Source organism: Nocardioides sp. URHA0032, assembly GCF_000620645.1.
Lineage (GTDB): Bacteria > Actinomycetota > Actinomycetes > Propionibacteriales > Nocardioidaceae > Nocardioides.
In genome coordinates this window covers 282,036-330,990 of record NZ_JIAV01000020.1, presented here as the reverse complement: position 1 = coordinate 330,990, position 48,955 = coordinate 282,036, and the positions used below count along the sequence as shown (strand labels likewise).

The 48,955-nt window shown below is 72.7% G+C and carries 56 protein-coding genes (1 of these 56 running past the window's edge); 27 read left to right on the top strand and 29 right to left on the bottom strand.

Annotated features, from left to right (window positions below; genetic code table 11):
- The first annotated feature begins 154 nt into the window (after positions 1-154).
- Entirely contained in the window at positions 155-1,669 is a 1,515-nt protein-coding gene (locus tag N538_RS0112105) for an FAD-dependent oxidoreductase (RefSeq protein ID WP_028637525.1), read from the top strand.
- Between the two features lie 213 nt (positions 1,670-1,882).
- On the opposite strand, the gene N538_RS0112100 is transcribed toward N538_RS0112105, so the two are convergent.
- Positions 1,883-2,503 (bottom strand): TetR/AcrR family transcriptional regulator, encoded by a 621-nt coding sequence (locus tag N538_RS0112100; RefSeq protein ID WP_051549228.1) that lies wholly within the window; start codon positions 2,501-2,503, stop codon positions 1,883-1,885.
- Positions 2,504-2,552: 49 nt separating this feature from the next.
- On the opposite strand from N538_RS0112100, the gene N538_RS0112095 reads away from it, so the two are divergent.
- Positions 2,553-4,061, top strand: a complete 1,509-nt coding sequence (locus N538_RS0112095; protein ID WP_028637523.1) for a flavin-containing monooxygenase — start codon at positions 2,553-2,555, stop codon at positions 4,059-4,061.
- The gene (locus tag N538_RS0112090; RefSeq protein ID WP_028637522.1) at positions 4,058-4,900 is read left to right on the top strand and encodes an SDR family NAD(P)-dependent oxidoreductase; all 843 of its coding nucleotides are present in this window, start codon (positions 4,058-4,060) and stop codon (positions 4,898-4,900) included. The genes N538_RS0112095 and N538_RS0112090 overlap by 4 nt, the downstream gene beginning before the upstream one ends.
- On the opposite strand, the gene N538_RS25105 is transcribed toward N538_RS0112090, so the two are convergent.
- The gene (locus N538_RS25105) at positions 4,863-6,215 is read right to left on the bottom strand and encodes a threonine/serine ThrE exporter family protein (RefSeq protein ID WP_081790442.1); all 1,353 of its coding nucleotides are present in this window, start codon (positions 6,213-6,215) and stop codon (positions 4,863-4,865) included. The two genes, N538_RS0112090 and N538_RS25105, sit on opposite strands and share 38 nt — an antisense overlap.
- 37 nt (positions 6,216-6,252) lie before the next feature.
- On the opposite strand from N538_RS25105, the gene N538_RS25100 reads away from it, so the two are divergent.
- Together N538_RS25100 and N538_RS0112075 are read left to right on the top strand one after the other, a co-directional pair.
- Positions 6,253-6,792 carry a DUF402 domain-containing protein gene (locus N538_RS25100; protein WP_155992075.1) on the top strand — a complete coding sequence of 180 codons (540 nt, stop codon included), beginning with the start codon at positions 6,253-6,255 and terminating at the stop codon, positions 6,790-6,792.
- 19 nt (positions 6,793-6,811) lie between these two features.
- Entirely contained in the window at positions 6,812-7,942 is a 1,131-nt protein-coding gene (locus tag N538_RS0112075; RefSeq protein WP_028637521.1) for a glutamate--cysteine ligase, read from the top strand.
- On the opposite strand, the gene N538_RS0112070 is transcribed toward N538_RS0112075, so the two are convergent.
- From N538_RS0112070 to N538_RS25095, 3 genes are all read right to left on the bottom strand, one after another.
- Positions 7,936-9,018, bottom strand: a complete 1,083-nt coding sequence (locus N538_RS0112070; RefSeq protein WP_231496201.1) for a DNA polymerase IV — start codon at positions 9,016-9,018, stop codon at positions 7,936-7,938. The two genes, N538_RS0112075 and N538_RS0112070, sit on opposite strands and share 7 nt — an antisense overlap.
- Positions 9,019-9,026: 8 nt before the next feature.
- On the bottom strand, positions 9,027-10,124 hold the full coding sequence (locus tag N538_RS0112065; RefSeq protein WP_028637519.1) for an FUSC family protein: 1,098 nt from the start codon (positions 10,122-10,124) through the stop codon (positions 9,027-9,029).
- Positions 10,125-10,190: 66 nt separating this feature from the next.
- A complete protein-coding gene (locus N538_RS25095) occupies positions 10,191-10,493 on the bottom strand; it encodes a hypothetical protein (protein WP_197025319.1) in 303 nt (100 codons plus the stop codon).
- 155 nt (positions 10,494-10,648) lie between these two features.
- Here N538_RS25095 and N538_RS25090 point away from each other — a divergent pair, with 155 nt between their 5' ends.
- Positions 10,649-11,848, top strand: a complete 1,200-nt coding sequence (locus N538_RS25090) for a serine/threonine-protein kinase (protein ID WP_155992074.1) — start codon at positions 10,649-10,651, stop codon at positions 11,846-11,848.
- 75 nt (positions 11,849-11,923) lie between these two features.
- Positions 11,924-13,327, top strand: a complete 1,404-nt coding sequence (locus N538_RS0112045; protein WP_028637518.1) for a WS/DGAT/MGAT family O-acyltransferase — start codon at positions 11,924-11,926, stop codon at positions 13,325-13,327.
- Here the strand turns inward: N538_RS0112045 and N538_RS0112040 are convergent.
- Positions 13,324-14,151, bottom strand: coding sequence for an oxidoreductase (locus N538_RS0112040; protein WP_028637517.1), 828 nt, complete (start codon positions 14,149-14,151; stop codon positions 13,324-13,326). The two genes, N538_RS0112045 and N538_RS0112040, sit on opposite strands and share 4 nt — an antisense overlap.
- Positions 14,148-15,305 (bottom strand): site-specific DNA-methyltransferase, encoded by a 1,158-nt coding sequence (locus tag N538_RS0112035; RefSeq protein ID WP_028637516.1) that lies wholly within the window; start codon positions 15,303-15,305, stop codon positions 14,148-14,150. Before N538_RS0112035 ends, N538_RS0112040 begins: the two co-directional genes overlap by 4 nt.
- A gap of 72 nt (positions 15,306-15,377) precedes the next feature.
- Between N538_RS0112035 and N538_RS0112030 the strand changes: the two genes are divergently transcribed.
- Both N538_RS0112030 and N538_RS0112025 read left to right on the top strand, forming a co-directional pair.
- The gene (locus N538_RS0112030) at positions 15,378-16,907 is read left to right on the top strand and encodes an alpha/beta hydrolase family protein (RefSeq protein ID WP_028637515.1); all 1,530 of its coding nucleotides are present in this window, start codon (positions 15,378-15,380) and stop codon (positions 16,905-16,907) included.
- Between the two features lie 19 nt (positions 16,908-16,926).
- Complete coding sequence (locus N538_RS0112025) at positions 16,927-18,156, top strand: phosphodiester glycosidase family protein (RefSeq protein WP_028637514.1); 1,230 nt, start codon at positions 16,927-16,929, stop codon at positions 18,154-18,156.
- 3 nt (positions 18,157-18,159) lie between these two features.
- On the opposite strand, the gene N538_RS0112020 is transcribed toward N538_RS0112025, so the two are convergent.
- Positions 18,160-18,576 carry a hypothetical protein gene (locus N538_RS0112020; protein ID WP_155992073.1) on the bottom strand — a complete coding sequence of 139 codons (417 nt, stop codon included), beginning with the start codon at positions 18,574-18,576 and terminating at the stop codon, positions 18,160-18,162.
- Positions 18,577-18,629: 53 nt separating this feature from the next.
- Between N538_RS0112020 and N538_RS0112015 the strand changes: the two genes are divergently transcribed.
- Positions 18,630-19,196, top strand: coding sequence for a mismatch-specific DNA-glycosylase (locus tag N538_RS0112015; protein ID WP_028637512.1), 567 nt, complete (start codon positions 18,630-18,632; stop codon positions 19,194-19,196).
- Here the strand turns inward: N538_RS0112015 and glgC are convergent.
- A complete protein-coding gene (gene glgC, locus N538_RS0112010; protein ID WP_028637511.1) occupies positions 19,193-20,440 on the bottom strand; it encodes a glucose-1-phosphate adenylyltransferase in 1,248 nt (415 codons plus the stop codon). The two genes, N538_RS0112015 and glgC, sit on opposite strands and share 4 nt — an antisense overlap.
- A 37-nt stretch (positions 20,441-20,477) precedes the next feature.
- On the opposite strand from glgC, the gene glgA reads away from it, so the two are divergent.
- Positions 20,478-21,665 carry a glycogen synthase gene (glgA, locus tag N538_RS0112005; protein ID WP_028637510.1) on the top strand — a complete coding sequence of 396 codons (1,188 nt, stop codon included), beginning with the start codon at positions 20,478-20,480 and terminating at the stop codon, positions 21,663-21,665.
- Between the two features lie 20 nt (positions 21,666-21,685).
- On the top strand, positions 21,686-22,399 hold the full coding sequence (locus N538_RS0112000) for an EthD domain-containing protein (RefSeq protein WP_231496200.1): 714 nt from the start codon (positions 21,686-21,688) through the stop codon (positions 22,397-22,399).
- Positions 22,400-22,497: 98 nt separating this feature from the next.
- Here N538_RS0112000 and N538_RS0111995 read toward each other — a convergent pair whose 3' ends face one another.
- Genes N538_RS0111995 through N538_RS0111980 form a run of 4 tightly spaced genes read right to left on the bottom strand, consistent with a single transcriptional unit; the run spans position 22,498 to position 25,484 of the window.
- The gene (locus N538_RS0111995) at positions 22,498-23,853 is read right to left on the bottom strand and encodes a GntP family permease (protein WP_036570200.1); all 1,356 of its coding nucleotides are present in this window, start codon (positions 23,851-23,853) and stop codon (positions 22,498-22,500) included.
- Positions 23,853-24,353 (bottom strand): gluconokinase, encoded by a 501-nt coding sequence (locus N538_RS0111990; protein ID WP_028637526.1) that lies wholly within the window; start codon positions 24,351-24,353, stop codon positions 23,853-23,855. The genes N538_RS0111995 and N538_RS0111990 overlap by 1 nt, the downstream gene beginning before the upstream one ends.
- A gap of 9 nt (positions 24,354-24,362) precedes the next feature.
- Positions 24,363-24,968, bottom strand: a complete 606-nt coding sequence (locus N538_RS0111985; protein ID WP_028637507.1) for an alpha/beta hydrolase — start codon at positions 24,966-24,968, stop codon at positions 24,363-24,365.
- Positions 24,969-25,484, bottom strand: coding sequence for a hypothetical protein (locus tag N538_RS0111980; RefSeq protein WP_155992072.1), 516 nt, complete (start codon positions 25,482-25,484; stop codon positions 24,969-24,971). It abuts the gene before it with no gap.
- Between the two features lie 178 nt (positions 25,485-25,662).
- Between N538_RS0111980 and N538_RS0111975 the strand changes: the two genes are divergently transcribed.
- The 6 genes from N538_RS0111975 to N538_RS0111950 all read left to right on the top strand — a co-directional run bounded on the left by N538_RS0111975 (position 25,663) and on the right by N538_RS0111950 (position 30,456).
- Positions 25,663-26,421, top strand: a complete 759-nt coding sequence (locus tag N538_RS0111975) for an SDR family oxidoreductase (RefSeq protein ID WP_028637505.1) — start codon at positions 25,663-25,665, stop codon at positions 26,419-26,421.
- A 49-nt stretch (positions 26,422-26,470) separates the two neighbouring features.
- A complete protein-coding gene (locus N538_RS0111970; protein ID WP_028637504.1) occupies positions 26,471-27,364 on the top strand; it encodes an SDR family oxidoreductase in 894 nt (297 codons plus the stop codon).
- A gap of 112 nt (positions 27,365-27,476) precedes the next feature.
- Positions 27,477-28,631, top strand: a complete 1,155-nt coding sequence (locus N538_RS0111965) for an acyl-CoA dehydrogenase family protein (RefSeq protein WP_028637503.1) — start codon at positions 27,477-27,479, stop codon at positions 28,629-28,631.
- A gap of 10 nt (positions 28,632-28,641) precedes the next feature.
- Positions 28,642-29,778 carry an acyl-CoA dehydrogenase family protein gene (locus N538_RS0111960; RefSeq protein ID WP_028637502.1) on the top strand — a complete coding sequence of 379 codons (1,137 nt, stop codon included), beginning with the start codon at positions 28,642-28,644 and terminating at the stop codon, positions 29,776-29,778.
- Positions 29,779-29,848: 70 nt separating this feature from the next.
- Positions 29,849-30,157 (top strand): WXG100 family type VII secretion target, encoded by a 309-nt coding sequence (locus tag N538_RS25085; protein WP_051549216.1) that lies wholly within the window; start codon positions 29,849-29,851, stop codon positions 30,155-30,157.
- Positions 30,157-30,456 carry a WXG100 family type VII secretion target gene (locus N538_RS0111950; protein WP_051549215.1) on the top strand — a complete coding sequence of 100 codons (300 nt, stop codon included), beginning with the start codon at positions 30,157-30,159 and terminating at the stop codon, positions 30,454-30,456. Before N538_RS25085 ends, N538_RS0111950 begins: the two co-directional genes overlap by 1 nt.
- A gap of 115 nt (positions 30,457-30,571) precedes the next feature.
- On the opposite strand, the gene N538_RS28425 is transcribed toward N538_RS0111950, so the two are convergent.
- Positions 30,572-30,712 (bottom strand): hypothetical protein, encoded by a 141-nt coding sequence (locus N538_RS28425; protein WP_155992071.1) that lies wholly within the window; start codon positions 30,710-30,712, stop codon positions 30,572-30,574.
- 93 nt (positions 30,713-30,805) lie between these two features.
- A complete protein-coding gene (locus N538_RS0111940) occupies positions 30,806-30,970 on the bottom strand; it encodes a hypothetical protein (protein WP_197025318.1) in 165 nt (54 codons plus the stop codon).
- Positions 30,971-30,983: 13 nt separating this feature from the next.
- On the opposite strand from N538_RS0111940, the gene N538_RS0111935 reads away from it, so the two are divergent.
- From N538_RS0111935 to N538_RS0111925, 3 genes are all read left to right on the top strand, one after another.
- Entirely contained in the window at positions 30,984-31,589 is a 606-nt protein-coding gene (locus N538_RS0111935) for a hypothetical protein (protein WP_028637499.1), read from the top strand.
- Positions 31,590-31,696: 107 nt separating this feature from the next.
- On the top strand, positions 31,697-32,968 hold the full coding sequence (locus tag N538_RS0111930; protein WP_028637498.1) for a WXG100-like domain-containing protein: 1,272 nt from the start codon (positions 31,697-31,699) through the stop codon (positions 32,966-32,968).
- Positions 32,965-33,285 carry a hypothetical protein gene (locus N538_RS0111925; RefSeq protein ID WP_028637497.1) on the top strand — a complete coding sequence of 107 codons (321 nt, stop codon included), beginning with the start codon at positions 32,965-32,967 and terminating at the stop codon, positions 33,283-33,285. Before N538_RS0111930 ends, N538_RS0111925 begins: the two co-directional genes overlap by 4 nt.
- 58 nt (positions 33,286-33,343) lie before the next feature.
- On the opposite strand, the gene N538_RS0111920 is transcribed toward N538_RS0111925, so the two are convergent.
- Positions 33,344-33,847, bottom strand: coding sequence for a DUF4234 domain-containing protein (locus N538_RS0111920; RefSeq protein ID WP_197025317.1), 504 nt, complete (start codon positions 33,845-33,847; stop codon positions 33,344-33,346).
- Between the two features lie 109 nt (positions 33,848-33,956).
- Positions 33,957-34,091 (bottom strand): hypothetical protein, encoded by a 135-nt coding sequence (locus N538_RS29485; protein WP_269320330.1) that lies wholly within the window; start codon positions 34,089-34,091, stop codon positions 33,957-33,959.
- Between the two features lie 72 nt (positions 34,092-34,163).
- Here N538_RS29485 and N538_RS0111910 point away from each other — a divergent pair, with 72 nt between their 5' ends.
- Positions 34,164-34,778, top strand: coding sequence for a maleylpyruvate isomerase family mycothiol-dependent enzyme (locus N538_RS0111910; RefSeq protein ID WP_028637495.1), 615 nt, complete (start codon positions 34,164-34,166; stop codon positions 34,776-34,778).
- Between the two features lie 17 nt (positions 34,779-34,795).
- Here the strand turns inward: N538_RS0111910 and N538_RS0111905 are convergent, their stop codons facing one another.
- Both N538_RS0111905 and N538_RS0111900 read right to left on the bottom strand, forming a co-directional pair.
- Entirely contained in the window at positions 34,796-35,197 is a 402-nt protein-coding gene (locus tag N538_RS0111905; RefSeq protein ID WP_028637494.1) for a DUF2237 family protein, read from the bottom strand.
- The gene (locus tag N538_RS0111900) at positions 35,194-35,610 is read right to left on the bottom strand and encodes a hypothetical protein (RefSeq protein ID WP_028637493.1); all 417 of its coding nucleotides are present in this window, start codon (positions 35,608-35,610) and stop codon (positions 35,194-35,196) included. Before N538_RS0111900 ends, N538_RS0111905 begins: the two co-directional genes overlap by 4 nt.
- Before the next feature lie 98 nt (positions 35,611-35,708).
- On the opposite strand from N538_RS0111900, the gene N538_RS28420 reads away from it, so the two are divergent.
- Positions 35,709-35,864, top strand: coding sequence for a hypothetical protein (locus N538_RS28420; RefSeq protein WP_155992070.1), 156 nt, complete (start codon positions 35,709-35,711; stop codon positions 35,862-35,864).
- Positions 35,865-35,886: 22 nt separating this feature from the next.
- Here N538_RS28420 and N538_RS0111890 read toward each other — a convergent pair whose 3' ends face one another.
- From N538_RS0111890 to N538_RS0111880, 3 genes are all read right to left on the bottom strand, one after another.
- Positions 35,887-36,876, bottom strand: a complete 990-nt coding sequence (locus tag N538_RS0111890; RefSeq protein WP_028637492.1) for an aldo/keto reductase — start codon at positions 36,874-36,876, stop codon at positions 35,887-35,889.
- Between the two features lie 191 nt (positions 36,877-37,067).
- Entirely contained in the window at positions 37,068-37,610 is a 543-nt protein-coding gene (locus N538_RS0111885; RefSeq protein WP_028637491.1) for a hypothetical protein, read from the bottom strand.
- 16 nt (positions 37,611-37,626) lie between these two features.
- Entirely contained in the window at positions 37,627-38,463 is an 837-nt protein-coding gene (locus tag N538_RS0111880) for a methyltransferase domain-containing protein (protein ID WP_197025316.1), read from the bottom strand.
- A 30-nt stretch (positions 38,464-38,493) separates the two neighbouring features.
- On the opposite strand from N538_RS0111880, the gene N538_RS0111875 reads away from it, so the two are divergent.
- On the top strand, positions 38,494-38,826 hold the full coding sequence (locus N538_RS0111875; protein ID WP_028637489.1) for a TfoX/Sxy family protein: 333 nt from the start codon (positions 38,494-38,496) through the stop codon (positions 38,824-38,826).
- Here N538_RS0111875 and N538_RS25080 read toward each other — a convergent pair.
- Together N538_RS25080 and rlmC are read right to left on the bottom strand one after the other, a co-directional pair.
- Entirely contained in the window at positions 38,783-39,154 is a 372-nt protein-coding gene (locus N538_RS25080; RefSeq protein WP_051549214.1) for a TraR/DksA family transcriptional regulator, read from the bottom strand. The two genes, N538_RS0111875 and N538_RS25080, sit on opposite strands and share 44 nt — an antisense overlap.
- Positions 39,151-40,341: a 23S rRNA (uracil(747)-C(5))-methyltransferase RlmC gene (rlmC, locus tag N538_RS0111865; protein ID WP_028637488.1), complete on the bottom strand. Its 1,191-nt coding sequence runs from the start codon at positions 40,339-40,341 to the stop codon at positions 39,151-39,153. Before rlmC ends, N538_RS25080 begins: the two co-directional genes overlap by 4 nt.
- 52 nt (positions 40,342-40,393) lie before the next feature.
- Here rlmC and N538_RS25075 point away from each other — a divergent pair, with 52 nt between their 5' ends.
- Together N538_RS25075 and N538_RS27415 are read left to right on the top strand one after the other, a co-directional pair.
- Positions 40,394-41,851 (top strand): MFS transporter, encoded by a 1,458-nt coding sequence (locus N538_RS25075; protein WP_051549213.1) that lies wholly within the window; start codon positions 40,394-40,396, stop codon positions 41,849-41,851.
- Positions 41,852-41,931: 80 nt separating this feature from the next.
- Positions 41,932-42,369 carry a MarR family winged helix-turn-helix transcriptional regulator gene (locus tag N538_RS27415; RefSeq protein ID WP_051549212.1) on the top strand — a complete coding sequence of 146 codons (438 nt, stop codon included), beginning with the start codon at positions 41,932-41,934 and terminating at the stop codon, positions 42,367-42,369.
- Here N538_RS27415 and N538_RS25065 read toward each other — a convergent pair.
- Together N538_RS25065 and N538_RS0111845 are read right to left on the bottom strand one after the other, a co-directional pair.
- Complete coding sequence (locus N538_RS25065; protein WP_036570195.1) at positions 42,317-43,258, bottom strand: bile acid:sodium symporter family protein; 942 nt, start codon at positions 43,256-43,258, stop codon at positions 42,317-42,319. The two genes, N538_RS27415 and N538_RS25065, sit on opposite strands and share 53 nt — an antisense overlap.
- Positions 43,259-43,270: 12 nt before the next feature.
- Complete coding sequence (locus N538_RS0111845) at positions 43,271-45,100, bottom strand: fibronectin type III domain-containing protein (protein WP_155992069.1); 1,830 nt, start codon at positions 45,098-45,100, stop codon at positions 43,271-43,273.
- A gap of 41 nt (positions 45,101-45,141) precedes the next feature.
- Here N538_RS0111845 and N538_RS0111840 point away from each other — a divergent pair, with 41 nt between their 5' ends.
- Entirely contained in the window at positions 45,142-46,242 is a 1,101-nt protein-coding gene (locus tag N538_RS0111840) for an acyltransferase family protein (protein ID WP_028637486.1), read from the top strand.
- Here N538_RS0111840 and N538_RS0111835 read toward each other — a convergent pair whose 3' ends face one another.
- The 3 genes in view from N538_RS0111835 to N538_RS0111825 are tightly spaced (at most 10 nt apart) and all read right to left on the bottom strand, a layout consistent with a single transcriptional unit that may run on beyond the window.
- On the bottom strand, positions 46,243-47,394 hold the full coding sequence (locus tag N538_RS0111835; RefSeq protein WP_028637485.1) for a CDP-glycerol glycerophosphotransferase family protein: 1,152 nt from the start codon (positions 47,392-47,394) through the stop codon (positions 46,243-46,245).
- Positions 47,391-48,641: a lipopolysaccharide biosynthesis protein gene (locus tag N538_RS0111830; RefSeq protein ID WP_155992068.1), complete on the bottom strand. Its 1,251-nt coding sequence runs from the start codon at positions 48,639-48,641 to the stop codon at positions 47,391-47,393. Before N538_RS0111830 ends, N538_RS0111835 begins: the two co-directional genes overlap by 4 nt.
- Positions 48,642-48,651: 10 nt before the next feature.
- Positions 48,652-48,955, bottom strand: partial view of a hypothetical protein gene (locus tag N538_RS0111825; protein ID WP_028637483.1) — the 3' end only. The gene runs 1,946 nt beyond the window's last position; 304 of the gene's 2,250 nt are visible here — the last part of the coding sequence; its start codon lies off the right edge, out of view; its stop codon occupies positions 48,652-48,654.

Below are 48,955 nucleotides of genomic sequence, written 5' to 3'. Positions count from 1 at the left end.
GGTCTCGATACGCTCGCTGGCGCTCGCTACTCGACCACCGACTACTGCTTCGTTGGTCGAGTAGGCCGCCGCGAGGAACGAGCGGCGGACGTCGGCCACCGACCTGCACTCGCTATTCGGCGCCTGGAATGGAACGTGTTCTAGTATCGCCCGCATGACCGATGTGTACGACGTCGTGGTCGTGGGCTCGGGTGGGGGCGCGATGACCGGCGCGTTCCTCGCCCAGAAGTCGGGGCTGTCGACCGTGGTGGTCGAGAAGACCGGCCTGCTCGGCGGGACCTCGGCGTACTCCGGTGGGGCGTGCTGGCTGCCCGGCAGCGACGTGCAGCAGCGCGCGGGCATCGCGGACTCGACGGAGTCCGCGCGGGAGTACCTCGGCGCGATCCTGGTCGACCCAGACGAGGCCAGGGTCGAGGCGTTCCTCGCCCACGCGCCCGAGCTCGTCGCGGAGCTGGAGGCCGACGAGGCGATCGACTTCGAGTGGCTGCCGTTCCCCGAGTACTACGCCGCGCCCGGCCGGGTGCCGTTCGGGCGGTCGATCCAGCCGGCCAACGTCAAGCGCGGCGACCTGCCGGAGCGGGTCGGCGCGCTGGTGCGGCCGCCGGTCGAGCGCGACCGTGCGGGCGAGGGCGGCCGGAACACCCTGAGCGGCGGGCAGGCGCTGATCGCGCGACTGCTGGACGGATTCCTGCGCGACGGCGGCACCGTCCTGACCGAGCTGCCCGTGACCGGGCTGGTGCTGGACGGCGACCGCGTGGTGGGTGTCGCTGGCATGACCCCCGAGGGTCCGAAAGAGATCCGTGCACGCCGCGGCGTGCTGGTCGCCGCGGGTGGCTTCGAGGGCAACGCCGGGCTGCGCGCGGAGCACGGCGTGCCGGGCGATGTCGCCTGGACGATGGCGCCGGCCGGCACCAACACCGGCGAGCCGATCGTCGCCGGAGCGTCCATCGGCGCCGCGACCGACTACCGCGGCATCGGATGGTTCTGCCCCGGTCTCGAGCAGCCGGACGGCGGCGGCTCGTTCACCCTCGGCTTCCGGTCCGGGCTGATGGTCGACCAGGCCGGCCGCCGGTACGCCAACGAGTCCCTCCCCTACGACCGGTTCGGCCGGGCGATGGCCGAGACGCCGGAGCGGATCCCGTCCTGGTACGTCTTCGACTCCCGGGAGGGCGGCCGGCTGCCGGCCATCGCGATGCCCGAGGGCGACCCGGCCGCCCACCTCGCGGCCGGCACCTGGGTGCAGGCGGACTCGCTGCCGGAGCTGGCCGGCGCGATCGGCGTACCGCCTGCGGAGCTGGTGGCCACCGTCGAGCGGTTCAACGGCTTCTGCGAGTCCGGCGTCGACGAGGACTTCGGCCGCGGCGAGGACGAGTACGACACCTTCTTCGCCGGCGGCGAGGGCGCCAACAAGGCCCTCACCCCGGTGACGCAGGCGCCGTACTACGCGGCCCGCTTCGTGCTCTCCGACCTCGGCACCAAGGGCGGGCTCGTCACCGACGCCGCCGGGCGCGTGCTACGAGAGGGCGGCAGTCACATCGCCGGCCTGTACGCCGCCGGGAACTCCGCCGCGTCGGTCTTCGGCACGGTGTACCCCGGCCCCGGCGCGCCGCTCGGCTCCGCGATGGTCTTCGCGTCGCTCGCGGTGCGGGAGCTGCGGTCCAGCACGTAGCACTTGCCCGTCGCTCCCTCCTCGTCACTGCCCTGGCGCTCGTGGGGACCGTCGGGGTGTCGTCGCCCGCTCGGGCGGGGGGGTTCTCGATACGCCCCCCGCTCGTTCCTCGCGGCGGGCTACTCGACCAACGAAGAAGTCGTCGGTGGTCGAGTCGCGAGCGCCAGCGAGCGTGTCGAGACCCCCCGGCTCCCGCCCCGGCTCCCGCCCCGGCTACCGGCCCGGCGTGACCTCGACGATCGCGGGCAGCGACGCGGCCATGATCTCGAGCAGCTCCTCGCGGGTCACCCCGCGCGGCTCGGCGATCCAGGAGAGCACCAGCTCCTCCACCATCGCCGACCAGCCGCGCACCACCAGCCGGGTCGCGGGGGTGTCGGGGATGATGTCGCCCTGCGCGTCCTCGCGGAAGACCCGGCCGTTCAGCGCCGACCGGGCCTCCTCGTAGATCTCGCGCAGCGTCTCGTTGCCGCCGGCCGCCGCCTTCACCAGGGACAGGTAGCCCTCGTGGTTGTCCACGACGTAGTCGAGGTACGCCGACAACGAGGTCAGCATCCGCTCCATCGGCTCGCCGTCGACCGGGGGTGCCGTCTGCTCGATCAGGTCGTCGGCAGCCCGGCGTACGACGGCCTCGTGGAAGGCGTGCTTGTTGCCGAAGTAGTGGTAGAGCAGCCCGCGCGAGATCCCGGCCTCCTCCGCGAGCAGGTCGATCGAGAGCTCATCGAGGGACCGGTGGGCGAGCAGCTTCACGCCCAGATCGAGGAGCTGCTCCCGCCGCTGCTCGGGCGACAAGCGGGTCCGGCCCCCAGACGTCTGGCGGAGGGTAGGCTGACTCACGGCCACCACTCTATTGACACTTTTTCAATAACGCCAGTACGGTCGGCCCATGCATGTGGAGCACCTCATCGTCGGAGCGGGCTTCGCGGGACTGTGCGCCGCCATCAAGCTCCAGGAGGACGGCGAGACCGACTTCCTGGTGGTCGAGAAGGGGTCGGACGTCGGCGGCACGTGGCGTGACAACACCTACCCCGGCGCGGCGTGCGACGTCCCGAGCCAGCTCTACTCGTACTCGTTCGCGACCAATCCCGAGTGGTCGATGTCGTACTCCCCGCAGCCGGAGATCCAGGCCTACCTGCGCTCGGTCGCCGAGAGCTCGGGCACCCTCGACCGCTTCGAGTTCGACACCCGCTTCGAGGACGCCACCTGGGACGAGGCGGCCCAGGTGTGGCGGTCGCGGATCACCGGGCCGGACGGCGAGCGCACGGTCGTGTCGCGCACGCTGGTCGTCGGCGCGGGCAGCCTGTCGGAGCCGAAGCTGCCGGAGATCGAAGGCATCGAGACGTTCCAGGGCGAGCTGTTCCACTCCGCGCGGTGGAACCACGACGTCGACCTGGCCGGCAAACGGGTCGCGGTGATCGGCACCGGCGCCTCGGCGATCCAGATCGTCCCCGAGCTGCAGCAGTCCCTGGCGGCCAGCGGCGGCCACCTCGACGTCTACCAGCGCACCGCGCCGTGGGTGATCCCCCGCAACGACCGTCGGTACGGCGCCCTCGAGCGACGCGCGCTGCGCCGGCTCCCGCTGCTGCGGAAGGTCTACCGGACCGGCATCTACTGGGCGCACGAGGCCTACGTGCCCGCGTTCACCATCGAGCCGAAGATCGCCGCCCCCGCCAAGCAGGCCGCGCTCGCGAACATCCGCAAGGGCATCAAGGACCCGGCGCTGCGCGAGCGTGTGACTCCCCACTTCGAGATCGGCTGCAAGCGGATCCTGCGGTCCAACACGTGGTACCCGGCGCTCGCCGCGGACAACACCGAGCTCGTGACCGACCCGATCGCGAAGGTCACCGGCAACGCGGTCGTCACCGCGGACGGGGTGGAGCGGCCGGTCGACGTCCTGGTCGTGGCAACCGGCTTCCACACCACCGACCTGCCGTTCGCCGAGCAGGTCACCGGCACCGCCGGGCGGAGCCTTGCCGACGTCTGGCGCGAGCAGGGCATGGCGGCGTACAAGGGCACGACGGTGCCCGGCTTCCCGAACCTGTTCGTCCTGGTCGGCCCCAACACGGGCCAGGGCCACACCAGCATGGTCTTCATCATCGAGGCCCAGGTCGCCTACCTCCGCGACGCCGTGCGCACCATGCGCGAGCGCGGCCTCGGCGCGATCGAGCCGCGCGAGGCGGCGCACCGGAAGTGGAACCGCAGCGTCCAGCGCCGGATGAAGCGCACGGTCTGGACGACGGGCGGCTGCGAGAGCTGGTACCTCGACGAGCACGGCCGCAACACCACGCTGTGGCCGAAGGCCACCTTCACGTTCCGCCGCAACCTCGCCCGCTTCGACGCCGACGCCTACGACACCACCCCGGTCCCCACCAGCAGGGAGGAACAGCCCGCATGAAGTCCTTCGACGACAAGGTCGTGGCGATCACGGGAGCGGGCTCCGGCATCGGCCGGGCGCTCTCCCTCAACCTGGCCCGCCAGGGCGCGCTGCTGGCGATCTCCGACGTCGACGACGCCGGGCTGGCCGAGACCGTCGACCTGGTCAAGGCGGCCGGCGCCCGGGAGGTGCGCTCCGACCACCTCGACGTCGCCGACCGCGCCGCGTTCGCGGCGTACGCCTCCTCGGTGGCCGAGCAGCTCGGCCGGGTGAACGTGGTCGTGAACAACGCCGGTGTCGCGCTCGCAGGGAACCTCGAGGACCTCGAGTACGGCGACATGGACTGGATCGTCGGCATCAACTTCTGGGGCGTGCTGCACGGCACCAAGGAGTTCCTGCCCCACCTGATCGCGTCGGGCGACGGCCACGTCGTGAACATCTCGTCGCTGTTCGGGCTCGTCTCGATGCCCGGCCAGAGCATGTACAACGCCGCCAAGTACGCCGTCCGAGGCATGTCCGAGGCGCTCCGCGAGGAGATGCTGGTCGCCGGTCACCCGGTCGGCGTGACCGTGGTGCACCCCGGCGGCATCAAGACCGCGATCGCGCGCAACGCCCGCGTCTCCGCCAAGGAGGACAAGGAGCGCACGGCGAGGCTGTTCGACGAGAAGCTCGCCAAGATGACCCCGGAGCGGGCCGCCGAGATCATCGTCAAGGGCGTGCTGCACGACAAGGCGCGGGTGCTCGTCGGGCTCGACGCGCACGCGGTCCACCACCTCGCGAAGCTCACCGGCTCGCGCTACCAGGACATCGTGGCGAAGGCCGCTAGTCGCGTGCTTCCGGACCGGACGACGGTCGTCTGACCCGACGGGTCCGCACCTTGAGCGGGCCGACCAGGCGCGGTCCCGCGAGCCGGCCCTCGAGCCGGCGTGCCTCGCGCCGGAGCGGCTGGGCGACGTACTCACCGAGAATCACGCCGGAGGCCAGTGCGATCGCGACCGACGCGGCCGTGATGATCGCCAGCAGCCCCTCCGACGTGTAGTGGCCGCCCTCGGCCAGCAGGCTCAGCCCGCGGTAGATCGAGAGGCCCGGCAGCATCGGCACGACGGCGGAGACCACCACGACGAGCGGTGGCACCAGCAGCCGGCCGGCGACCGTGTAGCTCACGAGGCCGACGAAGAACGCCGCCAGCGCCGTCGACCAGGTGCTGCCGACGCCGCCGAGCGTGATCGTCTGGCTGATCACCATCGCCACCGCGGCGACCACCCCGATCCAGACCAGGGTGCGGCGCGGGGCGTAGGACGCGAACGCGAACGCCGCGGCACAGATCCCCGCCCCGACCGCCATCATCGTCACGTCCCGGAGGTTGGACGCGGCGCCCACCTCGATCTTCCCGACCGAGATGCCCAGCAGGTCGGCGACGGTGAGGCCGCCGCTCACGCCGGCGATGATCCCTGCCGTCGCCAGCAGCGCCTCGGTGAGCCGCGCGCCGGCCGTGACGTAGAAGCCGGTGAGCGCGTCCTGGAGCGCGCCCATGAAGCCGATGCCGGCGAGCAGCATGATCAGGTTCGCGGTGACGACCAGGGACGGGTCGAGGTCGCCCCAGGCTGCCTTCGCGAGCACGGCGATCAGGGTGGCCACCCCGCCACCGGCGACCTGGCGGTAGAAGAACGGGACCCGTCGCCGCCCCATCACCAGCTGCAACCGGTCGATGGCGATCGCCGCGACCGCCGCGATCAGGACCACGGCTGCGTTCCCGCCCAGCTGGAGCCCGACGCCGGCGGCCATCACACCCCAGCCGAGGGTGGCCGCCCAGCGCGGCAGGATGTGGCCGGAGGAGACGATCCGGGCCAGCCGCCCCCGGGCGTCCTTCAGATCGGCCTCGCCACGCAGCACGTCGCGGACCAGCTGGTCGACGAGCGTCAGGTCCTCGTAGTCGATGTCGCGCTGCTTGACCTGCCGGATCAGCACGACCGCCGGCTCCTCGGGGTCGGGCTGGAAGCTCATCGAGAGCGAGGTGAAGGTGACGTCGACCTCGGGCCGGCGCACGCCGTACTCCCAGGACAGGGCCTGCATGGTCGCCGTGACGTCCGCCGCGCCGGCTCCGGACGAGAGCAGGAGCTCGCCGACGCGGAGGCAGAAGTCCAGGGTCAGGTTGAGCTCGCGGGACTCCAACATGGCCGTCATGGTCGCAGCCGGCTGGTAGACAGGTCACGTGACCCCACCACCGGGAACGCCCGTCCGGATCGTGATGTCGAAGTGGGGTGACCGGCCGCACTGGGAGCTCGGCACGACCTACCTCGGCAGCGACGAGCACGGCGACTGGCTGGGCATCCGGCCAGGCACCGTGATGACCCGGCCCGGCATGACCTACGTGGCGCCGACCCGCCAGGTCGGGCTCATCCCGGCGGCCGGGCCGGACGAGGGCCGCGGCTGGCTGGCGACCTTCCACGACGTCGACGGACCGCTGCAGGTGTACGTCGACGTCACGACCCCGCCGGTCTGGGACGGCACCGTCGTGCGCGCAGTGGACCTGGACCTGGACGTGGTCCGCGGGAACACCGGCCGGGTCTGGGTCGACGACGAGGACGAGTTCGCGGACCACCGGATCCGGTTCCGCTACCCCGACGACCTGGTGGCCGCGGCGATGGCGTCGTGCGACCGCGTGCACGCCGCGGTGGCGGCCGGCGCGGCGCCGTACCACGGCGTGGCCGCGAGCTGGATCGCCCGGGTGGACGACATGCCCCTCGGTTGACCTGTGGAACGCTGGTCGGGTGCGCATCGACTTCCACGGATCTCCCGAGCCGACGCTGGGCGTGGAGTGGGAGCTGGCGCTCGTCGACCGGCGCACCCGCGACCTGCGCAACGACGCCACGCACCTGTTCGCCCGGGCGAAGCCGCGGCTCCCGGACCCGGGCAAGCTGCACAAGGAGATGCTCCGCAACACCGTGGAGCTCGTCAGCGGCGTGTGCCGCACCGTCGGTGCCGCGATGGCGGACCTGCAGCAGACCCTCGAGGTGATCCTCCCGGCCGGCGACGACCTCGACATCGACCTGTACGGCGCCGGCACCCATCCGTTCGCGACCTGGACCGGTCAGCAGCTCACCGAGGGCCACCGCTACGAGGAGCTGATCAACCGCACCCAGTGGTGGGGCCGGCAGATGCTGATCTGGGGCGTGCACGTGCACGTGGGCCTGCCCGAGAAGGAGCGGGTGATGCCGGTGCTCTCGGCCCTGCTCACCTACTACCCGCACCTGCAGGCACTCTCGGCCTCGTCCCCGATCTGGGCCGGCACGGACACGGGGTACGCCTCCAACCGCGCCCTGATGTTCCAGCAGCTCCCCACGGCCGGGCTGCCGTTCCAGTTCGAGACGTGGTCGGAGTTCGAGGCGTTCGCCCAGGACCAGGTCGTCACCGGCGTGATCGAGGAGCTCACCGAGATCCGCTGGGACCTCCGGCCGGCGCCGGCGCACGGCACGCTCGAGAACCGGGTCTGCGACGGTGTCTCCAACTTCACCGAGCTCGCGGCACTGGTCGCGCTCATGCACTGCCTCGTGATCGACCTGGACACCCGGCTCGCCGCGGGCGAGATCCTCCCGACCATGCCGCCGTGGCACGTGCAGGAGAACAAGTGGCGCGCCGCGCGCTACGGCCTGGACGCGATCGTGATCACGGACGCGGCGTCGAACGAGCGACTGGTCACCGACGACCTCGCCGACCTGCTCGAGCGCCTCGGCCCGGTCGCCGACCGGCTGGGCTGCGCCGCCGAGCTGGACTCGGTGGCCGACATCCCGCGCCGGGGCGCGTCGTACCAGCGCCAGCGGGCGGTCGCCGAGGCCACCGACGGCGACCTGGTCGCGGTCGTCGACTCCGTGGTGCGGGAGCTGCGCGCCGGCCTTCAGTAGCCCCCGTCCGGGGGCACCATCTCCAGCCGGACGCCGAGCAGCCGCACCGGCCGGTCGCGGTCCCGGTCGTCCAGCCGGTCCAGCAGCGAGACCGCCGCGTCGCCGAGCACGGACGGGTCGCTGGTGGGCGCCGGCAGGGTCAGGCTGCGGCTCACGGTGACGAAGGGCTTCAGCCGGACCTTGAGGCCGACCCGCGCCGCTGGCCGGCCCTCGGCGTCGATGTCCGCGACCACGCGCCGGGTCAGCTCCCGGATCGCGGCCGCGACCTCCTCCGGCGTCTCGAGGTCCTGCTGGAACGTCTCCTCGCGCCCGTGCGCGCGCGGCACCCACGGCGTGGCGTCCACCGGACCGGTGTCCGCGCCCCGGGCGAGGCGGTGGTACCACGGCCCCATCGTGGGTCCGAGCTCGGCGGCCAGCAGCCGGGCGTCGGAGCTCGCGAGCTGGGCGACGGTGTCGATGCCGAGCGCGGCCAGCTTCTTGCCGGTCTTCGAGCCGATCCCCCACAGCGCCGTGGTCGGCCGCTCCCCCATCACCTCGAACCAGTTCTCCTCCGTCAGCTGCCACACACCGCGCGGCTTGCCGAAGTCGGTCGCGATCTTGGCGCGCAGCTTGTTGTCGCCGATGCCGACCGAGCAGTGCAGGTCGGTGGCGGCCAGCACGGCTGCCCGCACCCGCTCCGCGAACTCCCGCGGGTCGCCGAGGTCCGCGTGCCCCGCGCCCGGGCCGAGGAACGCCTCGTCCCAGCCGAGCACCTCGAGCACGACGGGCACGCCACCCCACTCCAGGCCGCGCAGCGTCGCCATCACCTCGGCAGACGCGGCGTCGTACGCGTCCTTGTCGACCGGCAGGAACACCGCGTCCGGGCACTTCCGGGCGGCCACCCGCAGCGGCATCCCGGACCCGACGCCGTACGCGCGGGCCTCGTACGACGCGGTCGCCACCACCCCGCGCTCGGCGGGGTCGCCGCGTCCGCCCACGACGACGGGCAGCCCGGCCAGCTCGGGGCGGCGCAGCACCTCGACGGCGGCGATGAACTGGTCCAGGTCGACGTGCAGCACCCACCGCTCGCCCGCCACGGCCGGGCTCATCGCGGCGGCGGCAGCGCGTCGGTCGACTCCAGCTGGTCCATGCCCGTGACCATGAGCAGGTCGACGACGACCGACCGCAGCTGGGCCAGGACCGCCTCGGCCGCGAGCACGTCGGTGCGCTCCACCTGTCCCGTCGCTTCGGCGACCGCCAGCAGCGCCGGCTGGGCCGCCGTGGCCATCCGGTTGGCGGCCAGCTCCTCGGCCACGGCATCGCCGGCGTCGGCGAGGTCGAGCGCGAGCAGCGCGTAGGAGCCCGGGACCGGGCGGCGGTGGTACGCCGCGACCGCGGTCTGCCGGACCAGCACGCGGGTGCTGCGCAGCGCCCGGTCGAGCGGGTCGACGAGCTCGGCCATCTTGCGCAGGTCGTCGCGGTGCCGGACCCGGAACGGCGACGACTCGACGACCGAGAGGCCCTCGTCCGCCGCGTCCTGGAGCTCGCGGATCAGGAAGTCCGTCGACCGCGCGTCTGCGAGCAGCGCCAGCGCCCGCGCGGCCTCGCCGTCGGACATCACCTCACCCGCGGCCCGCAGCAGCGCCGCGACCTTCCGCATCACGACCGCGGCCTGCTCACGCGGTCGCCGCAACGGCGCCGCCGGCACGATCGTCGCCGCCACCAGCGCGACCGCGCCGCCGATCACGGCGTCGGTCCAGCGGGTGAACGCCTGGCTGGGGTCGGCCGCCAACCCGGCGATCACGATCGACTGCACCGCGGCCTGGGTCACGAACAGCGGGCCCTCGTCGAGCAGGAAGGCCGCCGACATCGACAGCGCGACGATCAGCCCGATCTGCCAGCCGCCGGACCCGAGCCAGGCCACGAGGAGGTCGGCGAGCAGGACCCCGACGGCGACGCCGATGGTGACCTCGGCGACCCGGCGCAGCCGCTGGCCGTAGGACGTCCCGAGGGCGACGACCGCCGCGACCGGCGCGAAGAACGGGGTCGGGTGGCCGAACAGGTCGGCGGCGACGAACCAGGCCACCCCGGCGGCGATCGCACACTGCCCGATCTGCCAGGTCTTCGACTCCAGCCGCTTGATCCGGGCGCGCAACGAGGTGCGCCCGCGGTCCCACATCCGGTCGAGCGGCCCCGCCTCCATGCGGGCGATCCTGCCACGCGGGCCCGCACCGTCACGGCGCCGTGAGAATGCCGCCCACGGCGTCGTTCACGAGGAGTGCGCCCAGTCGAGCGCCTGCTCCAGGTCGCCGAGGTCGCGGTACCAGGTGCGCACCTCGGTCCGGCACCGGACCTCCCGTAGCCGGGCGTGGTACTCCGAGCACTCGGCGCGTGCCTCGGAGTCGGTCGGTGGGTACTCCGCCGAGCCGTCGTAGTGCCGGATCTCGAAGCCGTTGGCGGGGTCTCCGGTGACGTCGACGATGGTGTCGCCGGGCGGCGGGTCGACGGCCGCGACCGCGGCTCCTCCGACGCAGGTGCCGAGGACGAGGGCGATGCCGATGATCCATCTCATGCCGGCGACGCTAGGAGCGGTCGCGGACCTCGCGGGCCGGGTCGGCCTCCCGCTGTGGAGAACCCTGCCGGAGCCGGGGCTGTGGACGATCCGCGGGCCGGCGCACGCCGACGGGTCCGCGTTCCCGATCAACCCCGCCTGGGTACCACCGGGGCGTGACTGAGGGTGTGACGGGCGGACTGCGCCTGCTCGACGGGCGCTACCAGCTGACCGAGCGGATCGGGTCCGGTGGCATGGGGACCGTCTACCGGGCCCACGACACGCGACTGGACCGGCCGGTCGCGGTCAAGGTGTTGCGCACGACCGACGACGAGGTCAACCGCGCCCGGCTCCGGGCGGAGGCGCGGTTCGCGGGCGGGCTGCAGCACCCGGGCATCGTGCGCGTGTACGACTACGGCGAGGAGGAGGGCCCGGCCGGCACGACGCCGTACATCGTCATGCAGCTCGTGGAGGGCATTCCCCTCACCGCCCCGCTCCCACCGGGCCGGGTCGCCCACCTGCTGGTCGGGATCGGTCAGGCGCTCGCCGCCGCGCACGCGGCCGGCGTCGTCCACCGGGACCTCAAGCCCTCGAACATCCTGCTCACGTCGGACGGCCGGCCGGTCCTCGTGGACTTCGGCGTCGCCCGGTCCGACACCGCGGAGCCGCTCACCGAGACCGGCTTCGTGGTCGGAACGGCGGAGTACCTCAGCCCCGAGCAGGTCGAGGGCGCCCGGGCGACACCCGCGTCCGACGTCTACGCGCTCGGCGTCGTGGCCCACCAGTGCCTCACCGGCAGCTCGCCGTTCCAGCGCGAGACACCGGTCGCCACCGCGCTCGCCCACCTGCGCGACGACCCGCCCGAGCTGCCCAGCGGAGTACCGGCCGGGCTCCGCACGCTGCTCCGGGCGATGCTCTCGCGTACGCCGGAGGAGCGGCCGACCGCGGCCGAGGTCGCCGCGCGGGCTGCCGTGGCACCCACGACCCGCACCGTCGTGGTGCCGCCGATGCCCGCCACACCGCCGGCGCCGCCCGTCGTGGTCGGGCCCTGGGCCCGGCGCCGGATCGTCGTCGTCACGGGCGGGGCGGTCGTCCTGGTCGCGGCCCTCCTGCTGGCCGCGCTCCAGGGGCGCGACCCGACCGCTCCGGCGGCCGCTGCCGACACGGCGGCCGCTCGGCACACCACGTCGGCGACGCCGCACCCGGTGCAGGCGACCGCCGGCTCCACGAAGCCGGCGGCGACCGGGGCGGCGCGCTCCGCTCCTCCACCGCCGCCGAAGCACCGTCCGGAGCACCACCACCCGAAGCCGCACGGTCACGGTCCCGGTCACCACAAGAAGCCGCACGGCCCGAAGAAGCACGGGCGGCACCACTGACGGGTTGTGGCGGTCGCCACGAGCCGCCACACTCGGACGGCACCATCCGGGACCGGAGCGAAACCAGGGGGAAGCGTGGTCTCACCGATCGACCCGACCGGGACGGCGTTCCTCCTGGCGGAGAACCGCAGCATGCCGATGCACGTGGGCGGGCTCCAGCTCTTCGAGAAGCCCGAGGGCGCCGGCCGCAACTACGGCCGGGAGATGTATGAGTCGATGCGGGACGTCGAGGAGATCGCGCCGCTGTTCCTCAAGCGACCGCACCGCTCCCTGTCCACGGGCGGGCAGCTCGTCTGGGTCGAGGACGAGCAGTTCGACATCGACCACCACATCCGGCACAGCGGGCTGCCGAAGCCCGGCCGGGTCCGGGAGCTCCTGGACCTGAGCAGCCGCCTGCACAGCACGCGGCTCGCGTGGGAGCGGCCGTTGTGGGAGGCGCACATCATCGAGGGGCTCCGCGACGGGCGCGTGGCCCTCTACACCAAGGTCCACCACTCCCTCGTCGATGGCATCTCGGCGATGCGGCTCGTCCAGAGCACCCTCAGCCCCGACGCCGCGACCCGCGAGATGCCGCCGCCGTGGGACGCGCGGACCCGGCGGGACCGGCCCCAGCGCACGAAGTCCGACGAGACGAGCCTGGCCGAGATCCCGACCCAGGTGATGCGGTCGGCCCTCGGCATCGCCGCCGAGGCGGCCGGCATGCCGGGCGCGCTGATCAAGACCATCAGCAAGGGCGTCCGCAACGAGACCTCGTCGATCTCGCTGCACGCGCCGCGCACGATCTTCAACCAGAAGATCACCGGCTCGCGCCGGTTCGCCGCCCAGGACTGGGAGATCGAGCGGCTGCACCGGATCGGCAAGGCCACCGGGACGACGATCAACGACGTCGTGCTCGCGATGTGCGGAGGCGCGGTACGCCGCTACCTGCTCGAGCACGATGCGCTGCCCGAGGCGCCCCTGGTCGCGATGGTGCCGGTCGGCCTCAAGGCGAAGGAGTCCCACATCGCCTCGACCGAGGGCGGGAACGCCGTCGGTGCGGTGATGTGCCAGCTCGGCACCGACCTCCACGACCCCGCCGGCCGGCTCGAGGGCATCCACGCCTCGATGCTCGACGGCAAGGAGGCCCTCTCCGGCATGACGCCGGCGCAGATCATGGCGATGAGCGCCCTCGGCCAGGCCCCGGCGATCGTCGCGCCGTTGCTGCGGATGTCGGGGATCATCCGGCCGCCGTACAACCTGATCATCAGCAACGTCCCGGGCCCGCGGTCGACGCAGTACTGGAACGGCGCGAAGCTGGTCGGCCACTACCCGCTGTCGATCCCGATCAACGGGATGGCACTGAACATCACCTGCATCTCCTACGACGGCAACCTCGGCTTCGGGCTGATCGGCTGCCGGCGGACCGTGCCGCACCTCCAGCGGCTGCTGACGCACCTCGACGACGAGGTCGCGGCCCTGGAGAGGGCAGCGGGCGTCTAGCGGAGGAACGCCCGGGCCAGCACCGCGTCGAAGGCCCGGTCGGGCAGCACCCGGCGTACGGCGGGGATGATCCGCGCACCCTTGCCGGTCGCGTAGCGGCTGCGGGGGTGTGGGGCGGTGGCCGCTCTGACGATCGTCCTGGCGACCACCTCCGGGCCGCTGGACATCATCCGGTTGTCGACCCTCGCCAGCGTGCGGACGGCGCTGTCCGCGTACTGCGCGTAGGCGCCGCCGCGGCTCGTCGCGGCGAGCCGCTCCCGCGCGATCGTGTTCCACTCGGTGACGATGCCGGCGGGGCGCACGATCACGACGTCGATGCCGAACGGCCTGAGCTCCACGCGCAGGCTGTCGCTGAAGCCCTCGACCGCGAACTTCGTGGCGTGGTACCACGCGCCGAAGGGCTCGTAGATGACCGCACCGATCGAGGAGATGTTGATGATCCGGCCACCGCCGTTGTGCCGCATCCCCGGCGTGACGAGCTGGGTGAGCCGGGCCAGGCCGAAGAGGTTGACCTCGAACTGCCGCCTTGCCTCGTCGAGCGGCACGTCCTCGACCGCGCCGTACGACCCGTAGCCGGCGTTGTTGACGAGGACGTCGATGCGACCGCCCTCGCTGAGGATCCGCTCGACCCCCGACGTCATCGACTCCTCGTCGGTGACGTCCATCCCGAGGACCCGGACCCCGTCCTTCTCGAGGCCGGCCATCCGGTCGACCCGTCGGGCCACGGCGTACACCTCGAAGCCGGCACTGCGCAGCCCGCGGGCCGCGTCCGCCCCGATGCCGCTGGATGCTCCGGTGACGAGGGCGACGCGGGCGGAGGTCATGCGTCGATCCTGCCCCCGACCTCCTCGAGGCCGCCACCGACCGTCTCAGCGACGGCGCGCAGCCGGGCGCGGGTGATGTCGGCGACCGTGAGGAAGCCGGCGTTGCGGGCGTTCGATCCATCGCGGGTCGGCTCCGCCGAGTTGACGCTGATGCAGCGACGGGAGCCGCGGTCCGCGGCGTTCTGGAGCGCGACCGCGTGGCCCGTCGTCCCGCTCCCGGCGAAGAAGTCGAGCACGACCGCGTCGTCGGGCATCGTCGAGAGGATCCGGCGGACCAGCCCGGTCGGCTTGGGCGACTCGAAGACGTGGCCGACCAGGTCCTTGAGCTCCTGCACGGCGGTGTCCGTCGACCCGACCTCCTCGGCGAGCCAGATCGTGCGCAGCTTCTTGCGGCGCCCGCCCGGGACTCCGGGATGCAGCCAGTCGCGCTGGAACACGTCGACCCGCTCCCCCAGCCTGCCCTGCACCCGACGGCACACGAGGTCGTCGGGGCGCTCGTCGATCCGCGGGCGGCTCCACCGCCAGACCGCGGGCCGCCCGTCGCCGAAGACGGGGCCGATCTCGACGGCGCCCGCGAACGGCGTGGTGCTGACCCGTCCGCTCTCCGGGTCGCCCCAGACCGTGAAGTGCAGGGTCCGCGCGGTCACCGGGTTGAACTTCTTGTTCGTGTTCCGCAGCGGCAGGTGCCGGTACCGCCGGCCGTCCTGGGTCGTCAGCGGGAAGTCGCGCTCGTCGACGGTGTCCGCGGAGGTCGCGTCGAGGACGGTGCGCCGGGCGTCCCGCGCGTAGACCAGGAGGTACTCGTGACTGGTCGCGAAGCCCTTGCCCAGCTGCCGGCCCTTCGGGTTGAGGTTGACCACGACCTGGGCGAGGAAGTTCTGCTCGCCGTACAGCTCGTCCATCAGCAGCCTCAGGTGCGCGGCCTCGTTGTCGTCGATGCTGACGAAGATCGCGCCGGTCTCGCGCAGCACGTCGCGGGCCGCCGCGAGCCGCGGCCGCATGAACGCCACCCACGCGGCATGGCCGCCGAAGGCGTCCTTGTAGGCGAAGTCGTTGCCGGTGTTGTACGGCGGATCGATGTAGACGAGGTCCACGGTCGGCAGGGTGGGCAGCACGTCGAGGTTGTCGCCCTCGACGAACGTGTTCCACGGCACGGCGCCAACCTAGCCGCCCGCATCCCCGTTGGTGAGTAACCCCGACCTCGGGAACGGCGTTGACACCGCACCATGAAGACGCTGATCGCCACCACGCTGCTCGCCGCCACGCTGGTCGCCGTACCCACGACGACCGCCGCCGCACGCCCCCTCGCCTCCACGACCGACGGCTGCCTGACCAGCGTCCCGGATCCGGGGACCAGCAACCCCGTCCAGATCTGCTACACGATCTTCCGCCCGGCCGGGGCGACCGCTCGCCGCCCGGTGCCGATGGTGATGCACAGCCACGGCTGGGGTGGACAGCGCGAGACCGACCCCTCGGCGTTCACGAAGCTCCTCCGCGGCGGGTACGCCGTCATCTCCTTCGACCAGCGCGGCTTCGGCGAGAGCGGTGGGCACGCGTACGTCGAGAACCCGCGCGTCGAGGGACACGACGTCCGGAAGCTGGTGACCCTGGTGAGCGGTCTGCCCTGGGTGGAGCAGGACGGCCCGGGCGACCCGAGGATGGCCGCGATCGGCGGCAGCTACGGAGGCGGCTACCAGTTCCTCACCGCCTTCGAGGAGCTGCGCCTGAAGGGCAAGCCGGTCCTCGACGCGCTCGCGCCTGAGATCACCTGGAACGACCTCAGCGACAGCCTCGCGCCGGAGGGCGTGGTCCGCACCGAGTGGGCGGCGGCGCTGAGCGCCGGGGCAGTCCCCTCGGACGCGCTGCCGACCAACGTCTACCAGGCGCTGGTCGAGGGCTCGGCGACCGGAAGCTGGCCGGACGGCTCGGTGCCCGGCACCGAGGACATGGATTCCTTCTTCCGCGAGAACGGGCCCCGGTGGCACGTCGAGCACGGGCGCCGGCTCGACATCCCGGTCCTGTTCGGGCAGGGCACCACCGACACGCTCTTCCCGCTGCAGCAGGGCCTGGCGAACTGGCGCACCGCGATCACCCCGCACGCGCGCCGGCACAGCATCTTCGTCGCGTACAACGGCGGCCACACGCTGCCCGCCGTGCTGCCCAGCGGGGTCAGCGTCGCCTCCGACCCGTGCAGCGAGCAGCTCGCGGGTGGCACCTTCACCGACCTGACGATCCGGTTCCTCGACGAGCAGCTCGAGGGCCGGCACACCGGGCTCCGCGGCTACGGCAAGCTGCACCTGGCCACCCCGGACAGCACCTGCACCACCGTGGCGACCCCCCGCGCCAACACGACGTACGACGTCGGCACGGTCGCCACCCCGGAGACCGGCGGCGCCCCGATCGCCTACGCCGTCGCCCAGGGCCCCATCCGGGTCGCCGGGACGCCGTTCCTCACCGGCACGCTGACCGCGCTCGGGGTGAACAACCGGGCGTTCTACGGCCTCGCGGTCGGCACCTCGCCGGCCGACGCCCACCTGGTGCAGAACAACGTCCTCCCGCTGAGCACCACCGCGCCGGTGGTCGGCGAGCAGCGCCGGATCGCCCTGCCGTCGGTCGCGATCGACGTGCCGGCCGGGCAGACGCTGTACCTGCTGGCGACCCCCGTCAGCGACACCTTCGTGGGGATGGGCAGCCGGACCCCGGGGGCCGTGGTGCTCGAGGACACGGCCGTCCACCTCCCCGTCGTGGGCGGGTGAACGGCCTAGCCTTGCGGGGGTGCGCATCCGCCTGACCCTCTCGGCCGGCCTGGTGGCGTGCGCCCTCGCAGCGGGGGCGCCCGCCCTCGCCGGGGACCCCGCACGCCCCGGGCACCAGGGCCCCGACGTCCCCCGCAAGCTGCATCCCAAGGACAGCTCCGGGGGCTATCCGGAGGCGACCGCGGCGCCCCGCACCTCGACCTACCCCCGGGCGACCACCGACGACCGGGTCGGCTGGCGGGTGGCGCCGGGCGTGAAGTACACCCGCTGGACGCAGACCGACGCACGCGGCCCGATCGTCGCGCACCTGCTGACCGTCGACCCGAGCACCCCCGGGCTGAGGATCGACTACGCGAGCATGCCGTCGGTGCGCCGGGTCGCGCCCGTCAAGGACATCCTCGCCGCGGACGGCGCGGTCGCCGGCGTGAACGGCGACTTCTACGACATCGGTCACACGGGAGCGCCGCTCGGGCTCGGCAAGGACCGGCAGCGCGGTCTGCTGCACGCCCGCAAGGACGGCTGGAACAACGCGTTCTTCATCAACCGGAACGGGCGCGCCGGCATCGACGACGTGCCGATGACCGCGAAGGTGCTGTTCCACCCGAGGCTCGCGGTCACCAACCTGAACTCGTCCTTCGTCATCCCCGGCGGGCTCGGCGTCTACACGCCGCGGTTCGGGCGCACCGCGGGGTACGCCGTCACGCAGGGCCAGACCGAGCGGGTCCGCCAGGTGATGGTCGCGAACGGTCGTGTCGTCAGCAACCGCGGCAAGCTCGCGAACGACACCGTCATCCCCGGCCTGATGCTCGTCGGCCGCGGGGACGGCGCGGCGCTGCTGCGCAAGCAGTTCCCCAAGGGCGCCCGCGTCAAGGTGCAGTGGTCGCTCCGGGGCCGCCCGCAGATGGCGATCAGCGGCAACCACTTCCTCGTGCACGACGGCATCATCCGCGCGGTCGACGACCGCACGCTGGCACCGCGCACCGCGATCGGCGTGGACGCCGACACCGGTGAGGTGCTGATCCTGGTGGTCGACGGCCGCAGCTCACGCAGCCGCGGCTACACGATGGTCGAGCTCGCGAACCTGATGATCGATCTCGGCGCCGACGAGGCGATCAACCTCGACGGCGGTGGCTCCTCGACGATGGTCGGGAAGAACCGCAACGGCGCGGCCGCCGTGCTCAACACGCCCTCCGACGGCTTCCAGCGATGGGTCGCGAACGCCGTGGCGATCGAGTACCACAAGCCCTGACGGTCACTGGAGCGCCGGCACGCTCGCCACGGCGACGGTCGTCACCGGGGCGAGGCACTCCGGCATCGGCTTCGCGACCGTCTCGGGGACGATCACGTCCTGCTCGAGGTCGGCGCCGGGCGGCACGTCGCAGCCGACCGAGACGACCTGCGCGAGGACGGGGTTGCCGCCCGCAGCACCGGCGGCCTTCGTCACCTGCCCGGCCAGCCCGTCGCTGAACTGCCTGACGTAGGACGCCAGGTCGGCCGGGTCGGTCACGTCGGTCGCCTGCGCCTCCGGGTCCCCTCCCCCGGCGGTGGCGTGGACCAGGATGATCTCGGGCTCCGGCGCGTCCTGGGGATCGGGCGACCGCCCGCCCGCCTCGTCACCGCAGCCGGCGAGCAGCACCAGGAGTGCGAGCGTTCCGAGAAGTCGTCGCATGGTGATGGGACGGTACTGACCGCCGCCGGGTTCCGCCATGGCAGGCTGCGCGGGTGCCCCGCTTCACCCGCGCCGAGCTGCTGTCCTACCGCGACCACGAGGTGCCCGACCTGGTCGGGCCCGGGCTCAAGCTGCTGTTCGTCGGGATCAACCCCGGCCTGTGGACCGCGGCGACCCGGACCCACTTCGCGTCCCCGTCGAACCGCTTCTACCCCGCGCTGTACGCCGCGGGGATCATCGAGGAGCCGTTGAGCCCCTCCGGCGGGATGACCGACGCCGACCGCGACCTGCTCCGCTCGCGCGGCATCGGGATCACCAACATCGTGCGGCGGGCGACGGCCCGCGCCGACGAGCTGACCCGGGCCGAGCTGCGGGCGGGGGCGGCCGAGCTGGAGGCGACCGTGCGCCGTACCTCGCCCCGGGTGGTGGCGATCCTCGGCATCACGGCGTACCGCACCGCCTTCGACCGCAAGCTGGCGACGCCGGGCCGGCAGCCGGAGCCGCTCGCCGGCGCGGAGCTGTGGGTCGTGCCGAACCCGAGCGGGCTGAACGCGCACGAGACGGCGGCGTCGCTGGCGGTGGCGTACGCCGAGGCCGCTCGTGCCGCCGGCGTGATCTAGCCCGGGAACACCTGGTCCTTGCCGAGCACGGTCAGCCCGTCCTCGACGACGAACCCGCGCGCCCGGTCGGCGGCCGGGTCGAGCCCGAGCTCGGCCCCGGGCGGGACCACGACGTTCTTGTCGATGATCGCGTTGTGCACCCGGGCGCCGTCGCCGACGCGGACTCCGTTCATCAGCACCGAGCCGACGACCTCCGCCCCCGCGCCGACCCGCACCGCCGGCGACAGCACCGAGCTCTGCACGCGACCGCCCGTGACGACCACCCCGGGCGAGAGCACGGCCTCGTCGACGAACGGCTTCTCGCCCGCGACGCCCTTCACGAGCTTCGCCGGCGGCTGCGGGCCGTAGGAGGTGTAGATCGGCCAGTCGAAGTTGTAGAGGTTGAAGATCGGAAGGGGGGAGACGACGTCCATGTGCGCGGCATAGTAGGAGCCGAGGGTCCCGACGTCACGCCAGTAGCCGCGGTCGCGGTCCGTCGAGCCCGCGACGTCGTTGTCCTTGTAGTCGTAGACGTTCGCCTGCTGGCGGCGCACGAACGATGGCACGATGTCACCGCCCATGTCGTGCTTCGAGCCGATCTCGGTGGCGTCCCGGGTCACCGCCTCGACCAGCGCGTCGGCGTCGAAGACGTAGTTGCCCATCGACGCGAGCACCTCGCCCGGGCTGTCCGGCAGGCCGACCGGGTTCTTCGGCTTCTCCAGGAAGTCCCGGATCTTCGTCGGTTCGTCGGGGTGCACGTCGATGACGCCGAACTGGTCCGCCAGCTCGATCGGCTGCCGGATCGCGGCGACCGTGCACGCCGCGCCGCTGTCGCAGTGCGCGGCCACCATCTGGGCGAAGTCCATCCGGTAGACGTGGTCCGCGCCGACGACGACCACGGTGTCGGGCCGCTCGTCGCGGATCAGGTTCAGGGACTGGTAGATCGCGTCGGCGCTGCCCAGGTACCAGTTCTTGCCCACCCGCTGCTGCGCGGGCACCGGCGCCACGTAGTTGCCGAGCATGGTCGACATCCGCCAGGTCTGGGTGACGTGCTTGTCCAGGCTGTGCGACTTGTACTGGGTGAGCACGACGATCTTCAGGTAGCCGCTGTTGACGACGTTCGAGAGCGCGAAGTCGATGAGCCGGTAGATGCCGGCGAACGGCACCGACGGTTTCGCCCGGTCGGCGGTGAGCGGCATCAGCCGCTTGCCCTCACCTCCCGCCAGGACGATCGCGAGGACCTTCTTCCGGGAGCTGAGCGACATGTGCCCAAGGTAGTGCCCGCCGGATAGGTTCGGGAGCGTGCGAGTCGACGTGCTGTCCCGCGAGTACCCACCCGAGGTCTACGGAGGCGCCGGCGTGCACGTCGCCGAGCTGGTCCGCGCCCTACGCGCGCGGCCCGACGTGCAGGCGCACGTCCACGCGTTCGGTGCGTTCCGCGACGAGGCCCTCACGGCGTCGTACCCCGACCTCGCGGAGCTCTCCGGCGCGAACGCCGCGCTGCGCACCCTGGGAGTCGACCTCACCATCGCCGACGGCTGCGCGGGCACCGAGCTGGTGCACTCCCACACCTGGTACGCCAACCTCGCCGGCCACCTCTCCGCGCTGCTGTACGACGTCCCGCACGTCGTCTCCGCGCACTCGCTCGAGCCGCTGCGGCCGTGGAAGGCCGAGCAGCTCGGCGGGGGCTACGCGATCTCGTCCTGGGTCGAGCGGACGTCGTACGAGGCGGCGGCCGCGGTGATCGCAGTGTCGGCGGCGATGCGTGACGACGTGCTGGCGTCTTACCCCGCGGTGGACCCGGCTCGCGTGCACGTGGTGCACAACGGCATCGACACCGTCGACTGGGCGCCGGTCCCCTCGCCCGACCGGGTGCGCGCGCTCGGGGTGGAGCCGGACCGCCCGTCGGTGGTGTTCGTCGGCCGGATCACCCGGCAGAAGGGGCTGCCGCTGTTCCTGCGCGCCTGCGCCGCGTTGCCGCCCGACGTGCAGATCGTGCTGTGCGCGGGCGCGCCGGACACTCCCGAGATCATGGCCGAGGTCGAGGGGCTGGTCGCCTCCCTGCGCTCGTCGCGGTCCGGCGTCGTGTGGATCCCGGAGATGCTGCCGCGCCGCGACGTCGTCGCGCTGCTGACCGACGCCACGGCGTTCGCCTGCCCGTCGATCTACGAGCCGCTGGGCATCGTGAACCTGGAGGCGATGGCCTGCGAGACCGCCGTGGTCGCCACCGCCACCGGCGGCATCCCGGAGGTGGTGGTCGACGGCTCCACCGGCGTCCTCGTGCCGATCTCCCAAGCGACCGACGGGACCGGCACGCCGCTCGACCCGGACCGGTACGTCGCCGACTTCGCGGCCGCGCTCACCTCGGTCGTCTCCGACCCGGCGCGGGCCGCCGAGATGGGGAGGGCGGGTCGCGAGCGGGCGATCTCGTCGTTCTCCTGGGACGCCATCGCCGAGCGCACGGTCGAGGTCTACCGCTCCGTGCTCTGACGGCCCGCTACCGTCACCCCGTGGACAAGAACATGTTCCTGTTGTGGGGCGTCGACCCGAGTGCCCTACACGATGACGGCCTGCACGACGACGGCCTGCACGACGACGGCCTCCACGGAGCGCTGTACGCGGCCGGCGTCCGCCGGCTCCAGCTGAACGTCGACGACGAGCACGTGGCGGACGCGATGCGGTTCGGCGAGTTCGAGGAGCCGGTGCGGGCGATCGTGAGCACCTGGGACGCGGACCCGGCAGCGGTCGCCGCTGCGTTGGGACAGGTCGCGGCCACGGTCCACGGGTACGCCGTGGACGAGCGTCGCCGCCTGGACCCGCCGGAGGCGTGGGACGGGAGCCGCGCGGACGCGCTGGCCAACGTCGCGATCCTGCGGCGGCCGCAGGAGCTGGCACGGGACGAGTGGATCCGCCGCTGGATGGTCGAGCACACGCCGGTCGCGATCCGCACGCAGGCGACCTTCGGCTACGTGCAGAACGTCGTGACCGGCGCGGTCACCGCGGCGGCCCACGGCATCGACGCGATCGTCGAGGAGCTGTTCCCGAGCGCGGGGATCGCGGACATGCACGCCTTCTACGGCAGCGGCGGCGACGACGCCGAGCTGCACCGCCGGCTGGGCGAGCTGATGGCCAGCGTCGCCCGGATCGGCGCCGACCACGACCTCGACCTGGTCCCGACCAGCCGCTACCTCGACGAGCTCGATGCTCCGTCGGGTCGTACCTGATCGCCGTCCCGCCGGGCGCCCTCGACCTGCTCGATCGCGGCGTCCCGGCCGGGTCCCGGGCTGGTCGGTCCGGCGTGCTCACCGGGGCGGAGGTACCGCTACACGAACACCCCGAGCAGCAGGACGGCCAGGAGCCCGGTCACCGACAGCACGGTCTCCATCAGGGACCAGGACTTCACGGTCTGGCCGACGGTCATGCCGAAGTACTCCTTGACCAGCCAGAAGCCCGCGTCGTTCACGTGCGAGAAGAACAGGGATCCGGCGCCGACCGCGAGCACCACGAGCGACACCTCACCGGTCGGGAGGCCCTGCACCAGGCCGACCATCAGCGAGCTCGCGGTGATCGTCGCGACGGTGGCGGAGCCGGTGGCCAGGCGGATCAGCACGGCGAGCACCCACGCCAGCAGGAGCACCGAGACGTTCGCGCCCTTGGCCCAGTCGGCGAGCAGGGTGCCGATGCCGGTGTCGACGAGCACCTGCTTGAAGCCGCCACCCGCGGACACGATCAGCAGGATCCCGGCGATCGGCGGGAGCGCCTCCGAGACCGACGTCGAGATCCGCGCCCGGTCCATCCCGGTGCCGACGCCGAAGGTCAGCATCGCGACCAGGACCGCGATCAGCAGCGCGATGAACGGGTTGCCGATCACGTCGCCGACCTGCTGGACGTTGTTCTCCGGGTCGTCGATGACGATGTCGAGGATCGCCTTGCCGAGCATCAGCACCACCGGGAGCAACACGGTGGCGAGCGTGATCCCGAACGACGGGCGCCGGATGTCCTCGCGATCCTCTCGCTCCCACGTGGTCGGCGGCTCGACGACGACCCACCGGCCGGCCAGCACCCCGAACAAGGGGCCCGCGACGATGATCGTCGGGATCGCGACCACGATGCCGAGGCCCAGGGTCACGCCGAGGTTCGCGTCGAGGTTCTGGATCGCGATGACCGGCCCGGGGTGCGGCGGCACGAAGCCGTGCATCGCGGAGAGGCCCGCCAGCGCGGGGATGCCGACGGTGATCAGCGAGACCCGGGCGCGCCGGGCGACCAGGTAGATCACCGGCATCAGCAGCACGAGGCCGATCTCGAAGAACATCGGCAGGCCGATGATCGCGCCGACCAGGGCCATCGCCCACGGCAGCAGCCGCCCGGACGCCCGGCCGACGATCGTGTCGACGATCTGGTCCGCGCCGCCGGAGTCGGCGAGCAGCTTGGCGAACATGGCGCCGAGCGCGATCAGCGCGCCGACGCCGGCGGCCGTCGTGCCGAAGCCGGTGGTGAACGAGACGAGCACGTCGCTGACGTTCTGCCCGGCCAGGATGCCGACCGTCAGGCCGCCCAGGATCAGGGCCAGGAACGGGTGCATCTTGACGAGCGTGATCAGCACGACGATCAGCGCGATCGCGACGAGCGCGGCGGTGATCAGCTGCCAGCCGGCTGCGACCGGCTCGGTGAGGTCCATCAGTTCTCCTCGAGGTGCGTTCCCCTTACGTACCCCTCGACGATGGCATCGACACTCTGATCGACGTCGATGACCACCCCGTCCTCGTCGGGCTGGAGCTGCTCGAGGGTCGCGAACTGCGACCGCAGCAATGACGCGGGCATGAAATGGCCGGGCCGGCTCGCCTGCCGACGCGAGATCACCTCGAAGGAGCCTTCCAGCAGGACGAACCGCAGGTGCGGCGCGTGGTGGCGCAGCTGGTCGCGGTACTTCCGCTTGAGCGCGGAGCAGCTCATCACGCCGCCGTCCGGGTGCGCCGCGAGCCACTCCCCGACCTTCTCCAGCCACGGGTACCGGTCGTGGTCGTCGAGCGCGTGCCCCGCCGACATCTTGGCGATGTTGGCCGGCGGGTGCAGGTCGTCGGCGTCCTCGAACGGCACCCGGAGCCGCTGCGCCAGAGCAGCGCCGACGGTCGACTTGCCCGACCCTGACACACCCATCACCACGAGAGGAGGCGGCATGTCGCCACGTTAGCCGAGCAGGTGCTCCGCGAGGAACGTCGCGGCCGCGCCGTCGAACTCGCCGCGCCGCTGCAGCATCGCGTGGGTGCCGCCCGGGACCTCGCGCAGCTCGACGTCGGTACGCCGGCCCAGGCGCGCGGCGACCGTGCGGGAGCGACCGATCGAGGCCACCCGGTCCTCGGTCCCGTGCACGACCAGCACGGCACGGCCGGTGAGGTCCGCGTCGTCGTCCGGGTAGACCCACGGGTTGAGCGCGACCACGCAGCGGACCGCCGGCTCGCCGCCGGCGAGCAGCGCGGCCCGGCCGCCCAGCGAGTGTCCGACCAGGCCGACCGGCAGGTCGCCGTACCTCTCCTGCAGCTCGCCGAGCGCCCACCGGACGTCGTCGACGGGTGTGGTGGAGGTCCCCCAGCCGCGCGTGGAGTTCAGCAGCCGGTGCACCGCCAGCCGGCCGCGCCCCGCGCGTGCGACCCGGCGGGCGACCGGGACCATCCGCAGCACCGAGAGCTGGGCGGGGCTGACGTCGGGCCGGTCGTCCCGGCTGGCGCCGCCGTGCAGCACCAGGACCGCGGCAGCGGGGTGCCGCGGTGTCCGGGTGTCGACGAGCCGCCGCACCTAGGGGACGACGACGGTGAACGCGACGATGTTCGTGAGCGCGTTCGCCGTGCCGGCCTTGAACGCGTAGGTCCGTACGCCGAGGTCGGTCCCGGCCGGGCAGTCGTGGGCGGACTTGGAGACGAACGCCGACAGGTTGTTGCCGGATGAGTTGTCCCAGTCGACGGTCACCACGGGCGCCGTGCTGGAGGCGTCGATGCTGTCGTCCAGCGTCAGGCAGTAGATCCCGGTCGAGGGGCGCGTCACCGTCGCGAAGCCCTTGCTCCGGGTCGTGTCGATCGCCATCGTCGGGCTGATCACGACGCTGGTGTAGGCGCGGACCTGCATGGCCCTCGCGACCGCGGGGCCGAGGTCGGCCGGCTGGATCGAGCCGTCCTTGACCTTGACGCTGATGATGGCGTCGTTGGCGATGTCGCGGGTGCCGATCTTCGCGGCGGCGTAGCTCACGCCGCCCAGGGAGAGGACCAGGGCCAGGGTCGCCACGACGAGGGCTGGGGAAGGGAGGAAGCGTCGCACTCCAGCACTGTACGGAGCGCGGGCCCCGATCACGGGGAGGCGCTCGGGGTGGGTCCGGACCTGCCGAGCCGGTGGCCGAGTGTGCGCGCTGGCCAGTGGCTGATGCGAAGCCGCCCGGACCGCGACGAGGCTGACGTCAGCTCAAGGTCCTGCCCGTGCGCCCGAGGAGGAAGCCCGCATGTCCAGCCCGACCACCAACACCAGCAGCGGCGACCCACGCGTAGCCATCGTCACGGGCGGATCAGGAGGGATCGGGCGCGTCGTGTCGCAGCGACTTGCCGCCGACGGGATCAGCGTGGTGGTGCACTACGCCGGCAACCCCGCGCACGCCGAGGAGGTTGCCTCGTCGATCACGGACGCGGGAGGCTCTGCCAGCATCTTCCAGGCCGACGTCGCGGACGAGCACCAGGTCGAGGACCTGTTCGCCAGCGCCGAGGAGCAGCACGGCGGGATCGACGTCGTGGTGCACACCGCCGGCATCATGCTGCTGTCGCCGCTGGCCGAGCTCAGCCTGGACGACCTGGACCGGATGCATCGCACCAACATCCGCGGCACCTTCGTCGTGAACCAGCAGGCCGCTCGTCGGCTGCGCCGCGGCGGCGCGATCGTCAACTTCTCCTCGTCGGTGGTCAAGCTCGCCTTCCCGACCTACACCGGCTACGCGGCCACCAAGGGCGCCGTGGACGCGATCACCATGATCCTGGCGAAGGAGATGCGCGGGCGCGACATCACCGTCAACGCCGTCGCCCCGGGCCCGACCGCCACGCCGCTGTTCTTCGAGGGCAAGGACCAGGCGACGCTCGACCGCCTGGCGAACATGTCGCCGACGCAGCGGCTGGGGACCCCGGAGGACATCGCCGAGACCGTCGCCTTCCTCGCCGGCCCGGGCCGCTGGGTCAACGGCCAGGTGATCTACGTCAACGGCGGCATCGCCTGAGCGGCACCCGCGATTCCCGGCACGTCACCAGCCCCCGAGGAGAGAGCTCGTGCAGAAGAACATCGTCGTCACCGGCGCGTCGAGCGGCTTCGGCGCGATGACCACCCGGGCGCTGGCTGACGCGGGTCACCGGGTCTACGCCGGGATGCGCGGCACCACCGCCCGCAACGCCCCGGCGGTCGCCGAGCTCGCCGAGTACGCCGGCACGCACCGGGTCGAGGCCCGCGCCGTCGAGATGGACGTGAGTGACCAGACCTCCGTCGACGCCGCCGTGAAGGAGGTCCTCGAGGACGCGGGTCGCCTGGACGTGGTGGTTCACAACGCCGGGCACATGGTCCTGGGACCGGCCGAGGCCTTCACCCCCGAGGAGCTCGCGGAGGTCTACGACGTGAACGTGCTCTCCACCCAGCGGGTCAACCGCGCGGTGCTTCCGCACCTTCGGGCTCGCGGCGACGGCCTGCTCGTCTGGGTCGGCTCCTCCAGCAGCCGCGGCGGCACTCCGCCGTACCTGGCGCCGTACTTCGCCGCCAAGGCCGCCGAGGACGCCCTCGCGGTGAGCTACGCCGCCGAGCTCGCCCGCTTCGGGATCGACACCACCATCGTGGTCCCGGGCTCGTTCACGACCGGCACCAACCACTTCGCCCACGCCGGAGGGCCGACGGACGCCGGGACCGCCGCCGCCTATGAGACCCGGTACGCCGGGCTGCTCGACCAGGTCGCGGCGCGCCTCGCCGAGCTCGCCCCGGAGTCCGCCGACCCGACCGAGGTCGCCCGGGAGATCGTCCGGGTCGTCGACCTGCCGAAGGGTCGCCGGCCGTTCCGGGTCCACGTCGACCCGGTGGGTGACGGCGCCGAGGAGGTCAACCTGCTCGGCGACCGGGTCCGCGAGCAGTTCCTCTCCCGGATCGGCCTCGCCGACCTGCTCGTCCCGCGCCTGTCGTAGCCGCAGTCCCCGGCAGGCCGTCGGACGGAATGGCTTCCAGTCCCCGGCCGGTCGAGGCGCGCCTCCATACCGGCCGGTAACGTGGCCCCACCGACCCATCAGGAGGCCACCCATGCAGCTGGCGCTGTCGGCGGAGGACGCCGAGTTCCGCGACGAGATGCGGGAGTTCTTCACCACGAAGATCCCCCAGGAGATCCGGGACGCGGTGCGCGACCGGCGCGAGCTCACCCGCGAGCAGCTCGTGGAGAGCATGCAGGTCATGAACGCGCACGGCCTCGCCGTACCGAACTGGCCCACGGAGTGGGGTGGCCGGGACTGGTCGCCACTGCGCCGCCACATCTGGCACGAGGAGATGCAGCGCGCCTACGTGCCGGTGCCGCTCGCGTTCAACGCCTCGATGATCGGCCCGGTGATCGCGCAGTTCGGCTCGCAGGAGATGAAGGAGAAGTTCCTGCCGCCGACCGCGAACCTCGACATCTGGTGGTCTCAGGGGTTCTCCGAGCCGGACGCCGGCTCCGACCTGGCGGCACTGAAGTGCCGGGCGGTGCGCGACGGCGACGAGTACGTTGTCAACGGGCAGAAGACCTGGACGACCCTGGGGCAGTACGGCGACTGGATCTTCAACCTGGTGCGCACCGACCCCGAGGCCAAGAAGCAGGCCGGCATCTCGATGCTGCTCATCGACATGACCTCCCCGGGCGTCGAGGTCCGGCCGATCGAGCTGATCGACGGCGGCCACGAGGTCAACGAGGTGTGGTTCACCGACGTCCGCGTGCCGGTCGAGAACCTGGTCGGCGAGGAGAACCGCGCCTGGGACTACGCGAAGTTCCTGCTCGGCAACGAGCGCGTCGGCGTCGCACCGGTGGGTGCCACGAAGCGGGTGCTCGCGCAGGCCAAGGAGTGGGCCGGCCCGATGCTCGAGGAGGACCCGCTGCTGGCGGCGCGGATCGTCGAGCTGGAGAACGAGCTGCTCGCCCTCGAGCTCACGGCGCTGCGGGTGGTCGCCCACTCCGCGGACGGCAAGCCGCACCCGGCGTCCTCCGTCCTCAAGCTCAAGGGCACCGAGCTCCAGCAGGCCGTCACCGAGCTGGTCGTCGACGTCGCCGGTCCGGCCTCGCTCGCCTCCGGCGCAGGCGACGACTCCGACCTGCCGTGGTGGACCCGGCGCTCGACGCCGGTGTACCTGAACTTCCGCAAGGCCTCGATCTACGGCGGCTCCAACGAGGTGCAGCGCCAGATCATCGCCCGCACGATCCTGGGACTCTGAGGAGCAGCGCATGGACTTCACGTACGACGAGGAGCAGCAGGCCCTCCGCGAGGCCGTCCGCGGCCTGGTGGGCAAGGCGTACTCCGACTTCGAGAACCGCCGGCGCACGGTCGCCGAGGAGCCGGGCTTCAGCGACAAGGTCTGGCAGCAGCTCGCCGAGATGGGGGTGCTGGGCCTGCCCTTCGAGGAGCAGTACGGCGGCATGGGCGCCGGTGCGATCGAGGTCGGGATCGTGGCGCAGGAGCTGGGCCGGGTGCTCGCTCCCGAGCCGTTCCTGACCTCGGTGGTGCTGGCCGGCGGACTGGTCGCGGCGGCGGGCTCGGAGGAGCAGAAGACCGAGCTGCTGGGCGGACTGTCGTCCGGCGAGACGGTGCTCGCCTTCGCGCACGCCGAGCCGGGCTCGCGCTGGTCGCCCTCGGCGACCGCCGTGCAGGCGACCTCCTCCGGGGACGCCTGGACGCTGAGCGGGGTCAAGGAGCCGGTCGTCCAGGGCGCCCGCGCCGACGTGCTGGTCGTGAGCGCGGCGCTGCCGGACGGCGGCACCGGGCTGTTCGTGGTCGCGGGCACCGATGCCGCCCGCGAGGGCTACCCGACGCACGACGGCGGCCGGGCCGCGCGGGTCGCCTTCGACGGCACCGCCGCGGTCCCGCTGGGCTCGGGCGGCGACGCCACCGGGGTCGTCTCCCGGGTGCTCGACATCGCTCGGATCACCGCGTGCAACGAGGCGATCGGGCTGATGGAGGTGGCGCTGGAGACCACCTCGGCGTACCTCAAGAGCCGCAAGCAGTTCGGCGTCACGCTCAACACGTTCCAGGCGCTGACCTTCCGCGCGGCCGACCTGTACGTCTCGCTGGAGCTCGCCCGCAGCATGGCGGTGTGGGCGACGATGGTCCTCGCGGACGCGTCGGGCGAGGAGGCGTCGGTCGCGGCGTCGCGGGCGGCCCTGCAGGTCAGCCGGGCCGGCCGGCACATCGGCCAGGAGGCGATCCAGCTGCACGGCGGCATCGGCATGACCGCGGAGTACTCCATCGGGTCCTACACCAGCCGGCTCACCGCGCTCGACCACCTGCTCGGCGACGGCAACCACCACCTGGCGCTGCTGGCCGCCGGCGTGGGCGGGTACGACGAGGTCGACCCGCTGCCCTGAGCCCGGGGAGTTCTCCACAGATCGCGGGCGCCCCGTGTCGATGGCCGTCGGCACGGGGCATCGTCAGGTCATGGGCACCATGACCACTGATCACCAGGCCTTCCGGTCGGCCGTGGCGGACCTGCGCGACGCCGCCTCGCGGCTCGCCGCCGACCGGGACCGCGCGGCCCGGTCGGTCGACGCGCTCCTCGGCACCTGGTCGGGCACTGTCGCGTCGTCGTACGCCGAGGGGTGGGACGCGTGGTGTGCCGGGGCCGCCCGAGTCCTCGAGGGGCTGAGCTCGATGGCGACCCTGCTCGAGTCGGCCGACGCCGACTTCTCCGCCACGGACGCCGGCGCCGGCGCCGAGCTCGGCCGGCTCACCACGAGGCTGGGCTGATGTACGCCGTGGACCTCGAGGAGCTGCTCGCGACCGTCGACCTGCTCGGCCGGTGCGGCGAGGAGCTCGACGAGCTGCTGGCCGCCATCGCGGGGCGGGTCGCCGTGCTGCACGACACCTGGAGCGGCCGCGCCGCCGGCGCCCAGGCCACGGCCCAGGCGGAGTGGGAGTCCGGGTTCCGCGAGATGCGCGAGGGCCTCGCCGCGATGCGCGCGGCCGGCTCGACCGCGCACGACCGCTACCGCTCGGCGGCCGACACGAACGTACGGATGTGGCAACAGGTCGCTGCCACCGGTTGACGGGGGCCGGGGCACCGAGGACGGGACGCGCGCACGACGTCACGTCTCCTCCACGGTGCCCGGGTCGCCCCGCGGGTCGCGGCTCCGCCCTGGGCGGGGCCGGGGATGGCAGGGGTCACCGGATGGTCTGCAGTCGCAGCATCTCGAACTCCACCTGCCGCTGGTGCTTCCGGCGCAGGTCCATCAGGCGCTGCTGCTTGTCCTGGGGCGGCAGGGCGCGCCAGGTGGTACGCCGCTCGATCAGCGTGGTCTTCATGTCGGTTCCTCTCGGGTTGTGCCCACCTCCCTGGCGGGCACGCCCATCGTGTGCGCGCGCCCTTGGAGGCGACTGGGAGCCGACTTGGAACCGCTAGGTCCCCGAGGTGCCAGGAGGCTCGGCGATCCGCTCGTGCAACCGGTCGCGCACCTGCTCCGGCGTGAGCTCCGCCCGTTGGCGCTGGTCACGGGCGATGATGACCCCGGTGGCGGCGACGCCGGCCACCCCGGCGAGCCCGAGCCACTTCCACAGCTTCACGAGGACCCCTTCCATGACCGACCTGCACCTCGACACGGCGGTCGACCTGACCCGCACCGGCGACCTGTGGCTGTTCCGCGGCCGCTCGACCGCGGACCACGCTATCCGGGTCCTGACCAACGCACCCGTCAACCACGTCGGGATGGCCGTCGTCCTCGACGACCTGCCACCGCTGATGTGGCACGCCGAGCTCGGCAAGGGGCTGATGGACGTCTGGACCAACAGCCACCACCGCGGCGTGCAGCTCCACGACCTGCGCGCCGCCGTCGACCAGTGGACCAGCCGGTATGAACAGCAGGCCTGGCTGCGCCAGCTGGACGGGACCGTCACCCGCGAGATGGAGGACGCGGTGCTGAGGACGATCGCCCGGCTGGACGGCACGCCTTTCCCCGCCACGGCCAAGCTGATCGGGCGCTGGGCGCGCGGGCGGGTGCGCCGGGCGGCCTCCGCCGAGCTGACGTACTGCGCCGAGGTCGTGGCGGCGACGTACACCGCGATGGGCCTGCTCGACGGGAGCCGGCCGACGAACTACTACGACCCGGGGAAGTTCTGGTCCGGTGACGACCTGGAGCTGCTGCGGGGTGCGCGGCTCGGCGAGGAGATCCGGATCGTCACCTGAGGTAGCGGCGGTCCCCGAGGGGTGCGCCGGAGACGGTCGTGGCGCCGGTTGTCCACAGCCCGGGCGGTGACCGCGTCGCGGCACCTCCTCGCGGGCAGCCTGCCGGCATGAGGCTCCTCATCGACGGCGGCGGCTACACGACCGCGACGAGCGCCTTCGGGCACGCCAACCACGCCGCGGCACTGCGCTGCGACTCCCTGTCCGCGGCCCTCGCGGGCTACGCCGCCATGGCCGGCGACTCCTCCAGCTCGGCCGACTTCGCCGAGACCTACGACGCCGCCGCTGCCGACGGCCTCGCGGCGCTGGCCGACCTGGCCGACTCGTTCGCCGGCCTCGGCCGCCTCACGCACGGCTCGCACCAGAACCACCGCGCCGCCGAGGGACTGGCCGGCCTGGACGACGTCGCGTACACCGGCGTACGCCCCACGGCGCCGCCGTCCTCGCTCGGTGGCGATCCGTCCGGCCTGCCGGACACACTGAACTGGCTCCTCGACCACGTCGAGGCGTTCATCTGGCCGGACGCCGACGTCGACAGGCTGCGCACGGCCGGGGCGACGTGGCGCGGCGCCGCCGGGGGCCTCGCCGCCCTCGTGGACCACTGCGACCTGGTCGTCTCGGCGCTCGGCGAGGAGCACTCTCCCGAGATCCCGCTCGCCCTCGACGCCGTGCGCACCCTCAAGGGCGGCATCTGTGACCTGGCCGAGCAGTACGTCGCGATCGCCGGCGCCTGCGAGCAGTACGCCGACCAGGTCGAGCAGCAGCGCGCCGCGATGCTCGACTTCCTGTTCGACCTGCTCCGCGACTCGCTGATCATCGAGGGCATCGGCATCGGGCTGAGCTTCGTCACCGCGGGCGGTACCGCCGCGGGCGCCACCGCGATCAACATCGCCCGCGTCGGCGCCGAGATGCCCCGGATCCTGCAGTTCGTCGAGGCGGTCCGCACGGCGGCCGCCGCGGCAGCGGCGGTGATGCGGTCCGCGGGCGAGATCGTGCTGCGCGCCCGGTCGACCTTCGGCAGGTTCGCCGGGCTGGTGCTCGCGTCGGACGCGCGGGCGCTGACCATGTCGACGGCCGACCTGGAGCGGCTGCGAAGGGTCGGCCTCACGTTCCGCGATCAGCGGATGTTTGACCCGCACTCGTTGCGCGGCCTCAGTCGTCATGACCTCACGCAGCTGTTGAGCCCGTGGGACGTCCGACCTGCGAAGCGGGGCGAGGGCTTGGTCTTCACGGACCCGATCCGCAACGGACGTCAGATCCGACTCATGGACGGCTACCCCGGGAACCGGCCGGACCCGATCACGCACGGTCCCTACGCTGTGGTGTCTCAGAACAGCGACAAGCCAATCAAGATCGCGCTGGAAGGAAATCCGACGTTGTGACCGATCCTGCGCAGGTTGACGCCCTCCTCGCCTGCATCGACGAGGAGTACGAGGACCTCGGCTACGTCGGCCTCTACCAGTTCAGCTGGTGTCAACGCAGCCCCGATCACCGTCCCCCGCCGGACGTGGTCGCGGCGACCGCGAGGGCCGCCTACGAGGAGTTCCGGCGACGCACGCCGACCACGCTGGTCTGGCTCGCGTGGCCCGCAGCGGATCCTGACACCGCGGTGCCGGCTGACGATGACACGGTGCCGGTTCTCGACATGGACCCGGACCGGCCCGTGTCCGAACCCTTCCTGGCCCTGATACCCGCCTGACGTCACACGGGCGAGGCCAACCGAAGGCCTCGCCCGCTCGACGTCCCGAAAGCGAGGCTCAGTCCTCGCGGGCGCCCTTCGAGCGCCAGTAGTCGTTCAGCGCGCCGTTCGTCTTCACGAACCACACGATCGCGCCGATGAGGAACAGCCAGCCGAGCAGCAGGTACCACAGGCCGGTCGCGGCCTTGACCGGCGCGGGCCTGCCGTCGCGCTCGTAGAGCTTGCCGACCTCCGCCGAGGTGATGAACGGCATCACGATGCCGACCACGACCGCGAGGAGCAGGGCGATCGGTCCGCCGATGCCGTCGCCGGAGTGACGCTTCATCTCGTCGTGCGTCTTGTACCACCAGTACCAGGAGTAGATGCCGAGCGTCACGATCGTGAGCAGCACGCAGGTGCCCGTGCTGCGGATCTTGCCCAGCGGCGCACCGCTCGGGACGGCGTACGGCGCGGCTGCGGCGCCGCCCGCCATCGCGGGAACGGCCGCGGGTGCGGCCGGGGCCGCTTCGTACGGCGGCGGAACCGCCGACTGGGTCGGTAGGGGTTCGTTGGTGTCGGTCATGGAGAGGTCCCTCCTCAGGGAGCCGGTCGCCGATTGGCGTCGGCAAACGCTAATCCGCGTCCGGCCCCGCGAGGGACGAAACCCCACTGGACTGGACCGGCTGTGGGAGTCAGGCTCGGCGGAGGAACCGCAGCTCCATCTCGATCTGCGCCTGCTGGCGGCGGCGGAGCTCGTCGAGGCGCAGCTGCTTCTGCTCCCCGGTGAGCGCGTGCCAGGCCCGGTGCCGCGCGAGCTGCCCGTTCATGTCCCCCATCGTGCGCCCGGAGCCTGTCTCCGCGCCTCCGAATTAATCTCCCCCGGCTGTGAGAATGGCGGCATGCAGCCCCGCGCCAGCTTCGACGCCGCCGCCGACGCGTTCCTCGACCTCGTCGGCGCCGTCCCTCGGGAGCGGTACGACGGACCGGGGCTCGGCGACTGGGACCTGCGCTCGCTGATCGGGCACACGGGCCGCTCGCTGGTGACCGTGGCGACCTACCTCCGCACCCGCGCCGACACCGTCGCGGTGGCGTCGCCGGCGGCGTACTACGTCGCGGTCGACCGGTTCGCCACGGCGGAGACGACCGCGGCCATCGACCAGCGCGGGGTGGACGCCGGGCAGGCCCTCGGCGACGACCCGGTCGCCGCCCTCCACCAGCACCGGGCCGACGCCGACGCGGCGCTGGCCGCACTCGACGGCGACCCGGTGGTGGAGACCATCGCCGGCGGGATGCGGGTGAGCGACTACCTCCCGACCCGCACCTTCGAGCTGACCGTGCACTGCCTGGACATCGCCCGGGCGACCGGGCTGGCGTTCACGCCGCCGACCGTCGCGCTCGCCGAGGCGCTCGAGCTCGCGAGCGCCAGCGCCCTCGAGCTGGGCCTCGGCACCGACGTGCTGCTCGCGCTCACCGGACGTCAGCCGCTGCCACCCGGCTGTTCGGTCGTGCCCTGAGTCAGATCAACGGGGAGTCAGAGCAACGAGCCGGGGTCCCCGGGGACGTCGACGGAGTGCTCCTCGAGCGCGCGCAGCGGGACGATCTCGAGCGCCCGCTGGTTCGTAGCGGCGAGCACGACGGGCGCGGCGAACCCGTCCGCGTACGCCTGCAGCCACCGCGCGGCGACCACGCACCAGCGGTCGCCGGGGTGCAGGCCCGCGAAGGCGTACTCGGGTCGCGGCGTCGACAGGTCGTTCCCGACCGCCTGCTGGTGGGCGAGGAACTCCTCGGTCATCACCGCGCACACGGCGTGCAGGCCGATGTCCTCGGACCCGCAGCGGCAGCTGCCGTCGCGGAAGTAGCCGGTGACCGGGTCGGTCCCGCAGGGCTCCAGGACGCCGCCGAGGACGTTGACCTCGTCCGGCTGCCCGGTCATCCCAGCGACCAGACGCCCGGCCGGCCCTTGGTCATCTCGCCGTCGGCGATCAGGGCCTGGCGCGCCCGGCGGGCGGCGTACCGCCACCGCAGCTCGCCCTCGGGCGTCGTCTGGTGGTCCGCCTCGGTGAGACGCTCGGCCATCCGGTCCTCCAGCGCCCGGAACAGCTCCTCCTGCTCGAGCTGGCCACCGGCCTCCTCCAGCACCGCCACGATGTCGGGCCGGAACGCCTCCGGCGGCGTCCACTTGCGCGGCACCGACCGGCTCGGCGCGGCCTTCTTGACGACCGGCCTGCCGGCCCGCGGCGTCGCCGTCCGGGCCGTCGCGCGCGGCGGCGGGGGCGCCGGTGGGTTCCCGTGGATGCACTGGGACTTCGGGAGGTCACACAGGTCGCAGTAGTCCTCGGCGCTCATCGGCACCCAGCCTAGACCGGAGTCTGAGGTACCCGACAGGGGGATCTAAGGAGGTCGCCCGATGTGGGCGACCACCTCAGGCGCGCACCGTCGTCCTCATGATCGCCTCACTGAACATCGACCCCACCACCGCCCTGATGCTGACCCACCTCGAGGTCGACGAGCTCGGCCGGATCCGCAGCCGCCGCGGCGACCTGCGCCGCCGGCAGCACCGGTTCCAGGCCGGTGCCCGGCTCCGCAAGCTGCTCGCCTGACCACCCCGGAGGTGAACCGGCCCTACCAGCGCTCGTGCACGGCCGCCCGGAAGTACCGGTCGTACAGGTCCCGCACCCCGTCGAGGAACGCCGGCGGGAGCGGGTCCGCATCGCCGGCGGCGGCGTTCGCGCGCGCCTGCTGGGCGTTGCGGGCACCGGGGATGACCGTCGTGACGCCGGGCTGCTGCCAGACCCACGCGAGGGCCACCTCGGCGGGGCTGAGCCCCGTGGGGCCGACCGTGTCGATCAGGTCGACGAAGGCCTGCGCGGCCTCCACGCCGACCGCGAAGTCCACGCCCGAGAACGTCTCACCCACGTCGAACGCGCTGCCGTCGCGGTTGTAGGTGCGGTGGTCGTCGGCGGCGAACGTCGTCGACCGGTCGTACTTCCCCGACAGCAGGCCGGACGCCAAGGGCACGCGCGCGATGACGCCGACCCCGGCCGCAGCAGCCGCGGGCAGCACCTCGTCCAGGGGCTTGAGCCGGAACGCGTTCAGGATGATCTGCACCGTGGCGACGTGCGGCCGCGCGATCGCCGCCAGCGCCTGGTCGACGGTCTCGACGCTCAGGCCGTACGCCGCGATGTCGCCCTCGGCCACCAGCGTGTCGAGGTCGTCGTAGATCCGGTCCGCCTCGACCACCTCCGTCGGCGGGCAGTGCAGCTGCACCAGGTCCAGCCTGTCCACGCCGAGTCCGCGCCGGGAGCGGTCGATCCAGGAGCGGAAGTTGTCGAGCCGGTAGTTGTCCGGCTCCTGCTCCATCCGGCGCCCCATCTTGGTCGCGACGAACACGTCGGGGTGGGTCCGCAGGAAGGTCCCGATGATCTCCTCGCTGCGGCCGTCGCCGTACACGTCAGCGGTGTCGAGGAACGTCACCCCGGACTCGACCGACGCCTCCAGCACGGCATGCGCGTCGGCCTCGGAGACCGTGCCCCAGTCGGCGCCGAGCTGCCAGGTGCCGAGACCGACGACCGAGACCTCGCGGCCGGTCCTTCCGAGGACGCGCTGCTCCATGGACACAGTCTGACAAGCCGGTGGGCGGGCGGCCGCGCGGCAGTTACCCGGAATTGACGTAGCGGTCCCCGCCCGCCAACGCCTTGGCTGATCGGGGTCTCCGGAGCAGAACGACTGAGGCTGGGACCGACCACCCGGTCCGGCGCCGCGTCCCGAGCGCGGCACCGGGCCGGGCCTGGGACTCGAGTGGCTCAGCCGGTGTAGGAGAGGACCCGCTTCGTCAGCCGGTGGACCCCAGGGACGTAGTCGTCGGTGCGGGCCGCCCGGTCCTGGACGTGCGACCGCACGGACACCGAGAACCGCTCGGAGGGACCGAGGCAGCTCGGGTCGAACCGGATCACCGACTTCGTCCCGATCATCCGCACCGAGGCGCACCCACGGTCGCTGATGTCCCGGTGGTGGCGGTCCCAGTCGCGGGCCCTGTAGACGCCGTACTCGCTGAAGGACACCCCGGTGATGAACAGGTCGGGCACCCGGTCGCCGTCGCTGTCGACCCAGACGTCGATGCCGTCGCCGACGTCGACCCGGCGGCCGTGCACCACCGTCACCCGAGCCTTGCGGCCCGCCGCCGAGGCGGCCTTCAGCGTCACCGAGACGATGTCGTAGGCCTTGTGCGGCTCGACCGGGTCCGTGATGGTCCGCTCGGTCGGCGGCGCCGAGGCGACGGCCGGCGCGGCGGGCGCGGCGGTCGCGAGCGCCATGAGTGCCACCGGGGCGAGGAGCAGACGGCGCATTCCCACAGTGTCCTCCTCAGTCCTTGCGGCAGACGAATCCGAAGACCGTGACCGCCCAGAAGGCCCAGCCGTTCCGCGCCGCCTCGGCCTGCGCGGCCAGGGCCGCCGCGGCCTGCTCGGGCGTGATCGTGCCGTCGCCGACCGCCTGCTCGGCCGACATCCGGCTCAGGTCCGAGCGGAGCAGCATGTCCTGTGACTGGACGAGCGCCGACGAGCCGACGTCGGGGTCGACCGACAGGCCCGCCTGGATCGCCTGGCGCGGGATGTTGCGCGCGGCGCTCGGGTTCGCGAGCTGGCCCATGAACGCCGTCGTCATCGCCCGCGACACCGCCGGGTCGACGTCGGACTCGACGCGGGACTCGTGGTCGGAGTCGAGCAGCAGCGCCCGACCGCCGGGCCGCAGCACCCGCCCGAACTCCGCGATGGCCGCTGCCGGCTCCGGCACGTGCTGGAGCACCCGCTCGCACCACAGCACGTCGACGCTCTCGTCGGGCAACGGGATCTCGGTCGCCAGGCCCTGGCAGAACTCCGCGGCCGAGTCGACCTCCCCGGCCCGGGCCTCCGCCACCACGCGCAGCATGCCGTTCGGCTCCACGCCGAGCGCCCGGCCGTCCGGTCCGGCCAGGGCCGCGAGCCGGCGGGTCATGGTCCCCGTGCCGCTGCCGACGTCCACGCAGGCCTCCCCGCGCCGTACGTCGCCCGCGGCCAGCATCCACGCCCGCAGTCGTTCGATCGACGGCGCGGCGTCCTGGGCGTCGAGCACCGCGATCATCTGCGCGACCGCGGCATCGCCGATGGTCTCGGGCCGGAACGCCGCCCCGAGCGAGACCGACGCGCCGCTCACCTCTCCCATGCTCATGCTCGAGGGTCCCACAATCGAGGCATGGCGTACGACGAGCGGCTGGCCGAGCGGATCCGCGAGCTCGTCGAGGGCGAGCCGGGCGTGACCGAGCAGAAGATGTTCGGCGGCCTGGCCTTCCTCGTCGGCGGGAACATGGCGGTCGCTGCCAGTCACGAGGGCGGGCTGCTGCTCCGGGTCGACCCGGACGAGGCCGAGCAGCACCTCGCGCACCCGCACACCGACCCGTTCGTGATGCGCGGGCGGGCGATGAACGGCTGGCTGCGCGTCGTCCCCGAGGGCGTGGGCACCGACGTCGAGCTCCGGCGCTGGGTCAACGTCGGGGTGACCTACGCCCGGTCGCTGCCCCCGAAGTAGCGCACGCGACGCAGGTCGCCGCCGTCGGCCGGGCCTCGAGCCGCTCGGCCGGGATCTCCCGGCCGCAGACGGCACACACCCCGTAGGTCCCGGCGTCCACCCGCGCGAGCGCCGCCTCGACCGCGGCCAGGTGCTCCTCGGCCTGCCGCACCAGTGCCGCGACCTGGGACCGCTCGAACGCGATCGTGGCGCCCTCGGGGTCGTGCTCGTCGTCGGCGTTCGAGTCCTTCGACGCCTCGACGAACCCGCGGTGGTCCCCGCGCAGCGCCGCGAGCCGCGCCGCCGTCCGCCGGTGCTCCGCCTCGAGCCGTGCGCGCGGGTCGCTCACGCCCGCTCCAGGAGCGTGAGCACCTCGTAGTGGGCGGTGTTCGGGAACATGTCCAGCAGCCGGCCGCGGACCGCCCGCAGCGACGGCATCGCGTCGAGGTCCTTCGCCAGCGTCTGCGCGTTGCAGCTCGAGTACAGGACGTGCCCGACCCCGGACGACTCCAGCCAGCCGGCCAGCTCGGGGCCGATGCCGCGGCGGGGCGGGTTCACGACCACGAGGTCCGGCGGTGCGGTCGAGCCCACGGCGTACGCCGTCGCATCGCCCGCCTCGAAGCGCACCGCGCCCTGCCCGGCGGCGCCCGTCTCCGTCGGGCCCATCTCCATTGAGCCCATCTCCATTGAGCCCATCTCCATTGAGCCCATCTCCATTGAGCTCAGCGTCGCCGACGCCACCGCCTCGCGGCTGATCTCGATGCCGGTCACGTCGGCCCCGGTGCCCGCGATCGCCAGGGCGAATCCCCCGACTCCTGAGTACAGGTCCCACACCGACCGCGGCGAGACCGCCGCCACCCATTCCCGCCCGAGCCGGTACAGCTCGGCCGCCATCGGCGTGTTCGTCTGGAAGAAGCTCTGCGGCCGCAGGTGCAGCGCGAGCCCCGTCAACCGCATCGTCAGCGTCTCCTGCCGGCTCAGCGGGATCTCCCGCTCCCCCTCGAGGACCGCCTTGTGCTCGGGCTGGAGGTTCACCGACGCGACCACGACCTCCGGCAGCTCCGCCTGGAGCCACGGCAGGTGCTTGCGGATCCGGGCGACTGGCTCCTGCGATCGCAGCACGAACCGCACCATCAGCTCGCCGTCCGGCGACTCCGTCACGAGCAGGTGCTTCAGCTCACCGCTGCGCGAGGGCACGTCGTACGGCGTCAGCGCCGCCCGCGTGACGAACGCGGCCAGGACGGGGAGCGCGGTCCGGATCCCGGCCGTGTGCAGCGGGCAGTCGCGCAGGTCGATCCCCGCGCCGGCCGGGTTCAGGATCCCCAGCGTCGGCTCGGCGACCGTGCCGTGGACGACCATCTTCGCCTTGTTGCGGAAGCCGAGCTGCGGGCTCGCGACCGGCGCGTCCCACGCGACCCGGTGGCCGCGAAGCAGGTCCTCGACCTGCCGCTGCTTGGCGACCAGCTGCGCGTCGTACGGCGTGCCGAGCCAGCTGCACGAGCGGCAGCGGCCCGCATCGAAGTGGTCGCAGATCATGACGGGCCAAGGCTACGGAATGAATCGGGCGGCCACGCGGTTGCGGCACCACGTGACCGCTCCCCTGGAACGACGCGCGGACTACCGCGTCACCTTCGCCGTCCTCTGCCTCGGCGTCGGAGCGTTCTCGCTGCTCCAGTCGATGGTCAACCCGGTGCTCCCGACCATCGAGGCCGGCCTCGGCACCGACCAGGCGACCGTGAGCTGGGTGCTGACGGCGTACCTGCTGTCCGCGAGCGTGTTCACCCCGATCATCGGCCGGGTCGGCGACAAGGTCGGCAAGGAGCGGATGCTCGTCGTCGCGCTCGCCGCGCTCGCCGTCGGCTCGTTCATGGCCGCGATCGCCACGAGCATCGGCGTGATGATCGCTGCCCGGGTGGTGCAGGGCATCGGCGGCGGCGTGCTGCCGCTGACGTTCGGCATCGTCCGCGACGAGTTCCCGCGCGAGAAGGTCGCCGGCGCCATCGGTACGGCGTCCGCGCTGCTCGCGGTGGGCGGCGGCGTCGGCCTGGTGATCGCCGGGCCGGTCGTCGACGCGCTGAGCTACCACTGGCTGTTCTGGATCCCGATGGTGATGACCGTCGTGGCCGCACTCGCGGCCGCCTTCTACGTCCCCGAGTCCCCGGAGCGCACGCCCGGACGGATCAACGTCGGCACGGCGCTGCTCATGTCCGGCTGGCTCGTCGCGCTCCTCGTCGGCGTCACCGAGGGTCACCTGTGGGGCTGGTCGTCGGCGCGGGTGATCGGTCTGTTCGTCATCGCCGCGATCCTCCTCGTCGTCTGGGTCTGGGCGGAGTCCCGCAGCGACCAGCCGCTCGTCGACATGAAGATGATGCGGATCCCGACCGTGTGGACCGTGAACCTGGTCGCGCTGCTGTTCGGCGCCGGCATGTACGCGACGTACGCGTTCCTCCCGCAGTTCCTCCAGACGCCGGAGTCCGCCGGCTACGGCTTCGGCGTGAGCGTCACCGAGTCCGGCCTGCTGCTGCTCCCCCAGACGGTCGCGTCGTTCATCGCGGGGGTGATGGCCGGCCGGCTGACCGTGCGCTTCGGGTCCAAGGCGATGATGGTGTTCGGCGCGGCACTGACCGCAGCGTCCACCCTCGCGCTGACGCTCGCCCACGACGAGATCTGGCAGGTCCTCGTCGCGACCAGCGGCCTCGGCCTCGCGTTCGGCCTCGCGTTCGCCGCCATGTCGAACCTCGTGGTCGCCGCCGTGCCGCAGAGCCAGACCGGCGTCGCGACCGGCATGAACACCAACATCCGCACCGTCGGCGGCGCCATCGGCGCCGCCGTGGTCACCAGCGTCATCACCGCGAACGTGCAGCCGTCGGGGTTCCCCCACGAGTCCGGTTACACCCACGGCTTCGCCGTCCTCGCGATCGTCGCCGCCGGGGCCGCGGTCGTCGGGGCGTTCGTGCCGATCGTGCGGGTCCGGACCCACGTCGTCCCCGGTCCCCAGGCGGAGGCCGAGGCCGACGTGGAGCCGGAGACCGTCCGTCCGAGCTGAGCTGGCCCGGGACCCGGTTCAGCACCTGCTGCAGCTGAGCGAGGAACCGGTCCCGTCGCGGCTTCCCTAGAGTTGCCCTCGTGGACGAACCGGACTTCGGCGTGCTGCTGGCGATCGCCAACGCGACGTTCGTCGACGGGCTGCAGACCCACATGCGCGACTCCGGCTACGCCGGCTTCAGCACCCGCACCGGGTTCGTCCTCCGGGTGCTCGGCACCGACGCCCTCAGCCTCCGGAAGGTGGCGGACCTGCTCGAGGTGTCCAGCCCGGCGGCCCTGAAGGTGGTGGACGCGATGGTGCGCGACGGATACGTCGAGCGGGTGGCCGCCCCCGGCGACCGTCGGGTCCGCGCGATCAGGGCCACCGCCCTCGGGCACGCTGCGCTCGCCGACGCGCGCCGGTTCCACGCCGACTTCGAGGAGTCGCTCGGCAGCCGGGCGACCGCACTGCGCCGCGGGCTCACGGTCATCGCGCAGCGGGCGTCCCCCGCGATCCCGCGGGTGCTGCGGGAGCCGTAGCCCGCCTCCACCAGCTCGAGAGCACCAGCCCGGTCGTGACGTCCCACAGCCCCCAGAGCGCCGCGACGAACGCCACGCCGCCGAGGTCGCCGAAGAACCCGAGCGCGAGCACCAGCGCGAGACCGGTGTTGCGGACGCCGAGCTCGAAGGTCATGGCGCGCACTCCGGGCACCGCGAGCCGCAGCCCGCGCCCCGTGCCGTAGCCCGCCAGCAGCGAGATCGCGTTCTGCAGCACGATCGCGAGCGCCACGGCGCCGACGTAGGTCCGGAACGCCGCGAACTGCCCGGCCAGGCCACCGACCACGATCAGCAGGAGCAGCACCAGCGCCCCGGGCTCGACGAAGCGGCGGGCCCGCGCGGAGAAGCCTGGGAACCGCCAGGCCGCGAGCAGCCCGGCCGCGAACGGCAGCCCGATCAGCAGCGCGACCTCCGCGGCCATGCCCCACGCGTTGATCGACACGTCGTTGAGGAGGTCGTCGGCGGCGGGGTTCAGGCCGCACCAGAACGCCACCGCCGCCGGGGTGAGGACGATCGCGACGACGTTCGACGCGGTGGTCAGCGAGATCGAGAGCGCCACGTCGCCGCCCGCCCGGTGGGTCAGGATGTTCGAGAGGTTCCCGGCCGGGCAGCAGACCACCAGGATCATCCCGATCGCGACCGAGCCGCGGACGTCCAGCGCCAGCGTGAGCAGCACCGTGAGCACCGGCATCAGGAGGTACTGGGCCAGCAGCCCGGCGCCGATGGCGCGTGGGCGGCGCACGACGTCGCGCAGGTCGGACGGCCGGACGTCGAGTGCCACGCCGAACAGGAAGACCGCGATGACGACCTTGGTGGCCAGCTGGAAGCCGTCGCCGAGGTCGACCTGGAGCTGGTCGATATCATTAACCACAGGTAATGATACCTAGCGGATGCGGACCCGCCTGGTCTTCGCGACGTCTCCCCAGCCCATCTCGTTGCGCGCCTGCACCGTCACCCGCAGCCGCTTGCCGGACACCAGCCTCCGGACCGTCGCCTGCCGGGCGTCCGGTCCGACGGTCATCGTGCGTCCCCCGGCGGTCAGGCGGTACGCCGTCACCGGCCGGCCGTTCCCATCGGCAGGCGTCCAGGTGAGGGTGACCCGGCCCTTGCCGGGCGTCACCTTCACGATGCCCGGCGCGGTCGGGACCGTCGCGGGGACGACCGTCGTGGCGACCGGGTCCGAGGAGCCGTCCGCGCCGACGGTGCGCACCGTGTAGTCGTAGGCCGCGCCGTTGAGCAGCCCGCTCTCGGTGTACGAGCGGGCGCCAGGGGGCAGGCGGACCGGCACGCCGCCGCCGCGGGTCACCTCGAAGCCGGTCACGTGGGCCGACGTCGGCGGCAGCTTCCAGCGCAGCGTGGCGCTGCCGTCGCCCGGGGTCGCGGTCAGGTTCGCCGGCGCGGGCGGGTCGGTCGGGTCGATCGTGACGACGGTGACCTGCCCGTCGAGCGCGACGGGCACCGTCGTGCCGACGCGTTCGCGCACCAGGTCGGGCCCGTCGGTGGGGCGGTAGACCGTGAGGTCGTGCGGCACGTCCAGCCGGATCGTGACGTCGGCCGGGGTCACCGGCAGCGGCTGCTGCCGGTCCGGGTCGTAGATGCGCACGTCGCGCCACAGCAGCAGCACGAAGCGCCCGTCCCGCTGCTGGGTGAGCAGGTACCTCGCGTCGTTCGGCAGGCCCTCGGCGCCGACGGCCAGCGCGCCGGGCGAGAAGGTCGGGCCCGGGTCGGCCAGCAGGCCGAGCAGGTCCCGCATCGCGGTGTAGGCCGGCTTCGGCGACAGGTCGTGGCGGAGCAGGCCGAAGTGCGCCTCGACGTTGGTCTGGTCCGGGTCGTCGAAGGAGTCGATCAGCTCGTAGCTGTACACCCGCTGCTCGCCGCGGGCGACGTGCTCGAGCAGCAGCCGCGGCAGGTACACGCCCGCCACGTCCTCCGGCACCGGCCGGTGGCTGCTGGAGCTGTTCATCGCGTTGGTGTAGCCGGCCTCGGTGGTGACCAGCGGCTGGTCGGGCATCGACTGCCGGACCGCGTGGGTGATCGCGCCGATCTGGTTCGACGGCTGGTAGCCGCCCGGGTACATGTGCGCGTTCGCGAGGTCCGCCATCGCCGAGACGTCGCCCAGGTCGGTGTAGTTCCACTTGAACGCCAGCGCCGGGGAGAGCACGGGCAGGTCCCTGGTCGCGGCGTTCGCGTGCGCGGCGGCGTACAGCCCCTGCTGCCAGCCGCGCACCTCGTCGACCCAGCCGTCGCCGCCGGACAGGTCCCACTCGTTGGCGCCCTCCAGGCTCTCGACCGCACCGGCGGGCAGCTGGTCGGCCACGGTCCGCACGTAGTCGGCCGGCGTCCCGCCGCTGTCCGGCCGGCCCATGATCAGGTCGAAGCCGATCCCGCGGTCGGCGACGGTCCTGATCGCGCGGTACTGCCGCGGCGAGTCGAGGAACAGGTCGTCGCGCACGTGCCGGACGCCGAGACCGGACAGCGCGTCCGCGACCGCGCCGGCGTCCTGGTACGGCGTGTCCAGGAAGTTGAGGTGGATGCCGACGCCGTAGCTGTCGACGACCGAGTCGGACGAGATCGCCTGCAGCGGCGCCACGGTGCGGTCCTGCGTGCCGCGGTGGCCCGGGTGCGCGGCCTGGGCCGCACCCGGTGCGAGCACGAGCACCGGCACCAGGGCAGCGGTCGCCGACGCGAGCAGAGCTCGACTAGTCCTCCCCATGCCCCGCATAACGGACGCTCCGTGTTCTTCGTTACGCCCGCATGGCGGAGACGGGGCGCTTCGACTACCTCGACGGGATCCGGGCGGTCGCGATCTCGGTGGTGCTCGCGCTGCACTGGGCCAGCTGGTACACGCCGCTCTTCCACGGCGGTTCGATCGGCGTCGACCTGTTCTTCGTGCTCAGCGGCTTCATCATCACCACGATGCTGTGGCGGACGCCGACCGGGTGGGTGCCGTTCTTCCGCCGCCGGCTGGTCCGCCTCTACCCGGCCCTGGTCGGGCTCGTCGTCGGCGCCCTGGTCCTGTACGCCGTGGTGCCCTGGGCGCCGGACAGCCCCGCCGAGGTCGCCGAGCGCGGCCTGCTGGTGCTGACCCAGACCACCTCGGTCTGGGCCGCCGGCCAGTCCGGCAGCCTGTGGCTGCCCGGCCTCCAGCCCTTCGGCCAGACCTGGTCGCTGGCGGTCGAGTGGTACTTCTACCTCCTCTGGCCGGTGCTCCTGCTCGCCGCCCGCCGCCGCGGCTGGAGCGCTCGCCGGCTGGCCCTGGCCTGCGTGGCGGTCGCCGCGGCGGCGTACGCCCTGTCGCTGCCGCTGCCGACATTCGTCCTCTACTTCGGTCCCACCGAGCGCTGCGGCGAGCTGCTCGCCGGCGCCGCCCTCGCACTGTGGTTCCAGCACGCGGGGCAGCCCACGCACGGCCGCGGCGCCACCGCCGCCTCGGTGACGGCTCTCGCCGCGGTCGCGGCGTACGCGCTCCTGGGGCCGGACGGGCACAGCCCGCTCTACCGGCTGGTCGGCGTCCCGCTCGCGGTGGCCGCGGCGGTGACCATCATCCACACCGGCTACGGCGACCAGGCCGGCATCGTGCACCGCCTCCTCGCGCACCCCTGGCTGGCGGGCATCGGCCGGAGCAGCTACAGCCTCTACCTCTGGCACGTCGTGCCGTTCCTGCTGCTCGCCGACGCTCCAGCTCCCAAGCCCGTCCTCGGGTTGGTCGCGGTCGCGTCCGCGATCGCGCTCACGACGCTGAGCTACCGCTACCTGGAGAAGCCGTTCCTGCGGGCCCGCAGCGACGTGCTGTCGCCGCGGCGGATCGACGACCGGCCCGCGGCACCCTCGCCCTCGAACGAGCGTCGCACCTGATCAGGCGGAGCCCAGCACCCCGAGCTTGACCAACGCGGTCACCAGGTCGTCGGCGGCGGTGGCGGTCTGGTTGAGCCCGATCCGCTCGGCGACGGCGCGGCGCTTGGTCCGGCCCCGGTTGCCGTCGGAGTCGAGGTCGGTGAAGAACCCCGTGAACGGGCGGCAGGAGAGGTCGACGACCTCACCGGGCACCCAGTCCAGGATGTCGGCGGGGTACAGCGGCCGGTCGTAGGAGGCCCGGTCGGTCACCAGGAACGCGATCGGCCGGTCCACCAGCAGGTAGTCGACCCACACGCTGGAGTAGTCGGTCACCAGCCCGACCGAGGCGCCCAGCAGCGCGTAGAGGGATACACCGGCAGCATCCAGGTCGTCCTCGTCGACCGTGACCGCACCCGGCCACTGCCGGCGGTCGGCGTCCATCGGGTGCGGCTTCACGACCAGCTGGACCCCGCGCTCCTGCAGGCCGGCCAGGAGCACGTCCAGGCCCGCCCGGTCCTCGGTCGCGAGCGTGTCGTGGACGCGGACCGCACCGACCGCGCGTGGGGTGCGGAACGTCGGCATCCAGACCACGAACGGACCGGTGATGCCGAGCGCGGCCAGCCGCTCCCGCGGGACGGCCTGCCAGAGCTGGTCGGTGCGCGGGTTGCCGGTCGCCAGCACGAACCCCGCGGGTACGTCGAACGCCGCGGCCTGCCAGGGCGAGAACAGGGAGGTGCTGCCGACGAAGTACGTGCTGGCGATGTGCGCCCCGACGCCCTTCCCGGGCGTGATGTCCTTGGGGCCGTCACCGTGCCAGATGTTGACGACCGGCTTCCGCGGCACCGGCCGCGGGCTGCCGTACAGGCCGTGCGTGAAGAGCACCGCCTCGGCGCGCAGGTAGGCCCAGAGCCCGCGCAGGCTCGCCTTCGGGACCAGCACCAGCCCCTGCGCCTCGAGCTCGCTCACCGCCGCGGGCACCGGCCCCCGGTCCCGGAGCCAGACCACCCGGCCGGCGTACCGCCGCACCAGCGCGCGGGCGGTCTCGAGGCCGTTGCCCTCGGTCTCGGGGTAGGCGGAGACGACGACCGAGCGGCTCTGCGGCACCACGTGCGAGAGCGCGTGGAGGACCACCCGCAGCGTCCCGAGCACGGCGGTGAGGGCGAGGTTCCTCATGCGGGCTCGAGCTCCAGGTCCGGCGCCCGGTCGGGGAAGCGGGCGAAGATGGCGGTGGCGAGGTAGCCGAGCAGGCCGCCGACGGCGTGGCCGATCCCCCACGCCGCGCCGACCCAGACGGTGCCGTGCGGCGCGAGCAGGATCGCCAGCACCAGCATCACCACGGTGCTGATCACCTGCACGCCGATCATCGCGGTCAGGTGGGCGGCCAGCCGGAGCCGCAGCATGCCCCAGTAGTTGAACGCCGCCCCGACGCACGCCAGCGCCAGGACGCGCAGGGTGGTGGTGCCCTCGTCGACGTAGTGGCTGCCGAAGATCGCGAGGAAGTACGGCGCCAGCACGACCATCGCCGCGCAGCCGAGCACCGCTCCCCCGAGCAGGAGCAGCCCGCTGCGTCGGACGACGGCGTGCCGGCCGTCCTGCGCGCGCTCGACCTCGGCGTAGGAGAGGTTCGCCACCGACAGGACGACCGCATTCAGGAGCGCGGCGACCTGGAAGCTGATGAAGTAGGCGCCCGCCTGGGCCGAGCCCAGCGCGTTGACCACGATCAGCGGGAACACCAGCAGCGGGAGCACGGTGAGCACGTAGGTCACGTAGCCGGCGGCCGCGAAGCCCCGGTTGGCGAGCAGCTGCGGGGACGGGCGCGGGGTCCGCGAGCCGGGGACGTGACGCAGGATCACGAGCACGCTAGCGACGCCGCAGGCGCCGACGGCGAGGCCCACCGAGCCGTAGAGGCCGAACGCGCCGGCACCGGCGAGCAGGAACGGCAGGCCGCACTTGAGCACGCCCATCAGCACGCCGTTGAGGCGCAGGAACGACCAGACCCGGTCGATGGCGAGGAACACGCTGTCGGTGAGCACGTTGAGCGCGGTGACCGCCACGAGGACGGCGTACAGCGCCATGGTCAGCGGCGAGGAGAGCACGTCCGCGAGCCGGGGCGAGGTCATCGGGAGCAGCAGGGCGTAGACCAGCGCGAACGCCGCACCGGCGGTCAGCACCACCAGCGCGGCCGTGACGACGTCGGCCGCCTTGCGCGAGCTGGCGGGGAGGGTGCGCACGATCGCGATGTTCAGGCCCAGCTGGGCGAACAGCGCCAGTGAGTCGCCGGCCGCCACCAGCGACCCGGCCAGGCCGACGTCCTGCGGGGACGCCAGGCGGGCCGCGATCACCCAGAAGACGGCGCCCGCCCCCGCCATCAGGATCGTGGTGACGAAGACGAGCAGCGAGTTGCTCATCAGCCTGCTCACGAGGGAAGCCTCATCGGTACACCCGTGCCTGCGGTGCGTCGTAGAGCAGGTCGAGGTGCCGGTCCAGCTCGTGCAGCGGGTAGGCGTAGGTGAGTAGGTCACCGGTGTAGAAGACCGTCGACTCGCCCTGGTCGAGGATCTGCCCGTCCACGAACACGTAGGCGTCGCGGGACAGCAGGGTCGGGTAGAGCCGGTCGGAGACCGGGGCGCGGTTCTCGCTGAGCGCGAGCAGCCGGACGTTGAGGTTCCGGCTGGCGATGATCCGCTCGTTGGTGCGGTCCGCGTGGTCGACCCGGCCGAGCCAGGTGAGGCCC

What these genes read in the sequence shown, in the direction of transcription:
- N538_RS0111935 (WP_028637499.1), top strand. Translation starts at nt 30,984, where the DNA reads ATGACCGACCTGCACCTCGACACGGCGGTCGACCTGACCCGCACCGGC.
- N538_RS0111880 (WP_197025316.1), bottom strand. Translation starts at nt 38,463, where the DNA reads ATGGGAGAGGTGAGCGGCGCGTCGGTCTCGCTCGGGGCGGCGTTCCGG.
- N538_RS0111845 (WP_155992069.1), bottom strand. Translation starts at nt 45,100, where the DNA reads ATGGGGAGGACTAGTCGAGCTCTGCTCGCGTCGGCGACCGCTGCCCTG.
- N538_RS0111900 (WP_028637493.1), bottom strand. Translation starts at nt 35,610, where the DNA reads ATGAGCGCCGAGGACTACTGCGACCTGTGTGACCTCCCGAAGTCCCAG.
- N538_RS0112095 (WP_028637523.1), top strand. Translation starts at nt 2,553, where the DNA reads ATGCATGTGGAGCACCTCATCGTCGGAGCGGGCTTCGCGGGACTGTGC.
- N538_RS0111975 (WP_028637505.1), top strand. Translation starts at nt 25,663, where the DNA reads ATGTCCAGCCCGACCACCAACACCAGCAGCGGCGACCCACGCGTAGCC.
- N538_RS25105 (WP_081790442.1), bottom strand. Translation starts at nt 6,215, where the DNA reads ATGTTGGAGTCCCGCGAGCTCAACCTGACCCTGGACTTCTGCCTCCGC.
- glgC (WP_028637511.1), bottom strand. Translation starts at nt 20,440, where the DNA reads ATGTCGCTCAGCTCCCGGAAGAAGGTCCTCGCGATCGTCCTGGCGGGA.
- N538_RS0111950 (WP_051549215.1), top strand. Translation starts at nt 30,157, where the DNA reads ATGTACGCCGTGGACCTCGAGGAGCTGCTCGCGACCGTCGACCTGCTC.
- N538_RS0111990 (WP_028637526.1), bottom strand. Translation starts at nt 24,353, where the DNA reads ATGCCGCCTCCTCTCGTGGTGATGGGTGTGTCAGGGTCGGGCAAGTCG.
- N538_RS0112065 (WP_028637519.1), bottom strand. Translation starts at nt 10,124, where the DNA reads ATGGAGGCGGGGCCGCTCGACCGGATGTGGGACCGCGGGCGCACCTCG.
- N538_RS0111875 (WP_028637489.1), top strand. Translation starts at nt 38,494, where the DNA reads ATGGCGTACGACGAGCGGCTGGCCGAGCGGATCCGCGAGCTCGTCGAG.
- N538_RS0112105 (WP_028637525.1), top strand. Translation starts at nt 155, where the DNA reads ATGACCGATGTGTACGACGTCGTGGTCGTGGGCTCGGGTGGGGGCGCG.
- N538_RS0111960 (WP_028637502.1), top strand. Translation starts at nt 28,642, where the DNA reads ATGGACTTCACGTACGACGAGGAGCAGCAGGCCCTCCGCGAGGCCGTC.
- N538_RS0111910 (WP_028637495.1), top strand. Translation starts at nt 34,164, where the DNA reads ATGCAGCCCCGCGCCAGCTTCGACGCCGCCGCCGACGCGTTCCTCGAC.
- N538_RS0111885 (WP_028637491.1), bottom strand. Translation starts at nt 37,610, where the DNA reads ATGCGCCGTCTGCTCCTCGCCCCGGTGGCACTCATGGCGCTCGCGACC.
- N538_RS0111930 (WP_028637498.1), top strand. Translation starts at nt 31,697, where the DNA reads ATGAGGCTCCTCATCGACGGCGGCGGCTACACGACCGCGACGAGCGCC.
- N538_RS28420 (WP_155992070.1), top strand. Translation starts at nt 35,709, where the DNA reads ATGATCGCCTCACTGAACATCGACCCCACCACCGCCCTGATGCTGACC.
- N538_RS0111995 (WP_036570200.1), bottom strand. Translation starts at nt 23,853, where the DNA reads ATGGACCTCACCGAGCCGGTCGCAGCCGGCTGGCAGCTGATCACCGCC.
- N538_RS0112030 (WP_028637515.1), top strand. Translation starts at nt 15,378, where the DNA reads ATGAAGACGCTGATCGCCACCACGCTGCTCGCCGCCACGCTGGTCGCC.
- N538_RS0111840 (WP_028637486.1), top strand. Translation starts at nt 45,142, where the DNA reads ATGGCGGAGACGGGGCGCTTCGACTACCTCGACGGGATCCGGGCGGTC.
- N538_RS0111835 (WP_028637485.1), bottom strand. Translation starts at nt 47,394, where the DNA reads ATGAGGAACCTCGCCCTCACCGCCGTGCTCGGGACGCTGCGGGTGGTC.
- N538_RS28425 (WP_155992071.1), bottom strand. Translation starts at nt 30,712, where the DNA reads ATGAAGACCACGCTGATCGAGCGGCGTACCACCTGGCGCGCCCTGCCG.
- N538_RS0111905 (WP_028637494.1), bottom strand. Translation starts at nt 35,197, where the DNA reads ATGACCGGGCAGCCGGACGAGGTCAACGTCCTCGGCGGCGTCCTGGAG.
- N538_RS29485 (WP_269320330.1), bottom strand. Translation starts at nt 34,091, where the DNA reads ATGAACGGGCAGCTCGCGCGGCACCGGGCCTGGCACGCGCTCACCGGG.
- N538_RS0111920 (WP_197025317.1), bottom strand. Translation starts at nt 33,847, where the DNA reads ATGACCGACACCAACGAACCCCTACCGACCCAGTCGGCGGTTCCGCCG.
- N538_RS0111965 (WP_028637503.1), top strand. Translation starts at nt 27,477, where the DNA reads ATGCAGCTGGCGCTGTCGGCGGAGGACGCCGAGTTCCGCGACGAGATG.
- N538_RS25085 (WP_051549216.1), top strand. Translation starts at nt 29,849, where the DNA reads ATGGGCACCATGACCACTGATCACCAGGCCTTCCGGTCGGCCGTGGCG.
- rlmC (WP_028637488.1), bottom strand. Translation starts at nt 40,341, where the DNA reads ATGATCTGCGACCACTTCGATGCGGGCCGCTGCCGCTCGTGCAGCTGG.
- N538_RS25095 (WP_197025319.1), bottom strand. Translation starts at nt 10,493, where the DNA reads ATGAGATGGATCATCGGCATCGCCCTCGTCCTCGGCACCTGCGTCGGA.
- N538_RS0111890 (WP_028637492.1), bottom strand. Translation starts at nt 36,876, where the DNA reads ATGGAGCAGCGCGTCCTCGGAAGGACCGGCCGCGAGGTCTCGGTCGTC.
- N538_RS0112040 (WP_028637517.1), bottom strand. Translation starts at nt 14,151, where the DNA reads ATGACCTCCGCCCGCGTCGCCCTCGTCACCGGAGCATCCAGCGGCATC.
- N538_RS0112020 (WP_155992073.1), bottom strand. Translation starts at nt 18,576, where the DNA reads ATGCGACGACTTCTCGGAACGCTCGCACTCCTGGTGCTGCTCGCCGGC.
- N538_RS0112090 (WP_028637522.1), top strand. Translation starts at nt 4,058, where the DNA reads ATGAAGTCCTTCGACGACAAGGTCGTGGCGATCACGGGAGCGGGCTCC.